The sequence below is a fragment of the Luteibacter mycovicinus genome, assembly GCF_000745235.1.
Lineage (GTDB): Bacteria > Pseudomonadota > Gammaproteobacteria > Xanthomonadales > Rhodanobacteraceae > Luteibacter > Luteibacter mycovicinus.
In genome coordinates this window covers 399,865-457,535 of the sequence record NZ_JQNL01000001.1, presented here as the reverse complement: position 1 = coordinate 457,535, position 57,671 = coordinate 399,865, and the positions used below count along the sequence as shown (strand labels likewise).

General features: G+C 65.9%; 47 protein-coding genes (2 of these 47 only partly in view). 34 read left to right on the top strand and 13 right to left on the bottom strand.

Annotated features, from left to right (window positions below; genetic code table 11):
• The 3 genes in view from carA to greA are tightly spaced (at most 51 nt apart) and all read left to right on the top strand, a layout consistent with a single transcriptional unit that may run on beyond the window.
• Positions 1-608 carry the 3' portion of a glutamine-hydrolyzing carbamoyl-phosphate synthase small subunit gene (gene carA / locus FA85_RS02020; protein ID WP_036112519.1) on the top strand. 535 nt of this gene lie to the left of the window's left edge, so the window shows 608 of its 1,143 coding nt (coding positions 536-1,143); its start codon lies off the left edge, out of view; the stop codon is at positions 606-608.
• 51 nt (positions 609-659) lie between these two features.
• Positions 660-3,887, top strand: coding sequence for a carbamoyl-phosphate synthase large subunit (gene carB / locus FA85_RS02015; RefSeq protein ID WP_036112523.1), 3,228 nt, complete (start codon positions 660-662; stop codon positions 3,885-3,887).
• On the top strand, positions 3,884-4,366 hold the full coding sequence (gene greA / locus FA85_RS02010; protein ID WP_036112526.1) for a transcription elongation factor GreA: 483 nt from the start codon (positions 3,884-3,886) through the stop codon (positions 4,364-4,366). The genes carB and greA overlap by 4 nt, the downstream gene beginning before the upstream one ends.
• Positions 4,367-5,313: 947 nt before the next feature.
• Here greA and FA85_RS02005 read toward each other — a convergent pair.
• Together FA85_RS02005 and FA85_RS02000 are read right to left on the bottom strand one after the other, a co-directional pair.
• Positions 5,314-6,198 (bottom strand): RNA polymerase sigma-70 factor, encoded by an 885-nt coding sequence (locus FA85_RS02005; RefSeq protein WP_036117407.1) that lies wholly within the window; start codon positions 6,196-6,198, stop codon positions 5,314-5,316.
• Positions 6,199-6,271: 73 nt separating this feature from the next.
• A complete protein-coding gene (locus tag FA85_RS02000) occupies positions 6,272-6,772 on the bottom strand; it encodes a carboxymuconolactone decarboxylase family protein (protein ID WP_036112530.1) in 501 nt (166 codons plus the stop codon).
• 127 nt (positions 6,773-6,899) lie between these two features.
• Between FA85_RS02000 and FA85_RS01995 the strand changes: the two genes are divergently transcribed.
• The 4 genes from FA85_RS01995 (at position 6,900) to FA85_RS01980 (ending at position 11,672) form a co-directional block, all read left to right on the top strand.
• Positions 6,900-8,555, top strand: coding sequence for an OFA family MFS transporter (locus tag FA85_RS01995; protein ID WP_081907435.1), 1,656 nt, complete (start codon positions 6,900-6,902; stop codon positions 8,553-8,555).
• A gap of 32 nt (positions 8,556-8,587) precedes the next feature.
• Positions 8,588-9,430, top strand: a complete 843-nt coding sequence (locus FA85_RS01990; RefSeq protein WP_197056469.1) for an SAM-dependent methyltransferase — start codon at positions 8,588-8,590, stop codon at positions 9,428-9,430.
• Between the two features lie 123 nt (positions 9,431-9,553).
• Entirely contained in the window at positions 9,554-9,859 is a 306-nt protein-coding gene (locus FA85_RS01985; RefSeq protein ID WP_036112537.1) for a hypothetical protein, read from the top strand.
• 4 nt (positions 9,860-9,863) lie between these two features.
• Positions 9,864-11,672: a tetratricopeptide repeat-containing diguanylate cyclase gene (locus FA85_RS01980; RefSeq protein ID WP_051943518.1), complete on the top strand. Its 1,809-nt coding sequence runs from the start codon at positions 9,864-9,866 to the stop codon at positions 11,670-11,672.
• A gap of 89 nt (positions 11,673-11,761) precedes the next feature.
• Here the strand turns inward: FA85_RS01980 and ykgO are convergent, their stop codons facing one another.
• The 4 genes from ykgO to FA85_RS01960 all read right to left on the bottom strand — a co-directional run bounded on the left by ykgO (position 11,762) and on the right by FA85_RS01960 (position 14,569).
• Entirely contained in the window at positions 11,762-11,887 is a 126-nt protein-coding gene (gene ykgO / locus FA85_RS01975) for a type B 50S ribosomal protein L36 (protein WP_029213509.1), read from the bottom strand.
• Between the two features lie 88 nt (positions 11,888-11,975).
• A complete protein-coding gene (locus FA85_RS01970) occupies positions 11,976-12,890 on the bottom strand; it encodes a LysR substrate-binding domain-containing protein (RefSeq protein WP_036112541.1) in 915 nt (304 codons plus the stop codon).
• A 310-nt stretch (positions 12,891-13,200) separates the two neighbouring features.
• A complete protein-coding gene (locus tag FA85_RS01965) occupies positions 13,201-13,839 on the bottom strand; it encodes a CoA transferase subunit B (RefSeq protein WP_036112544.1) in 639 nt (212 codons plus the stop codon).
• 10 nt (positions 13,840-13,849) lie between these two features.
• Positions 13,850-14,569, bottom strand: a complete 720-nt coding sequence (locus tag FA85_RS01960; protein ID WP_036112547.1) for a CoA transferase subunit A — start codon at positions 14,567-14,569, stop codon at positions 13,850-13,852.
• Positions 14,570-14,785: 216 nt separating this feature from the next.
• On the opposite strand from FA85_RS01960, the gene gndA reads away from it, so the two are divergent.
• The 4 genes from gndA (at position 14,786) to FA85_RS01940 (ending at position 22,842) form a co-directional block, all read left to right on the top strand.
• A complete protein-coding gene (gene gndA / locus FA85_RS01955; RefSeq protein ID WP_036112549.1) occupies positions 14,786-16,201 on the top strand; it encodes an NADP-dependent phosphogluconate dehydrogenase in 1,416 nt (471 codons plus the stop codon).
• A 196-nt stretch (positions 16,202-16,397) separates the two neighbouring features.
• Entirely contained in the window at positions 16,398-18,743 is a 2,346-nt protein-coding gene (gene gspD, locus FA85_RS01950) for a type II secretion system secretin GspD (RefSeq protein ID WP_051943520.1), read from the top strand.
• A 70-nt stretch (positions 18,744-18,813) separates the two neighbouring features.
• Positions 18,814-21,084: a type II secretion system secretin GspD gene (gene gspD / locus FA85_RS01945; protein WP_036112552.1), complete on the top strand. Its 2,271-nt coding sequence runs from the start codon at positions 18,814-18,816 to the stop codon at positions 21,082-21,084.
• Between the two features lie 81 nt (positions 21,085-21,165).
• Positions 21,166-22,842 (top strand): putative bifunctional diguanylate cyclase/phosphodiesterase, encoded by a 1,677-nt coding sequence (locus tag FA85_RS01940; protein ID WP_051943522.1) that lies wholly within the window; start codon positions 21,166-21,168, stop codon positions 22,840-22,842.
• On the opposite strand, the gene FA85_RS01935 is transcribed toward FA85_RS01940, so the two are convergent.
• Positions 22,800-23,459, bottom strand: coding sequence for a hypothetical protein (locus FA85_RS01935; RefSeq protein ID WP_036112555.1), 660 nt, complete (start codon positions 23,457-23,459; stop codon positions 22,800-22,802). The genes FA85_RS01940 and FA85_RS01935 overlap by 43 nt on opposite strands.
• 151 nt (positions 23,460-23,610) lie before the next feature.
• Between FA85_RS01935 and FA85_RS01930 the strand changes: the two genes are divergently transcribed.
• The 5 genes from FA85_RS01930 to FA85_RS01910 all read left to right on the top strand — a co-directional run bounded on the left by FA85_RS01930 (position 23,611) and on the right by FA85_RS01910 (position 28,245).
• A complete protein-coding gene (locus FA85_RS01930) occupies positions 23,611-25,164 on the top strand; it encodes a protein adenylyltransferase SelO (protein WP_036112557.1) in 1,554 nt (517 codons plus the stop codon).
• A 51-nt stretch (positions 25,165-25,215) separates the two neighbouring features.
• The gene (locus FA85_RS01925) at positions 25,216-26,280 is read left to right on the top strand and encodes a class I SAM-dependent methyltransferase (protein WP_156108714.1); all 1,065 of its coding nucleotides are present in this window, start codon (positions 25,216-25,218) and stop codon (positions 26,278-26,280) included.
• Positions 26,277-26,978 carry a pseudouridine synthase gene (locus FA85_RS01920; protein ID WP_036112560.1) on the top strand — a complete coding sequence of 234 codons (702 nt, stop codon included), beginning with the start codon at positions 26,277-26,279 and terminating at the stop codon, positions 26,976-26,978. Before FA85_RS01925 ends, FA85_RS01920 begins: the two co-directional genes overlap by 4 nt.
• A gap of 114 nt (positions 26,979-27,092) precedes the next feature.
• Complete coding sequence (sodC, locus tag FA85_RS01915) at positions 27,093-27,620, top strand: superoxide dismutase family protein (RefSeq protein ID WP_036112562.1); 528 nt, start codon at positions 27,093-27,095, stop codon at positions 27,618-27,620.
• 7 nt (positions 27,621-27,627) lie between these two features.
• Entirely contained in the window at positions 27,628-28,245 is a 618-nt protein-coding gene (locus FA85_RS01910; protein ID WP_239739778.1) for an alpha-ketoglutarate-dependent dioxygenase AlkB, read from the top strand.
• Between the two features lie 15 nt (positions 28,246-28,260).
• On the opposite strand, the gene FA85_RS01905 is transcribed toward FA85_RS01910, so the two are convergent.
• The 3 genes from FA85_RS01905 to FA85_RS01895 all read right to left on the bottom strand — a co-directional run bounded on the left by FA85_RS01905 (position 28,261) and on the right by FA85_RS01895 (position 31,051).
• On the bottom strand, positions 28,261-29,334 hold the full coding sequence (locus FA85_RS01905; protein WP_051943524.1) for a GGDEF domain-containing protein: 1,074 nt from the start codon (positions 29,332-29,334) through the stop codon (positions 28,261-28,263).
• Positions 29,335-29,588: 254 nt separating this feature from the next.
• Entirely contained in the window at positions 29,589-30,566 is a 978-nt protein-coding gene (locus tag FA85_RS01900; RefSeq protein ID WP_051943525.1) for a CorA family divalent cation transporter, read from the bottom strand.
• Between the two features lie 59 nt (positions 30,567-30,625).
• A complete protein-coding gene (locus FA85_RS01895) occupies positions 30,626-31,051 on the bottom strand; it encodes an OsmC family protein (protein WP_036112565.1) in 426 nt (141 codons plus the stop codon).
• 98 nt (positions 31,052-31,149) lie between these two features.
• On the opposite strand from FA85_RS01895, the gene FA85_RS01890 reads away from it, so the two are divergent.
• From FA85_RS01890 to FA85_RS01875, 4 genes are all read left to right on the top strand, one after another.
• Positions 31,150-31,440 (top strand): GNAT family N-acetyltransferase, encoded by a 291-nt coding sequence (locus tag FA85_RS01890; protein WP_036112569.1) that lies wholly within the window; start codon positions 31,150-31,152, stop codon positions 31,438-31,440.
• A 193-nt stretch (positions 31,441-31,633) separates the two neighbouring features.
• Positions 31,634-33,688, top strand: a complete 2,055-nt coding sequence (locus tag FA85_RS01885) for a S9 family peptidase (protein WP_036112572.1) — start codon at positions 31,634-31,636, stop codon at positions 33,686-33,688.
• Positions 33,689-33,950: 262 nt separating this feature from the next.
• The gene (locus FA85_RS01880; RefSeq protein ID WP_143025821.1) at positions 33,951-35,498 is read left to right on the top strand and encodes a putative bifunctional diguanylate cyclase/phosphodiesterase; all 1,548 of its coding nucleotides are present in this window, start codon (positions 33,951-33,953) and stop codon (positions 35,496-35,498) included.
• Positions 35,488-38,598, top strand: coding sequence for a ligand-binding sensor domain-containing protein (locus FA85_RS01875; RefSeq protein WP_081907437.1), 3,111 nt, complete (start codon positions 35,488-35,490; stop codon positions 38,596-38,598). Before FA85_RS01880 ends, FA85_RS01875 begins: the two co-directional genes overlap by 11 nt.
• Before the next feature lie 51 nt (positions 38,599-38,649).
• Here the strand turns inward: FA85_RS01875 and FA85_RS01870 are convergent, their stop codons facing one another.
• A complete protein-coding gene (locus FA85_RS01870; RefSeq protein ID WP_036112575.1) occupies positions 38,650-39,132 on the bottom strand; it encodes a YajQ family cyclic di-GMP-binding protein in 483 nt (160 codons plus the stop codon).
• Positions 39,133-39,213: 81 nt separating this feature from the next.
• Here FA85_RS01870 and FA85_RS01865 point away from each other — a divergent pair, with 81 nt between their 5' ends.
• The 4 genes from FA85_RS01865 to FA85_RS01850 all read left to right on the top strand — a co-directional run bounded on the left by FA85_RS01865 (position 39,214) and on the right by FA85_RS01850 (position 42,584).
• Positions 39,214-40,389, top strand: coding sequence for a BaiN/RdsA family NAD(P)/FAD-dependent oxidoreductase (locus tag FA85_RS01865; protein WP_036112577.1), 1,176 nt, complete (start codon positions 39,214-39,216; stop codon positions 40,387-40,389).
• Positions 40,390-40,401: 12 nt separating this feature from the next.
• Positions 40,402-41,283 (top strand): NAD(P)-dependent oxidoreductase, encoded by an 882-nt coding sequence (locus FA85_RS01860; protein WP_036112581.1) that lies wholly within the window; start codon positions 40,402-40,404, stop codon positions 41,281-41,283.
• 99 nt (positions 41,284-41,382) lie between these two features.
• Positions 41,383-41,664, top strand: a complete 282-nt coding sequence (locus FA85_RS01855; protein ID WP_036112584.1) for a hypothetical protein — start codon at positions 41,383-41,385, stop codon at positions 41,662-41,664.
• Positions 41,665-41,738: 74 nt separating this feature from the next.
• On the top strand, positions 41,739-42,584 hold the full coding sequence (locus FA85_RS01850; protein ID WP_036112586.1) for a dimethylarginine dimethylaminohydrolase family protein: 846 nt from the start codon (positions 41,739-41,741) through the stop codon (positions 42,582-42,584).
• Positions 42,585-42,943: 359 nt separating this feature from the next.
• On the opposite strand, the gene FA85_RS01845 is transcribed toward FA85_RS01850, so the two are convergent.
• Both FA85_RS01845 and FA85_RS01840 read right to left on the bottom strand, forming a co-directional pair.
• Positions 42,944-43,396 carry a YaiI/YqxD family protein gene (locus FA85_RS01845; protein ID WP_051943530.1) on the bottom strand — a complete coding sequence of 151 codons (453 nt, stop codon included), beginning with the start codon at positions 43,394-43,396 and terminating at the stop codon, positions 42,944-42,946.
• A gap of 2 nt (positions 43,397-43,398) precedes the next feature.
• Positions 43,399-44,274, bottom strand: coding sequence for a PhzF family phenazine biosynthesis protein (locus FA85_RS01840; RefSeq protein WP_036112588.1), 876 nt, complete (start codon positions 44,272-44,274; stop codon positions 43,399-43,401).
• A 113-nt stretch (positions 44,275-44,387) separates the two neighbouring features.
• On the opposite strand from FA85_RS01840, the gene FA85_RS01835 reads away from it, so the two are divergent.
• The 10 genes from FA85_RS01835 to FA85_RS21300 all read left to right on the top strand — a co-directional run.
• Positions 44,388-44,990 (top strand): rhomboid family intramembrane serine protease, encoded by a 603-nt coding sequence (locus FA85_RS01835; protein WP_036112591.1) that lies wholly within the window; start codon positions 44,388-44,390, stop codon positions 44,988-44,990.
• 172 nt (positions 44,991-45,162) lie between these two features.
• The gene (locus FA85_RS22615) at positions 45,163-46,275 is read left to right on the top strand and encodes a histone H1-like repetitive region-containing protein (protein ID WP_081907439.1); all 1,113 of its coding nucleotides are present in this window, start codon (positions 45,163-45,165) and stop codon (positions 46,273-46,275) included.
• A gap of 109 nt (positions 46,276-46,384) precedes the next feature.
• A complete protein-coding gene (locus FA85_RS21755) occupies positions 46,385-47,053 on the top strand; it encodes a hypothetical protein (protein WP_051943535.1) in 669 nt (222 codons plus the stop codon).
• Positions 47,054-47,129: 76 nt separating this feature from the next.
• Positions 47,130-49,442 (top strand): DNA internalization-related competence protein ComEC/Rec2, encoded by a 2,313-nt coding sequence (locus FA85_RS01820; RefSeq protein ID WP_156108715.1) that lies wholly within the window; start codon positions 47,130-47,132, stop codon positions 49,440-49,442.
• 85 nt (positions 49,443-49,527) lie between these two features.
• Positions 49,528-52,890 (top strand): GH92 family glycosyl hydrolase, encoded by a 3,363-nt coding sequence (locus FA85_RS01815; protein WP_036112593.1) that lies wholly within the window; start codon positions 49,528-49,530, stop codon positions 52,888-52,890.
• Positions 52,891-53,133: 243 nt separating this feature from the next.
• Positions 53,134-53,793 carry a MotA/TolQ/ExbB proton channel family protein gene (locus FA85_RS01810; protein ID WP_036112596.1) on the top strand — a complete coding sequence of 220 codons (660 nt, stop codon included), beginning with the start codon at positions 53,134-53,136 and terminating at the stop codon, positions 53,791-53,793.
• A gap of 3 nt (positions 53,794-53,796) precedes the next feature.
• Entirely contained in the window at positions 53,797-54,225 is a 429-nt protein-coding gene (locus FA85_RS01805; protein WP_036112599.1) for an ExbD/TolR family protein, read from the top strand.
• The gene (msbA, locus tag FA85_RS01800; RefSeq protein ID WP_036112602.1) at positions 54,222-55,997 is read left to right on the top strand and encodes a lipid A export permease/ATP-binding protein MsbA; all 1,776 of its coding nucleotides are present in this window, start codon (positions 54,222-54,224) and stop codon (positions 55,995-55,997) included. Before FA85_RS01805 ends, msbA begins: the two co-directional genes overlap by 4 nt.
• A 2-nt stretch (positions 55,998-55,999) precedes the next feature.
• Positions 56,000-56,983: a tetraacyldisaccharide 4'-kinase gene (lpxK, locus tag FA85_RS01795; RefSeq protein WP_036112604.1), complete on the top strand. Its 984-nt coding sequence runs from the start codon at positions 56,000-56,002 to the stop codon at positions 56,981-56,983.
• 25 nt (positions 56,984-57,008) lie between these two features.
• A protein-coding gene (locus FA85_RS21300) for a lysozyme inhibitor LprI family protein (protein ID WP_081907440.1) crosses the window boundary here: on the top strand, positions 57,009-57,671 show its 5' portion. The gene runs 270 nt beyond the window's last position; only the first 663 of its 933 coding nucleotides appear in the window; the start codon lies at positions 57,009-57,011; the stop codon falls past the right edge of the window.

Sequence of the window (57,671 nt, the reverse complement as noted above, 5' to 3'; positions counted from 1 at the left end):
AGCAGGCGTTCTACAACGCGCCGAAGAAGTTCAGGGTCGTCGCTTACGACTTCGGTGTGAAGCAGAACATCCTGCGCCTGCTCGCCGGCCGCGGTGTCGACATCACCGTGGTGCCGGCGCAGACGCCCGCCGACGATGTGCTGGCGATGAATCCGGACGGCGTCTTCCTGGCCAATGGCCCGGGCGACCCGGCCGCGTGCGACTACGCGATCGAAGCGACGAAGCGGATCCTCGATACCAAGATCCCGCTGTTCGGCATCTGCCTGGGACATCAGATCCTGGCGCTGGCCGTCGGCGCGAAGACGCTGAAGATGAAGTTCGGCCACCACGGCGCCAATCATCCGGTGAAGGATCACGACACCGGCCGCGTGCTGATCAGCTCGCAGAACCACGGCTTCGCGGTGGATCCGGCCACGCTGCCGGCCAACGTGCGCGTCACCCACACCTCGCTGTTCGACGGCTCGCTGCAGGGCTTCGCCCTGACGGACCGCCCCGCGTTCTGTTTCCAGGGTCATCCGGAAGCCAGCCCGGGCCCGGAGGACGTCGGTTACCTGTTCGACACGTTCATCGCCTCGATGGAAGAGCACAAGGCCAAGCGCGCGTCCTGACGCGCCGCTGGCCCTTCCGTTCATCCATCCGCTTCGTTTGCGAGAGATACCATGCCCAAGCGCACAGACATCAAGACCATCCTCGTCATCGGTGCCGGCCCGATCGTCATCGGCCAGGCCTGCGAGTTCGACTATTCCGGCGCACAGGCCTGCAAGGCGCTGAAGGAAGAGGGTTACCGCGTCGTCCTGGTCAATTCGAACCCGGCGACGATCATGACCGACCCGGACACGGCCCACGCCGTCTACATCGAGCCGATCAACTGGCAGACGGTGGAGCGCATCATCGCCAAGGAGCGCCCCGACGCGATCCTGCCGACGATGGGCGGCCAGACCGGCCTGAATTGCGCCCTCGACCTCGCCGACAACGGCGTGCTCGAGAAATACAACGTCGAGCTGATCGGCGCGTCGCGCGAAGCCATCCGCATGGCGGAGGACCGCAACCTCTTCCGCATCGCCATGGCCGAGATCGGTCTGGAGTGCCCGAAGGCCGAGGTGGCCCGCTCGATGGAACAGGCGCTGGAAATCCAGGCCACGGTCGGCTTCCCGACCATCATCCGCCCCAGCTTCACGCTGGGTGGTTCGGGTGGCGGCATCGCATACAACAAGGAAGAATTCGTCGAGATCGTCGGCCGCGGCCTCGAACTCTCGCCCGTGCACGAAGTGCTGGTCGAAGAGTCGGTGCTGGGCTGGAAGGAATTCGAGATGGAAGTGGTCCGCGACAAGGCGGACAACTGCATCATCGTCTGCTCGATCGAAAACTTCGATCCGATGGGCGTGCACACGGGCGACTCGATCACCGTCGCGCCGGCACAGACGCTGACCGACAAGGAATATCAGCGCCTGCGTAACGCCTCCATCGCGGTGCTGCGTAAGATCGGTGTGGATACCGGCGGTTCCAACGTGCAGTTCGGTATCAACGCCGAAGACGGCCGCGTGGTCGTCATCGAGATGAACCCGCGCGTGTCGCGTTCGTCGGCACTGGCCTCCAAGGCCACCGGCTTTCCGATCGCGAAGGTCGCCGCCAAGCTCGCTGTCGGTTACACGCTGGACGAACTGAAGAACGACATCACCGGCGGTCTCACCCCGGCCTCGTTCGAGCCGTCCATCGATTACGTCGTCACCAAGATCCCGCGCTTCGCTTTCGAGAAGTTCCCGGCCGCCGACGCGCGCCTCACCACCCAGATGAAATCGGTGGGCGAGGTGATGGCGATGGGTCGTACCTTCACCGAGTCGATGCAGAAGGCTCTGCGTGGCCTCGAGATCGGCAAGACCGGCCTCAACCCGACCGGCCTGGACATCGGTAGCGAAGAAGGTTTCCAGACGCTCAAGCGCGAATTGCGCGAGCCGCGTCCGGACCGCGTGTTCCACGTGGCCGATGCCTTCCGCGCCGGCCTGTCGCTGGAGGAGGTCTATGCGCTGACCCGTATCGATCCGTGGTTCCTGGCCGCGTTCGAAGACATCGTGATGACCGAAGGCGAAGTGCAGCGCCAGGGTCTGACCGCGCTGGACGAGCCGCGCATGCGCGAGCTCAAGCGCATGGGCTTCTCCGATGCGCGTCTGGCCGAGCTGGTCGACACCAACGAAGCCGCCGTGCGTCACGTGCGTCGTACGCTGGGCGTCCGCCCGGTCTACAAGCGCGTCGATTCCTGCGCCGCCGAGTTCGCCACCACCACCGCGTACATGTATTCCACGTACGAGGAAGAGTGCGAGGCCAACCCGACCAACCGCGACAAGATCATCGTGCTGGGCGGCGGTCCGAACCGCATCGGTCAGGGTATCGAGTTCGACTACTGCTGCGTGCACGCGGCGCTCGCGCTGCGCGAGGATGGTTTCGAAACCATCATGGTCAACTGCAACCCGGAAACCGTCTCGACCGACTACGACACCTCCGACCGTCTGTACTTCGAGCCGCTGACGCTCGAAGACGTGCTGGAGATCGTCGACCTCGAAAAACCCAAGGGCGTCATCGTGCAGTACGGCGGTCAGACCCCGCTCAAGCTGGCGCGTGCGCTCGAAGCCGCCGGCGTGCCGGTCATCGGTACCTCGGCAGAGTCGATCGACCTGGCGGAAGACCGTGAGCGCTTCCAGCAGCTCATCGAGAAGCTCAAGCTCAAGCAGCCGCCGAACCGCACCGCGCGCAACGCCGACGAAGCGCTGGCGCTGGCCCGTGAGATCGGTTATCCGCTGGTGGTCCGCCCGAGCTACGTGCTCGGTGGCCGCGCCATGGAAATCGTCTACGCCGACGCCGACCTCTCGCGCTACATCCGCGACGCCGTGCAGGTGTCCAACGATTCGCCGGTATTGCTCGACCGTTTCCTCGATCACGCCGTGGAAGTGGACGTCGACATCGTCGCCGATGCCGAAGGCAACGTGCTGATCGGCGGCATCATGGAGCACATCGAAGAGGCCGGCGTGCATTCCGGCGACTCGTCGTGCTCGCTGCCGCCGTACTCCCTCTCGCAGGAAGTGCAGGACGAAATGCGCCGCCAGGTCACCGAGCTGGCGCGTGAGCTGAAGGTCATCGGCCTGATGAATACGCAGTTCGCGATCCAGGGTGACGAGGTGTTCATCCTCGAGGTGAACCCGCGCGCTTCGCGCACGGTGCCGTTCGTCTGCAAGGCCACCGGCATGTCGCTGGCGAAGATCGCAGCGCGCGCCATGGCCGGCCGCACGCTCGCCGACCAGGGCGCGACGAAGGAAATCATCCCGTCGTACTACTCGGTCAAGGAAGCCATCTTCCCGTTCCTGAAGTTCCAGAACGTCGACCCGATCCTCGGGCCGGAGATGCGTTCCACGGGTGAGGTGATGGGTGTGGGTCGCACCTTCGGCGCGGCGTTCGCACGCGGTCACGAGGCGGCCGGCATCAAGGCGCCGCCGAAGGGCAAGGTCTTCATGTCGGTACGCGATGCCGACAAGGAGCGGCTGCTGCCCATCGCGCAGGATGTCACCGCGCGCGGTTACGTCGTCGTGGCCACGGCCGGTACCGCGTCGTTCCTCGAGGGTCATGGCGTGAAGTGCGAGCGCATCAACAAGGTGCTCGAGGGCCGTCCGCACATCGTCGACCTGATCAAGAACGGCGAAGTCGTCTATATCGTCAACACGACGGAAGGCAAGCAGGCCATCTCGGATTCGTTCTCGATCCGTCGCGAAGCGCTGCAGCAGCGCGTCACGTACTCCACCACCGTGGCCGGCGCGCGTGCCCTCGTGCATTCGCTCGACTTCCACGCCGATGGTGAAGTGAACAGCCTGCAGGACCTGCACAAGGAGCTGAACGCATGAGCCCGACCCGTCCGCCCATGACCGCCATCGGTGCCGACCGTCTTCGTGACGAACTCGAGTACCTCAAGCGCGTGAAGCGTCCCGAGATCGTCGCCGCCGTGGCGGAAGCGCGTGCGCATGGCGATCTGAAGGAAAACGCCGAGTATCACGCCGCACGCGAGATGCACGGCTTCAACGAAGGCCGTATCAACGAGCTGGAAGCGGCGCTGTCCAATTCCGAAATCATCGATACGGAGCGCCTCACGGTGGGCTCGCGCATCGTGTTCGGTGCCATCGTCGAACTGATCGACCTCGATAACGATACGGAAGTGACGTATCAGATCGTTGGCGACCTGGAAGCCGACATCAAGAAGAACCTGATCGCGGTGTCGTCGCCGATCGCGCGTGCGCTGATCGGCAAGAGCGAAGGCGACGAGTTCGACTTCGTCGCGCCGAATGGCACGAAGACGTATGAGATCAAGGGTGTGCGTTACAAGTAATTTGTGCGTTTGCCCGCGGTTGAAAACGCCCCTTTGTCGGGGCGTTTTTTTTGCGGCATACATGGGGCGGTGCTGCGGGCTCGGCTTCGCCATCGCGTTTGGCTTTGTCGCTGCGTGTCGTGTGCGTTGGAGAGCCGGCGGGGGTGACCCTCGCGGCCACGCCTGCGGCGACCCCTCAAGGAAAGGCGGCTACCGCCGCCGTATATCGATGGCCTTCGGCCGGGTCGGGCTTCGCCTGGGGGTTTTCGAGTCGGCTGTCCCTGCCTCCCCGAAAACGGCCGGTCATCCCTGACCGGCCCCGCCTGCGCGGCCTTGTCCAGTCGAAGCCCTCGCCTGCGGCTACCGGCCGCGAGGGTCACCCCCGCCGTCTCTTTGGTGTACCGAGGTGGGTTGGTGGTCGAGCGGGGTGTGGCTTCTTCGCTTCGTTGGCTTTTCGCGCGCAGGGCGCGCTCCTACAGGCCGCCATGTATCCCACCATTGCGGTCGCCGTGCGGTAGGAGCGAACCCTGTTCGCGAACCCTCAGCCTCACTAAGGCGAACGAGGCCATGCACCCCAGGCAAGCGAGCGGTCCAGCCAACGAAGCGCACCGCCGCTCGTCCCCACGCCGCCTCACCGTCCGAAAGAGCCGGCGGGTGCCACCCTCGCGTCCGGTAGCCGCAGGCGAGGGCGCCGGCTGGAAGAGGCCCGCAGGGGGCCGGTCAGGGATGACCGGCCGTTTTCGGGGAGGCAGGGACAGCCGACTCGAAAACCCCCAGGCGAAGCCCGACCCGGCCGAAGGCCATTGATACACGGCGGCGGTAGCCGCCTTTCCCTGAGGGGGCGCCGCAGGCGTGGACGCGAGGGTGGCACCCGCCGGCTCTTACCGATGCCTCGCGAGCGCGGCAAGCCAAACGCGATGGCGAAGCCGAGCCCGAGCCGAACCCGCCAAACAAAGCCTCATCTCGCCTCAGCAAAACCCCTGCTGACCTCTCACAATCCGCTCCAGCTTGTCCGGGTTCCTCTGGACATGAATGCTCTGGATCATCCGTCCGTCTGTGACGTACGTCTGCGCCGATTCGAGTTTCCCTTCGATGTACCGCAGCAACGCCCACTCGCCGTTAATTCGCGTAAGCCTCACCGTCACCCGATCGAGATAACGAAGGTGGGCGGCATAAAACACCTGCGCGATCCGCTGCGCGCCCAGCATGGGCTTCGGGAAACTGTTGACCTTGCCTCCGCCATCACCGGTGAGATCCGCATCCGGCGCAAGCATCGAACGAATGGCGGGAAAGTCGCCCGCCGTGAGCGCACCGGCGAAGCGGCGCATCAGGTCGAGGTGGTCGTCGCGGGGCAACCCGGCGCGCGGGCGTGCGTCACGCAACTGATCCTTCGCCCGGTGCACGAGCTGCCGACAGCTGGCTTCGCTCTTTCCGATGGCGCGCGCGATCTCCGGGTAGTCCTCGTCGAAGACCTCGCGCAGCAGGAACGCGGCGCGCGCGTCGGGAGACAAGCGTTCGAGCACCAGCAGAAAGGCGACTGAGACGTCGCTGTCCAGCTCGTGCAGATCCTCCGGCGAGGTGCCCTCGTCAGTAAGAATCGGCTCGGGAAGCCATATGCCGACGTATTCCTCGCGGCGCACCCGTGCGGCGCGCAGGCGGTCGATGGCGCGGCGGGTCGTTGCCGCCACCAGCCACGCTTCGCTGTTACCGATCGCGGCCTGGTCGGCGGCATTCCAGCTCAGCCAGATATCCTGCACGAGGTCTTCCGCCTCGGCCACGGAGCCCAGCATGCGATAGGCGATGCCGTGGAGGCGAGGGCGCAGCGTCGAGAACGTAGTCGTGGCCTGGTTCATACCCATAAGACGGCGCACCCCGGGCATTTGTGACATCGCCCGGAGTGTCGCACGCCGAGTCGCGCCGGATGCGTCAGGCGGCTACGGCCGCCGCATCGGACAGGCCGGCCTTGTCGAGTCCCCAGGCCTTGTCCATCGTGCCAGGCACGGTGCGGAAGGCCACGTTGAGGCGGTTCCACGCGTTGATCGCCGCGATCACGAAGGTCAGGTCGGAAACTTCCTTCTCGGAAAGCTGGCCGAGCACACGCTCGTAGAGGTCATCCGGCACGCCCTGCGCGGGGATCCGGGTCAGCGCTTCGGTCCAGGCCAGGCTGGCCCGTTCGCGAGGCGTGAAGAGGTTGGACTCGCGCCAGATGGCGACGTGGTGCAGGCGCAGGTCGTGCTCGCCGTGAATGACGGCCTGCTTCACGTGCATGTCCACGCAGAAGGCGCAGCCGTTGATCTGCGACGCGCGGATATGGACGAGGAGGCGGAGGGATTCTTCGATCGAGCCCTTGCCCTCGGCCATGCTGAGCTCGGTCAGCTTTCTGGTCAGTTCCGGGGACTGCTGCTGGTAATCGAGACGCTGGGTCATGGCGAAATCCTTGAAGTGAGTGATGGAGGCCGAAAGGATCGGCTTCACATGTCAGACGAGATCGCCATGCGTTTTGTGACGGCCCTAAGACCAACGTAGGGTGGCGGCAACCCGAAACCCGCTTAAGATGCGACCCGGGGCAGTACCACTTCAACGGCAGGGGACACATATGGCAACCGGTGGCTTGCTTGCGCGTGAGCGCACGATCGCGGGACCGAGGTTCAATCGCTGGCTGGTTCCGCCCGCTGCGCTCGCCATCCATCTGTGCATCGGCATGGCCTACGGCTTCTCCGTCTTCTGGCTGCCGATGACCACGCTGGTGCCGGGTGCCGACGCGGGCGCGTGCGCGACCCAGGGCTTCCTCGATCAGCTGACCACCACGACCTGTAACTGGACGGTGCCCTCGGTCAACCACATCTTCGAAACGTTCATCGCCATGCTGGGCCTCGCCGCCGCGATCTGGGGCGGCTGGCTGGAGCACGCCGGTCCGCGTAAGGCGGGTTTCATCGCCGCGTGCTGCTGGGGTGGCGGTCTGGTCATCGGCGGCATCGGCGTGTCGATGCACCAGCTGTGGCTGGTCTATCTGGGTTGCGGGTTCCTGGGCGGCGTAGGGCAGGGGCTGGGGTACATCACGCCCGTGTCCACCTTGATCAAATGGTTTCCGGATCGTCGTGGTCTGGCCACCGGTTTCGCCATCATGGGCTACGGCGGCGGCGCGATGATCGGTGCGCCGATCGCCGTCAAGCTGATGAGCGTGTTCAAGGACGGCGACATCGCCGGCGTCTCGAAGACGCTGATCTGCATGGGTGTCATCTATTTCGTGGCCATGACCCTGGGTGCGTTCGGATTCCGCGTCACACCGAGTGGCTGGAAGCCTGAGGGCTACCAGCCCGTCGCCTCGAAGGCCACCCTGATGTCGCATGGCCACGTCCACCTCAGCCGCGCGTGGAAGACGCCGCAGTTCTGGCTGATCTGGGGCGTGCTGTGCATGAACGTGACGGCGGGTATCGGCGTGCTCTCCATGGCCAGCCCCATGCTGCAGGACGTGTTCGGCGGTCGGCTGCTCGGGGTCGACCCCGGCACCGAACTGAGTACGGCGCAGAAGACGGCGATCGCCGCCGCGGCCGCCGGTCTCGTCGGTCTGATCAGCCTTTTCAACTCCGTCGGCCGCCTGGCCTGGGCCTCGGCGTCGGATTTTCTCGGCCGCAAGAACACCTACTGCGTGTTTTTCATTCTCGGCATCATCCTTTACTGCACGCTGCCGACGCTGGGGCACATGGGGCTGGCCGCGCTGTTCGTCATTACCGTCTGTCTGATCCTCTCGATGTACGGCGGCGGCTTCGCCACCGTGCCCGCCTACCTGGCGGATATCTTCGGTACGCAGATGGTCGGCGCCATTCATGGGCGCCTGCTCACCGCCTGGTCGGTCGCCGGGGTCATCGGTCCCGTGCTGATCGCCGGGATCCGTGAGGCGCAGCTGAGCGCGGGGGTGGCGAAGAACCTGGTCTATGACCGTACGCTCTACATCCTGGCCGGGCTGCTGCTGGTCGGTCTCATCTGCAACCTTCTGGTTCGCCCGGTGGATCCGAAGCTGCACATGACCGAGGACGAACTGAGGCACGAGCGGGCGTTGCAGCACGAAACGCAGAGCACCGACGCCAGCGTGGCATCCGCGGCGCGCGGTTCGTTCGGCATCCTGGGTGTACTCGCGTGGCTGGCGGTCGGGATCCCGTTCCTGATCGGCGTGTGGATCGCGCTGCAGAAGGCGGCGGCCCTGCTATAACGGGCGTCTGGATGCATACCGGGGGGCGAGCCATGACAGGGACGGAAGAGTCGCGCGGCAGTCTTGTCTGCGTGGGTGTGGGCATGACGCTTGGCTCGCATCTCACGCCGCTGGCACGCAGTGAGATCGATCGCGCCGATGTCGTCTTCGCGGGCGTGTCCGATCCTCTCGTGGAGATGTGGCTGCGCGAGATGCATGCGGATGTGCGCAGCCTGCAGTCGTACTACGCCGAGGGGCGATCCCGTAGCGACACCTATGCCGACATGGTCGAGGTCATCCTCGCCGAGGTGCGACAAGGCAGGCGTGTGTGCGGGGTGTTCTACGGTCACCCGGGCGTCTTCGCCCTGGCCCCGCACCGGTCGATCGAGCGCGCACGCAGCGAGGGCTTCGACGCACGTATGGAGCCCGGGATATCCGCGGAGGACTGTATGTATGCCGATCTGGGCATCGATCCCGGTACGTACGGCTGCCAGCACTTCGAAGCGACGCAGTTCCTGTTGTACCGGCGGATGATCGATCCATCGGCCTGGTTGTTCCTGTGGCAGGTGGGACATGTCGGCGACCTGTCGCTTGCCCGGCGCGGCACCGGGCCCGGCTATCGCCGGGTGCTGGTCGACGTGCTGTCGGAACATTTCGCCGTGGACCATGAGGTGATCCTGTACAAGGCGCCGACGCTGCCGATCGAATCTCCCTCGATCCGGCGCCTGCCGCTTTCGCGCCTGGCCGAAAGTGCTATCAGCACCTCGGAGACCCTGGCCATTCCCCCGGGACGTGCGCTCGATCCCGCACCCGGGATGCGGGCGCGTCTGCAGGCGCTCGCCGCGGACGAGGCTGCCGTTCCCGTGCCAGCGCCGCCTGCGTCACACCCCGCGTGACCCGGCCACGCGGCCTACTACAACCCGTGCTGTCATAGGGATATCATCCGGTCCAGGCGCCTCGAGGGGAGGATCGCCGGACATCGGCCAGGGGTAAGGCCTCTGCGCCCAAGGGAATCGCACATGGGCAGTGTTGTCGGCTGGTTGGCGCGCGTCGGGGGAGACGCGTCGCTGAGGCACGCGACGGCGGAAACGCTGGCGCTCGCCATGAATGAAGAAGATCTCGGTGACGACGTTCGCGAACCCCTGGGTGCGCGCGACGCCGACGCGCTGCGCGCGGTGATGGGGCAAGGCATCTACTTTTCGAGCCTGATGCCCATCCAGCCGGATCACGAGGAAGAAGAAGGCGAAGACGAAGACGGCGATGAAGACGAGGGTGACGGTAAGCCGCGTCCTTCGAAGATCCCGCTGGGCGGACCCGGGGCCTGATTCAATGAGATGGAACACCCGTCGCTGGGTCGCCGTGCTGCTGGCCGTTTTTATGGCCAGTGGCACGTTGCGTGCCGCCGACGATGCGCAGGACGCGACCACGGCCCAACTTTCCGGGATCACCGACAAGCTCAACGAGGCCGATGCGGTCAAGATCCGGGATTTCGGCCGGTATTCCCGGTTGCTCGACGAGGTCGAGCCCTTCGAGTCGAAGCTCGATGACGAGCAGCGCGCCATGTTTCACTTCCTGCGCGGATGGCGCGCCACGTGGGTGGGTGACTACGAAAACGCCAAGGTGGAACTGGAGAAGGTCGCCGATCAGTCGGTGAATTCCGTGCTCCGCCTTCGCGCGTTGTCGACCCTCGTCAATCTGCTGGGTGTCGGTCACCGTTATGAGGACGCCTTCAAACGGCTCAACGAGCTCCAGGAACTGATGCCGTCGGTCCGTGACCGGAAGGCACGCTTCCAGGCGATGGGTGAGGCTTCGCAGTTGCTTAGCTCTGCAGGGCAGTTCGAGCAGGCCGAAGCGTACGCCAAGGACATGATGGCCGAGCCGCCGCCCGGCGAAACGGTATGCAAAGGTGCGCAGCACCTGCTGCGCGCGCGGCGTGAAGCCAACCGGCTCGACACTATCGACCCGATGTTCCTCGATGCGATCGAGCAGTGCGAGGCCAGGGGCGACGATGTCTTTGCCGACAGCATGCGCGCGGACATCGCGGCGTTTTATCTTTCCCATGGTCAGCCCGAAGAAGCGGTGAAGCTTCTCACCGAGCACCGGGACAATCTGCGCACCCTCAATTATTCGCAGCTGCTCGGCGAGTTCGATTCGCATCTTGCGCAGGCGTACCTCGCGCTGGGTGACTTGTCGAACGCACGGCGCTTCGGGCTTTCAGCCGTGGCCGGGGCGATCCGTGACGAGTTCACCGATCCTCGTCGAACGGGATACCTGGTGCTTTATCAGGTCGAGCAACGCCTGGGACACGCGCAGCAGGCGCTGACGTTTCATGAGCAGTACATGACGGCGGACAAGGCGTACCTGGATGACATCAGTGCGCGCAGCCTCGCGTTCCAGATCGTCGATCAGCAGTTGCTGGCGCGCAAGACGGAAGTCGACGCGCTCAACAAGCAGAACGAAATCCTCCGCCTCAGTGGCGTGCTCGACCGCAAGGAAGTCGAGACCGGACGCTTGTACATCTTCATCCTCGGCCTCGCTCTGTTGGCGATCGTCTGGCTGGTGCTCTGGCTGCGCCGCTCGCAGCTGCGCTTCATGAAGCTCGCGCGCCGCGACGGCCTTACGGGGATCTGCAATCGTGAGCACTTCGTCGAACAGGCGGAGCGGGTGCTAGCGTACGGTGCGCGATCCGATCGTGGCCTGTGCCTGATCTTGTTCGACCTGGATCACTTCAAGAACGTCAACGACACCTACGGCCACGCGGTGGGCGACGAAGTGCTCAAGCGAGCGGTGGACGTATGCCGCCGCTCGCTGCATGCCTGCGACGTGTTCGGGCGTCTGGGTGGCGAGGAGTTCGCCGTGTTGTTGCCCGACTGCAGTCCGGCACAGGCGCGTGCGCGCGCGGAACAACTGCGGCTGTCGATCGCCGCTACCGCCGCTACGCCTTCACGGCCGGAGCTGTTGGTGACCGCCAGCTTCGGTGTGGGGTCGACGCTGCAATGCGGGTACGAGTTGCACCGGTTGCTGGTTGTGGCGGACGCTGCGCTTTACCGGGGCAAACGGGCGGGGCGCAATTGCGTGTTCATGGGAGATACCGGGGATATTCCGGATTCGCCGTATCTGACCGAGGCGCGGGGGTAGGAGGCGTGCGGCGATGCCGGTTCAAACCTGGCAAACGTCCATAAAAAAAGGCCGCTTTCGCGGCCTTTTTTCAACCCGTCTGCAGCTGATCAGCGCTGACGAGCCTTGAAACGCGGGTTGCTCTTGCAGATCACGAACACTTTGCCGCGACGGCGTACGACTTTGCAGTCACGGTGACGCGACTTCGCGGACTTCAAAGAGGAAAGCACCTTCACGGCCAGCTCCTGAAACTTTAAGGACAAGGAAAAACGGAATTGTAGCCATCTGGCCTGCTTAACGCAAGCGCTCGGAAAGATTCGGGTTTCAGCCGAGGCCGAGCTTGCCGCGGGCCTGGCGGACGGTGCGCAGGAAACTGTCGAGCACCGGGGACGTATTGTCCACGCGTGAGGCCACCGCCAGCAAGAGGTGGGCCTCCGGGTCGTCGACGGGAACGAAGGCGATACCGTCCAGGTGGACCGCGCGCAGCGATGCCGGGACCAGTGCAAGGCCCAGGCCTGCAGCGACCAGAGGCAGCAGGGAAGGGATCTGCTGTGCTTCCTGTCGAACGTTCGGTCGGAAGCGCGCCTTGTTGGCCAACAGGTTCAGGCGATCGATAAGGGTGGCCGCGTGTGCACGTGGCGGCGCGACCCAGCGCTCGGACGCCAGTTCCTCCATGCGCACCGACTTCCGTCGGGCGAAACGATGGTCGAGGGGCAGGGCGATGACCAACGGCTCGTGGTCGATCACTTCCACATTCAGCTGGCGCGCGTTCGCCACGCCTTCGGGATGGGCGCGCAGCAGGCCGACGTCGATCTGGCCGCTGAGAATCGCGTCGTACTGGGCACCGGTGAGCATCTCGCCGAGGTGCAGGCTGACGCCGGGCGCTTCATGTGAGAACCGCAGCAAGGTTTCCGGAAGCGCGGGATGAAACGATACGGAGACCGCGTAGGCCAGCCGGAGCTGACCGGTGAACCCCGCCGCCGCCTCGCTGACCACGGTGCGCGCGCTCTCGGCGCGAGCGAGGATGGCCTTGGCCTCGACGAGAAAGAGACGACCCGGTTCGGTCAGCGCCACGCGGCGACGGTTGCGATCGAGCAGGCGCACGCCCAGATCCGCCTCGAGGGCCTGGATCTGCTGGGACAGCGGGGGCTGCGAGATATGCAGTCGCTGCGCCGCCTGGGTGAAGCTCAGGGTTTCCGCCACTTCAACGAAGTAGCGCAGTTGCCGCAGATCGAACATAGTCGAATTTCATATAAGTGATCGCTGAAAGATATATTGGCGAGAATTTCCTAGGAAATCTATGCTTCGTCTCGGCCTACCACCAACCCCTCCCCCTGGGTCGGTAGGTCCCTCGCCCCGTAGCGACGCTAATCACCGATATCTGGCCTACCTCCCCCCCCGAGGCCCATATCGAGGCGTTTGCTCCGGGGCGACTTTCTTTGTGCGGCCGGAACGTGGCAATCGCGCGCAGGGCGCGCTCCTACATGGGGCAGAATCGCGCGCAGGCGCGCTCCTACCTGTAGGAGCGCGCCCTGCGCGCGAAGCTCTTCTACCCCACCCGCGACACGAAATCGCACTCCGTCGTCGCCCGGATCTTCGCCTCGTCCACACCCGGAGCCAGCTCGATCAACGCGAGCCCGTCCGGGGTGACATCGAACACGGCCAGGTCGGTGATGATCCGGTCGACCACGCCCTTGCCGGTCAGCGGCAGCGAGCACTCGGTGAGGATCTTCGGGGTGCCGTCCTTCGCGGTGTGCTCCATCACGACGACGACGCGCTTGACGCCGGCGACCAGGTCCATCGCGCCGCCCATGCCCTTGACCATCTTGCCGGGCACCATCCAGTTGGCGATATCGCCCTCGGCAGTGACCTGCATCGCGCCGAGAATGGAGATGTCGACGTGGCCGCCGCGAATCATCGCGAAGGAGTCGGCGCTGGAGAAGTACGACGCGCCCGGCCGGGCGGTGACGGTCTGCTTGCCGGCGTTGATCAGGTCGGCGTCGACTTCGTCTTCGGTCGGAAACGGACCGATGCCGAGCAGGCCGTTTTCCGATTGCAGCCAGACGTCGACGCCATCGGGCAGGTGGTTGGCGACCAGGGTCGGCAAGCCGATACCAAGGTTGACGTAGTCGCCGTCAGAGAGTTCCAGGGCGGCGCGCTGCGCCATCTGTTCGCGGGTCCAGGCCATGGTGTTCTCCTCAGGCGCGCACGGTGCGCTGTTCGATGCGCTTGGACGGCGCGGGGTTGTGCACGATGCGATCTACGTAGATGCCCGGCGTGTGGATCTGGTCCGGGTCGAGTTCGCCGACCTCGACCATGATCTCGACCTCGGCGATGCAGACCTTGCCGGCCGTGGCGGCCATCGGATTGAAGTTGCGCGCGGTCTTGCGATAGACGAGGTTGCCCGACGGGTCCGCTTTCCACGCCTTGACCAGCGCGACGTCGGCGACGATCGAGCGCTCCATCACGTACATGTTGCCGTCGAACTCGCGGGTCTCCTTGCCCTCGGCCACCTGGGTGCCGTAGCCGGTGCGGGTGAAGAACGCGGGGATGCCGGCGCCGCCGGCGCGAAGCTTCTCGGCCAGCGTGCCCTGCGGGGTGAAATCGACTTCCAGCTCGCCGGCCAGATACTGGCGCTCGAATTCCTTGTTCTCGCCCACGTAGGACGAAACCATCTTGCGGATCTGCCGGGTCTCCAGCAACAAGCCCAGCCCCACGCCGTCGATGCCGGCGTTGTTGGAAACGGCGGTCAGGCCTTTGACGCCGGAATCGCGCAGCGCCTCGATCAGCAGTTCGGGAATGCCGCAGAGGCCGAAGCCACCCACGGCGATGATCTGTCCATCGGCCACGAGGCCGGCCAGCGCCTCGGCGGCGGTGGCGACGCGTTTGTCGCGGGAAGGCGACTTCACCTGGTTCATGCGTGTCGAGTCCATCCGGTCGGGCCCGCCGCCGGTTCGCCGCCCATCATAGCCGAGGGTCGTCACGTTCCGTGGTACGCGAGGGGGTCAATCTCCCAAGGGTGCCGGGGCGGACGCCACCATCGGATCGTGCAAGAACCCGCGAGGATCGGGCGCTTTGATGGCTTACGGTGCGCCCCCAGTTTTCCTGTGAACCCGAGCCTGGAGTATTCCGACGTGAGCAAACAGAAGATCGGCGTGATCGGTATGGCCGTCATGGGCCGCAACCTCGCCTGGAACATTGAGAGCCGCGGCCACGCGGTGTCCATCTTCAATCGATCCAAAGAGAAGACGGACGACGTCATGGCCGAGAGCGAGGGTAAGCAGCTCGTGCCGACGTACAGTCTCGAAGAGTTCGTCGATTCGCTGGAGAAGCCTCGACGCATCCTGCTGATGGTCCAGGCTGGCAAGGGTACCGATGCGGTGATCGAGCAGCTGCGACCCTTGCTGGACAAGGGCGACATTCTCATCGACGGCGGCAACACCTTCTATAAGGACACGGTGCGCCGCGGCGAAGAGCTGGCGAAGGACGGTCTGCACTTCATCGGCACCGGCGTCTCCGGCGGCGAGGAGGGCGCGCTGAAAGGCCCGTCGATCATGCCGGGCGGCCCGCGTGAGGCCTATGACCTGGTGTCCCCGATTCTCACCGAGATCGCCGCCAAGGCGCCGGACGGCGAGCCCTGCGTGATCTACATCGGCCCGGGCGGTGCCGGGCACTACGTCAAGATGGTGCACAACGGCATCGAGTACGGCGACATGCAGCTGATCGCCGAGAGCTACGCGGTACTCAAGCATGTGCTCGGCTTGTCCAACGACGAACTGGCCGATGTCTACCGTGAATGGAACGAGGGCGAGCTCGACAGTTTCCTGATCGAGATCACCTCGAAGATCTTCACCCGGAAAGACGACAAGACCGACAAGCGGCTGGTCGACGTGATTCTGGATCGCGCCGCGCAGAAGGGCACCGGCAAGTGGACCAGTCAGAGTGCGCTGGATCTCGGCGTGCCGCTGACGCTGATCACCGAGTCGGTATTCGCACGCGTGCTTTCCTCGATGAAGGAGGAGCGTGTCGCGGCGAGCAAGCAGCTGGCGGGCCCGGAGGCGGAAAAATTCAGTGGGGATCGCAAGGCGTTTATCGAATCCGTGCGCCGTGCACTGTACCTGAGCAAGATTATCTCGTATGCGCAGGGCTTCGCCCAGCTGCGCGCCGCGTCGGACGAGAACGAGTGGAACCTCGACTACGGCGCCATCGCGAAGATTTTCCGCGCCGGTTGCATCATCCGTGCGCGCTTCCTGCAGAAGATCACCGACGCGTACAAGACCGACAAGGCACTGAGGAACCTCCTGCTCGATCCGTATTTCAAGGACATCGCGCAGCAGTATCAGGTCGCACTGCGCGAGGTCGTCGGCGAAGCGGTGCGTGTCGGCGTGCCGGTGCCGGGCTTCTCGGCCGCGGTGGCCTACTACGACAGTTACAGGGCCGAAACGCTTCCGGCGAACCTCATTCAGGCTCAGCGTGACTTCTTCGGTGCTCACACCTTCGAGCGTGTGGACGAGAAAGGGAGTTTTCACGCGGAGTGGGCCGAAGGCTGAACGACGCGTTCAAGGCGGAAGCCCCCGCGCCATGGGGGTTTCCGCGCCCCGAGCGAGGCTTTTGAGCGGACCGGCGTCACGGGTCTGTAGGGGAACGCTGGCGCTTTGTAGGATGCTCCCTTTAGAGTTGGCGGAATAAGTGCAGCACCAGGGGTCGGTGCTGCGCGCCGCGTCCAACGAGGGAGTACGTTGTTCCATGCTGAGAAAGCCCCTGATCGGCGCCACGGCGCTGGCGGTCGCACTTGCCGGATGCCAGTCGCTGCCGCAGCCGCGTGACGATGGATCGTTGCAGCGCGAGGCGCTGGCCGGCACCGAATTGCCCGCGCCGCGGCCCCGCATCGCTCCGTCGACCAATCCGGCCACGCCAGCGGTCGCCCAGCCGCAGATCAGCACCGGCACGGGCGAATTCGTCAAGCCGGTGGGTCTGGCCAGGCCGAAGCCGGTCGCCGAAGGTGCCGGCACGGTGACCTTCAATTTCGAGAACCAGCCGGTCGAGTCCGTGGTGAAAGCCATCCTGGGCGATCTGCTGCACGAGAACTACTCGATTACGCCGGGCGTGCAGGGCAATGTGTCCTTCTCGACCTCGCAGCCGGTGACGGCCGAGCAGGCCCTGCCGATCCTCGAAACGCTGCTGTCATGGACCAGTAACGCGCTGGTCCACAGCAACGGACGCTATGTGGTCATGCCGGCCAAGGATGCCGTCGCCGGCAACCTCGTTCCCAGCCTTGGCGCGAGTGCGCCGGCCGGTGGTCTGCAGGCGCGGCTGTTTCCGCTGCACTTCATCTCGGCGACCGAGATGCAGAAGCTCATCAAGCCGTTCGCGCGAGCCGATGCCACCTTGCTCGCCGATCCGACGCGCAACGTCATCGTCATGGCCGGTACGCCGACGGAACTGGATAACTACCAGCGCACCGTGTCGACCTTCGATGTCGACTGGCTGCGCGGCATGTCGGTGGGCGTCTTCAGTCTCCAGCGCGCGGAGGTCAAGGACCTCACGCCCATGCTGGACAAGCTGTTCGGCGACAAGGGCAATACGCCCATGGCCGGTCTGCTGCGTTTCATCCCCATCGAGCGGACCAATTCGCTGGTGGTGATCAGCCCGCAACCGGCTTATCTCGACGAAGTGCGCAGCTGGATCGATCGCATCGATCGCGGTGGTGGCAACGAGCCGCAGCTCTACGTCTATGACGTGCGCAACGTGCAGGCGTCCGATCTGGCCGATTACCTTTCCGACATCTACGGCGGTGGCTCCAGCGGCGGCGGGTCCAGCGATCGCGGCGGCAAGGTGGGCCCGGGACTTTCGTCGGGCACGCTGGGGGGCGACAGCGATTCCGGTAACCGTAATGGCTCCGGTCTCGGCAGTACCACGGATACCTTCGGCAACACCTCGTCGTCCGGTTCGAGTCTCAACAATGGCTCGAGCGGGCTGGGTGGCAACTCGTACGGCTCGGGCAGCGGTTCCAGCTTTGGTGGCGGCGGTTCGATGGGATCCAGTGGCAACGGCCTTGGCGATGACGAATCGTCGCGCCGCCAGCGCAACGGACCGATCACCACGGACGACGGCGTGCGGATCACCTCGGTGGATTCGAACAACCAGCTGATGGTGCGCGCGCGTCCGTCGCAATGGACCGAGATCGAGCAGGCGATCAAGCGCCTCGACGCCGTGCCGCTGCAGGTGCAGATCGAAACCCGCATTCTCGAAGTGGCGCTGACCGGCAACTATCAGTTCGGTGTGCAGTGGTATCTCGAGGGTCTTGTCGGAGGCACCAACGGGTCCGTCGGCCAGCCGGGCAACAAGCAGCAGTGGGCCCTCGGTAACGGCGGCAACACGTACGGTGGCGAGAGCTTCTTCTACTCCTTCGTCAACAACAATCTTTCCGTGGCTTTGAAGGCTATGGAAACGAGCGGAAACACGAAGACCTTGTCGGCGCCGTCGCTGGTGGTGCTGAACAACCAGAAGGCGCACATCCAGGTCGGCGACCAGATCCCCATCACGCAGACCTACGTCAACACCACGGCAAACACCGATAACACGATCGGCCAGGTGGAGTACAAGGACACCGGCGTGATCCTGAACGTGCGGCCGCGTGTGAATCCCGGTGGCCTCGTCTATCTCAACATCAATCAGGTCGTGAGCTCGCCGGGTCAGAAGGACGCCGCGACCGGCAATTTCCCGATTCAGCAGCGTGAAGTGGCCACGCAGGTCGCGGTGCAGAGCGGGCAGACCGTGTTGCTGGGCGGTCTGATCAAGCAGGACGAAGGTCTGACCGACACCGGTATTCCGGGGCTGAACCGCATCCCGGTGTTCGGCCGGCTGTTCGGTTCGACCACCCGCAGCCGTAACCGCACGGAGCTGATCGTCCTCATTACGCCACGCGTGATCACCAACGGCGACGAGGCCAAGCAGGTGACGGACGAGTACCAGCGGAAGTTCGAGTCACTGCAGCCCTATCGCGGGAAGGCGGCTACGACGACGGAGCCGGCGGGCGTGACACGGACGGGGAACGGGGAGCCGACGGTGACGGTGCCGTTGCATCCCTGAGGAGCGTGCCGGACCCGGGGGGGGGGCGAATCCGCTTTCCGCTGTCATCCGATGCTGCGAGACTTCAGGCATGCGTACCTATCTGCTTGTCTCGATCGTCGCCACCGTGCTTATCGCTGGCTGCTCCACGCTGCCCCAGCCCCGCGACGACGGCGCGCTGCAACGCGAAGCTCTGGCAGGCACCGAGCTCCCGGTGCCGGGTCCACGCATCCTTGCCTCGACCAACCCGACGACACCGGCGATCTCGCAGCCCCAGATCACCACCGGCACCGGCGAATTCGTCAAATCGTCAGGACTTGCGACACCGAAGCCGGTCGACCAGGGCACCGGCACGGTCACGTTCAATTTCGAGAATCAGCCGGTCGAGTCCGTGGTGAAAGCCATCCTCGGCGATCTGCTGCACGAGAACTATTCGATCACCCCTGGCGTGCAGGGCAACGTGTCCTTCTCGACCTCGCAGCCGGTTACCGCCGAACAGGCGCTGCCGATCCTCGAGACGCTGCTGTCGTGGACCGGTAACGCGCTGGTGCACAGTAACGGCCGTTACGTCGTGATGCCGGCGAAGGATGCCGTCGCCGGGAATCTCGTGCCGAGCATCGGCGCCAACGCACCGCCCGGCGGATTGCAGGCGCGTCTGTTCCCGCTGCACTTCATCTCCGCGACGGAGATGCAGAAGCTGATCAAACCGTTCGCACGGCCCGATGCCACGCTGCTGGCCGATCCCACCCGCAACGTCATCGTGATGGCGGGCACGCCCACCGAGCTCGACAACTATCAGCGCACCGTGGCGACGTTCGACGTCGACTGGCTGCGTGGCATGTCGGTGGGCGTGTTCAGTCTGCAGCGTGCGCAGGTGAAGGAGCTGCAGCCGCAGCTCGATGCGATCTTCGGCGAGAAAGGCAACACGCCCATGGCGGGCCTGCTTCGCTTCATCCCTATCGAGCGCACCAATTCGCTGGTGGTGATCAGTCCGCAGCCCGCATACCTCGACGAAGTGCGCAGCTGGATCGATCGCATCGATCACGGCGGCGGCAACGAACCGCAGCTCTACGTGTACGACGTGCGCAACGTGCAAGCCTCCGACATGGCGGACTATCTTTCGGACATCTACGGCGGCGGTGCGAAGGGCGGTGGCTCCGGCGACCGCGGTGGCAGGGTCGGGCCGGGCCTTTCCCCGGGCACGCTCGGCGGCGGCGACAGCGATCTGGGCAATCGCGGTGGCTCGGCTCTCGGCAGCACGACGGGTTCGTTCGGTAACGGCGGCTCATCGTCGACGGGCACGAGCGGTATCGGCCCGGGTACATCGGGTACGAACGGCCCTGGCGGTAGCGGCGGCAGCGGGATGTCCGTGAGCGGCCTCGGCGACTCCGGCTCGTCATCGCCGGACGGCGGGGCGGGAAAGAGCCATTCCGCGACCACCACCGACGACGGCGTGCGCATCACCTCGGTCGACGCCAACAACCAGATCATGGTGCGCTGCCGTCCCGCGCAATGGGCCGAGATCGAGCAGGCGATCAAGCGTCTCGACGCCGTGCCGCTGCAAGTGCAGATCGAAACCCGCATTCTCGAGGTCGAACTCAAGGGCGAGTTCCAGTTCGGCGTGCAGTGGTATCTGGAGGGTCTGGTCGGTACCACCAACGGGTCGCCCACGCAGCCTGGCAACAAGCAGCAGTGGGCACTGGGCAACGGCGGAGCGTCATACAACTCGACCAATGACAGCTTCTTCTACTCGTTCGTCAACAACAACGTTTCCGTCGCGCTGCATGCGATGGAGCAGAACGGCAATACCAAGGTTCTGTCCGCGCCGTCGCTGGTGGTGCTGAACAACCAGAAGGCGCACATCGAGGTCGGCGACCAGATTCCGATCACGCAGACCTACGTCAACACCACGGCCAATACGGATAACACGATCGGCCAGGTCGAGTACAAGGACACCGGCGTGATCCTCAATGTGCGACCGCGCGTCAATCCCGGTGGCCTGGTCTACCTCAACGTGAACCAGGTCGTGAGTTCGCCAGGCGTGGTCGACACCACGACGGGCAACTTCCCCATCCAGCAACGCGAGGTCGCCACCCAGGTCGCCGTGCAGAGCGGCCAGACGGTCTTGCTCGGTGGCCTCATCAAGCAGAACGATGCGACCACCGATACCGGCATCCCCGGACTCAACCGAATACCCGTTTTCGGCCGATTGTTCGGCTCAACGACCCGCAGCCGCGACCGTACCGAGCTGATCGTGCTGATCACGCCGCGCGTCATCACCAACGGTGACGAGGCCAAACAGGTCACGGACGAGTACCAGCGCAAGTTCGAATCGCTGCGGCCGCTGACGAAGCGCCCCTGAAGGCGTCCTGAGGTTCCCGACACACCGGCATCACGGACGGCGTCTCATTTTTCGTCCACGTGCTCATCGGGAGGGGAATCGGTGCAATACGATCTGGCGGGCTGGTCGACCGTGCTTGAATTGATGCCCACGGCGATGTTCGTGCGCGATGCCGAACATCGCTGGGTACTGGTCAACCGCATGGGTTGCACCTATTTCGGTCTGAGCGTCGATGATGTCATCGGCCGGACCGACGATGAACTGTTTCCGCCGGAGCAGGCGGCGCGCATGGCCGCGGGGGACGAGTCGGTACTGCGCAGCCACGAGGTGGTCGAGTCGGAAGAATCGGTGACCGACCCGCACGGGAGAGTGCGCACGCTGATCACCCGCAAGACCTGCATCGATCTGGACGGTGAGCCGCATGTCCTCGCCTCGGTGACCGACATCAGCGATCTGCGTGAATCCGAAGCCTATGTGCGCTGGCTGGCCTGCCACGACGCGCTGACCGGTTTGTCCAATCGCACGGCGCTGTTCAGCCGCATCGAATCCGCCATCGCGAAAGCGGCTTCGGGTGGCGCGCGTTCGGTGTTGTTCTACCTCGACCTCGACGGGTTCAAGAAGGTCAACGACACCTGGGGCCACCTCGCCGGCGACGAGCTGCTGATCCAGTTCGGCAAGCGTCTGCGTGAGGTGGTCGATGCGGCCGATACGGTCGCACGTATCGGCGGCGATGAGTTTGCCGTGCTCGTGGAGGAACGGGACGACTTCGATGCGGAGACGATGGCCGCAAGCTTCGTCAAACTGGCGGCCAGGCCCTTTGGCGTGCTGTCGACCACGGCGTTCGTCGGTACCTCGGTGGGTGTCATCACCGCCGACGCGAGCGCCGTCGCCGGCGGCGAACTGGCGCGCAAGGCGGACAGTGCGCTGTACGAAGCGAAGAAGCGGCGCAACCGGTATGTGCTTTACAACGATGAGCTCGATGCGGCACTGGCCCATCGCCGCGACGTGGAGCGGTTGCTCGACGACGCGCTGGTCACGGGCGAAGGCCTCAGCTGCCACTACCAGCCGATCGTGCGTGCGAGCGACGGCAAGATCATCGGTCTGGAAGCACTGGCGCGCTGGCGGCATCCGCGTCTGGGTGTGATACCGCCGGTGCAGTTCATTCCCGTAGCCGAGGAAACCGGGTTGATCGACCGGCTGGGCGAGTGGGTGCTGCGTACGGCGTGCGCGCGCGTAGTGGGGGTGGACGACCTCTTCGTCGCGGTAAACGTCAGCGCCGTGCAGTTGCGCGACGACGGTTTTGCCGACATGGTGCTGGGTGTGCTGAAGAGGACCGGTCTGCCACCGAGCCGTCTCGAGCTCGAAATCACGGAGACGGCCATCGTCAATGCGGATGGCATGGCGGTGCGCCTTCTCAAGCAACTGCGCCAGGTCGGCGTGCGTGTCTCGCTGGACGACTTCGGCACCGGCTATTCCAGCCTGACGCTGCTGAAGGACCTCGACGTCGACAAGGTCAAGATCGACCGCTCGTTCGTGCAGATGGCGCCGACGGCGGAAGACTCGGCCGCCATCGTGCGTGCGGTGTCCAACCTCGGCGCGGCGCTCGGGTTATCCGTGGTCGCCGAGGGCGTGGAAACCGAACAGCAGCGGGCCTTCCTCTGCGAGGCGGGGTGCGACGAGCTGCAGGGTTATCTGTTTTCCCCGGGCGTGCCCGAAGATCGCATCGAACGCGTGGCTCAGTTGCTGCCTTCGACCGGCACCGCCGTATCGGGAGGGTAGGCGTCGGCCGGCATCGGCCACGTGCGCCGCAGGTCGGGCATGCCGGGCATGCTCGTCGGCTGCGGCAGCGGCAGCGGCATGCGCGTACCCATGGCGCCGCCCGTCGCGTCGCCGACGATGGCGATGACGCAGCCGCCGCTTTCCTGCGATGTCCCGAAGGACAGCCGTCCCCAGGGCATCTGCAGCACGGTGTACCGGTTGGGAAGCATCGATGGCGCCGTCGGCAGGTTCGTTTCCGACGCCGTGGCATGAAAACTTCCGGCCACCTCGGCATGGGCGAAGCAGGGACGCTGCTCGAGCTGGATCGACGTGAAGCGGACCATCGGCACGTCGCCGCCCTCGTTGAAACCACGTGCCTCGAAGGCGCTGACGCGGTAACCGTCGCGGGTCACGAAGGGCTGGCTGCGGACGATCTGCGGCGGCGCATCGGCGGTGGCGTGCAGGCCGCCGGGCAATTTGCGCGACAGGGCGTCGACGGCGTTCGGCAGGGTGCCCATGGTCGCGTTGACGATCTCGACGAGTGTCTTGTCACTTCGCGGCACGGCCACGGGCTCGGCACCCGCGGCGGTGGCCAGGGTGACGCTGAGCAGGCTGGCCAGGGTGCGGATCGGACGCATGACATCCAGGGCGGGGTGGTCGGGGGCGCTAGTTTGCACGAGTCGGCAAGTTATTGTGGCGACCGATGGCGGAACACCGATGGGCGCCTTGTTTCGCGCCGGTCCGGCCGGATATTTCAGAGATCCCCAAACGCATGACCCCTCACCGCCGATGACAGACCTCCGCTTCGACAACGCCTTCGTCCGTGAGTTGCCGGCCGACCCCTCGTCGCTGAACGCTCCCCGGCAGGTGGAGGGCGCCGCCTATTCATGGGTGGCGCCCACACCGGTGGCGGCCCCGCGCGTGGTCGCCGTGTCGGACGAGGTGGCCGCGATGCTGGGTATCGATCCGGACGCCGCGGACTTCGCCGAGGTGTTCGGCGGCAACGCGTTACTCCCGGGCATGCAGGGCTATGCGATGGCCTATGGCGGCCATCAGTTCGGTCACTGGGCGGGCCAGCTGGGCGATGGACGCGCGATCGGGCTGGGCGAGGTCCTGACGGCCCACGACGGCCGCCAGGAGCTGCAGCTGAAGGGCGCGGGTCGTACACCGTATTCGCGTGGCGCGGATGGTCGTGCCGTGCTTCGCTCGTCCATCCGTGAGTTCCTCTGCAGCGAGGCCATGCACCACCTGGGCGTGCCGACCACCCGGGCGCTGTCGCTGGTGGCGACCGGTGACGAGGTGCTCCGGGACGTCATGTACGACGGCCATCCCGCGCTCGAGCCGGGCGCCATCGTCTGCCGCGTGGCTCCGTCCTTCCTGCGCTTTGGCTCGTACGAGCTGCCGACCTCGCGCAACGACGTGGCGCTGCTGCGCCAGCTGGTCGACTTCACCATCCGCACGCATTTCCCCGCGTTCGCCGGGTTGCCCGACGCCGGGCGCTACGGCGCCTTCTTCGGCGAGGTCTGCGAGCGCACGGCGAAGCTCATGGCTCACTGGATGCGCGTGGGCTTCGTCCATGGCGTGATGAACACCGACAACCTGTCGATTCTGGGCCTGACGATCGACTACGGTCCTTACGGATGGGTGGACAACTTCGACCCCGACTGGACACCGAACACCACCGACCGCGCCAACCGCCGCTACCGCTTCGGCCACCAGCCGCGGGTCGCGTACTGGAACCTGCAGCGTCTGGCCCAGGCCCTGGCGCCGCTGTTCGAGGGGACCGGGGCCCTTCAGGCCGGGCTGGACCGCTACGTGGAGGTCTTCGAGGCCACCGACGCCGCGTTCTCGGCCGCCAAGCTCGGCCTCATCGGTACCCACGAAGGCGACGACGCGCTGGTCGCCGACCTGCGTGGCCTGCTGACGGCGGGCGAACTGGACATGACGATCTTCTTCCGCGACCTCGCGGCGCTCGACCTCGACGAACCGGCCGTCGGCACGGTCGGTGCCGCGTTCTATACCGAGGCGGGCCGCGCGGCGGTCAGCGACGCGCTGGCGACCTGGCTGACCCGCTATGCGGAGCGGGTGAAGAACGACGAAGGCACGCCGGGTGAGCGCCTGGCGTTGATGCACGCGAGCAATCCGCGCTACGTGCTGCGCAATTATCTCGCCCAGCAGGCCATCGACCGGGCGGAGCAGGGCGACTACGCCGGTGTCCACGAATTGCTCGACACACTGCGTCGCCCCTACGACGAACAGCCCGGTCGCGACCACCTCGCCGGCCGCCGTCCGGACTGGGCACGCGACCGCGTGGGCTGCTCGATGCTCTCTTGCAGCAGCTGAGCGGGGCCCGCTCGCGCTAGAATCGGCGGCCATCCCGTCGCATTGAGGTCCATGGCGTTGTCCGCCGGAACCGCATCCGAAGCCGCACTCGACGCCCTGTTCGTCCCGTTCATCACGGGTGAACTGGCGTGGCCGGCCGATGGGCGCGTGCTGTTCCTGCGTGCGCGCGACGGCTTCGTCCTCCGCGAGCGGCGCCGTCCCGGCTGGGTGATGCAGCAATCATTCAAGCCTGCGGCCGATGCGCTGGCGCGCTCCGGCTTCGAGGTCGTCTCCGACCCGCCGGAGGGCGCGTTCCGTGTCGTGATGATCCTGCCGACCCGTCAGCGCGAAGAGAGCCGGGCCCTGTTCGCACAGGCCATGTGTCGCGTGGGACGCGACGGCATCGTCGTGGCCAGTGTGCCGAACAGCGAAGGCGCCAGAACGGCCGAGGCCGATCTCGCCGCGTTGGTCGGCGGTGTCCGTCAGCTGTCCAAGCACAAATGCCGGGTGTTCTGGACGCGCGCGGGCGTCGAGCCCGACATCGCGTTGATGGAGCAATGGCTCGCCTTCGATGCGCCACAAACGATCGAAGAAGGTCGCTTCATGAGCCGCCGCGGTCTGTTCGCCTGGGATCGGATCGACACGGCGTCCGCGCTGCTCGCCGAGGTGCTGCCGGATGACCTGCATGGTCGCCTGGCCGACCTTGGTGCGGGCTTCGGCTATCTCGCCTGCGCGGCGATCGCGCGTTGCCCGGGCATCGTCGCCGCCGATCTCTACGAAGCGGAAGGTCGCGCCATCGCCCCCGCCACGGCCAACCTCGCCGAAGCGGTCGCCCACGCGAATCGCCGCATCGCCACGTCGGTGCGGTGGGCCGATGTGACCCACGGCATCGATACCGGGTACGACACCATTCTTTCCAACCCGCCGTTCCATCAGGGACGCGCGGACCAGCCGGAACTCGGCCGCGCCTTCATCGCCACCGCCGCCAGCGCGCTGGCGCCGACCGGCCGGTTCTGGATGGTCGCCAATCGCCACCTCGCTTACGAGGCGGCACTCGACGCGGCATTCGCCCGCGTCCGCACGGTCGTCGAACGCGACGGCTTCAAGGTCATCGAAGCACAGGAGCCCCGTCGATGAAGCTCGTCCGCCTGTTGGCGAATCTAGGCTATGGCAGCCGCAAGCAAGTCGCATCCATGTTCCGCGAAGGTCTGGTCACCGATCCCGCGGGCGAGGTGCTCTACGCCGACGACAAGGTCGAACACGCCGACGTGCGCTTCGACGGCGAACCGCTGGACCCGCCGCAGGGCCTGCTGTTGATGCTCAACAAACCCAGCGGCTACACCTGCTCGCGCAAGGACGTCGGCCGCCTGGTCTACGACCTGCTGCCACCCCGCTTCGCGTTGCGCAATCCGGTACTGTCGACGGTCGGCCGCCTCGATCGGGAGACGTCGGGCCTGCTGCTGTTCACCGATGACGGTCCGCTGCTGCACCGGATCATTTCGCCGAAGGCCTCGCTGGCCAAGGTGTACGAAGCGACGCTGGCCGAGGATCTGCGTGGCGACGAGGGTGATACGTTCGCCGCCGGCACGTTGATGCTGGACGGCGAAACCGAACCGCTGCTTCCGGCGACGCTGGAGGTGCTGGGGCCGCGTCATGTGCGTCTGACGCTGACGGAAGGCCGTTATCACCAGGTGCGGCGGATGTTCGCGGCGGTGGGCAATCACGTGGTGACGCTCGAGCGTACGACGCTGGGTGGACTGTCGCTGGACGGGCTGCCTTCCGGTGAGTGGCGTGCGCTGGATGAGGCGGATAAGGCACGGATGTTTGGCAGGTAGGGGCAGCTGCTTCGCGGCGTCCGCAGCGGGAAGCCTGTCGCCTGTGGGTTATGGACGTGCCGTCTACGCCGGGTGCAGTATCCCGGGGTTACCTCGATTCCACAGGAGTGCATGATGAGAAAGATCGCAATCGTGGCCGCTGGCCTGTTCGTATGTGCCGCCGCTCAGGCTGCCGAGAAGAGTGTGGTGGTACCGCTGACCGCCGTGACCGCCGATGGCGCGGGCGCGTCCGTCGGCAAGGTGACCGTGACCGAAAGCGCCGGCGGTCTCGTGTTCACGCCGGACCTCAAGGGCCTGCCGCCGGGCACGCATGGCTTCCATCTGCACGAGAAGGCCAGCTGCGACCCGGGCGAGAAGGACGGCAAGAAGGGCGCCGCGCTCGCTGCAGGTGGTCACTTCGACCCGGCGAAGACCGGCAAGCACGAAGGTCCGGATGCCATGGGCCATGAGGGCGACCTGCCGCGCATCGAGATTGCCGCCGATGGTACCGACACCACGCCGGTAACCGCGCCGCACCTCAAGACGCTGGCGACGCTGAAGGGCCATGCGCTGATGATCCACGCCGGTGGCGACAACTACGCCGACCAGCCGGAACCGCTGGGCGGCGGTGGTGCGCGCATCGCGTGCGGCGTCATCAAGTAAGGGCGACGTGACCCAGGGCTCGCTGTTCGCTGCCGGACCGCTCGTGATCGTCGACGATGAGCACGGGCGGTTCGCGTACGAGCCGGGCCTTATCGCGTCCCCGATGGCGGCGCGATGGTTCGACACGCTGATGTCGACGATCCCATGGCAGGCGCAGCGGCGTGAGATGTACGGGCGCGAAGTGGACGTACCGCGGCTGGTGCAGCATTACGTGCTGGACGATCCGTCCTTGCCGTCGCCCCTGGCCGAGGCTGCTCGCGAAGCGATCGCCGCCACCGGGGTGCGGTTCACTTCCGTGGGCCTCAACCTTTATCGCGACGGTCGCGACAGTGTGGCGCCGCATAACGACCATATCGACGAGATCGCGGAAGGCGAGCCGATCGCGCTGCTGTCGTTAGGTGCGACGCGGCGGATGACGTTGCGTGAGCGCGAAGGGGCGAAGCGCAGCTTCGATCTGGATCTGGAGGCGGGCAGCCTGCTGACAATGAGCCATGCCACGCAGTTCCATTACGACCACGGCATCCCGAAGTCGCGCGGCGAGGTCGGGCCGAGGATCAGTCTGGCATTCCGGGTGCGACCACGCGGCAGGGCCGCGGGGCGGCATTATCCGACGAAGCCCGCTTAGCGGGCCATCACGTGGTCAGAAGAGGTCGATACTGCCGAGGGCGACGGGCGCGGCGAGCTCGCCACGCTGGGTCAGGCTTTCGTAGCCGTAGACGCTGTTGCGCCCGTTCTCCTTGGCGAAGTACAGCGCCTTGTCCGCGCGATCGAGCACGATTTCGGGATAGTCGTTCTCGGTGATCCGCGCATAGCCGATGCTGACAGTGACGTGGCCGACCTGCGGAAACGTGTGATCGGCGATGAACTGCCGGAAGCGGTCCAGCGCGTGTTGCGCCACGTATTCGTTTTCCGCGGCGATCAGCATGACGAACTCTTCGCCGCCGAAGCGGAAGAGCACGTCGCTCTGGCGGAAGCTGGCGCGCATCTGCTGGGCCAGCATCAGGATGACTTCGTCGCCGTAGACGTGACCGTAGGTGTCGTTGATCCGCTTGAAGTGGTCGATGTCGAGGATGGCGAGGTAGATCTTGCTGTCGTCGTCGCGCACGCCGCCCCGGCGTTCGTCCTCGCCGCCCACGGCGGCACGCGCACGCTGGCGGCTGAGCTTGAGCAGGCGGCGCAGGCGCTGTTCGAAGCTGCGGCGGTTGTACAGGCCGGTCAGCTTGTCGCGCTCGCTCTCGTTTAGCAGGGCGATGTAGTTGCCGTAGATGCGCGCGAAGCCTTCGACCATCACACGGACGGCGTCGAGCGAATCGTCGGCCTCGAGCATCAGGGCGCCGATCGCGGACCCGTCGCGTTGAATGGGTATGACCAGGCGGCAGTCACCGTTGTCGGTGACGTCGCTGATCGCTTCGAGGGTTTCCATCGCGCAGACGATGGTGTCGACCGGGTCGCCCTCGCGCGGTGGTTCCAGCGCGTTGACGACGAATCCGCCCTCGCTCTTGCGGCCGCAGACCACCATCGACTCGATGGGCTGTTGCAGACTCTCGCCACGCTTGCACAAGGTGACGCTGTTGACCGGCATAAGCTCGGCCAGCGAGAGGACCAGGCTGTGGTCCAGGGCGTCGATATCGCGGTGGTGGGTGAACTCGGCCACCGACGCCAGCAGTCGCGTCTCGGGAAGGCCGCCCGTCATGGCATGCCACGGCGTCTTCATGGACGACCCCACGACGAGGCGTGGCGAACGCGATAGTGACTACTGACTGGCACCGAACACTTCCTCCCCCGAGTCGGGCGCGCCGGATGGCAGCCCCGTGTCGTTTCGACCGGCTTCCACCGGGCGACCCTCAAGGGTGCTAACGGCAGTGCAGCCGCGAACTTTAGGGAAAAGACGGCCCAATGTAAAAAAATGCGACGTACGTCAGGTTTACAGGCCTTCACGATCGTGAAGGACTGCGCTAGAGACGCCGCTCAGTCGCCTTCGAGCCAGCCCCGCCATTTGAAGAACAGCACGGGCAACAGGATGCTCAGCAGGATCGCGCCGATCGCCATCGGGTAGCCGAAGGTCCAGTCCAGCTCGGGCATGTGCTTGAAGTTCATGCCCCAGACGCCGGCCAGGATCACCGGAGGAATGGTCGCCACGGAGGTCACCGTCAGCACCTTCATCACATGGTTCTGGTCCGTGCTGATGAAGCCCAGGCTCGCATCCAGCAGGAACTGCAGCTTGTTGGTCAGCTGATCGTCGAACTCGTCCAGGGTGCGAAGGTCGTGATCGACCACGCGCAGGCGGACCTCGACCTGATCGGACATCCACTCGGGTTGCTTGGCCCTGACGAACGAGACGATACGCTGCACGCCCAGCATGGAAGAGCGGTTGCGTGCCTGCTCGCCCTCGAGCCGGCCGACCTCGAGCATGCAGTCGCGCAGGGCGGGCGTGCCCAGGCGCTCGGTGGTGAAGACGCGGTCGGACAGCTGTTTCAGATCGGCGGAGACGTCCTCCATGCGCCTGGCCGCGAGATTGACGATCGCCTCGATCAGCGTCGCCAGCACGTCGGCGCTGGAATCCCAGTGCTGCTCATCGCAGCTCCGCGCCGCCAGGTCGAAGGCGGGCGAGGTCTGGAAGCGAAGCGTCATCAGGACATGCCCGGTGACTACGATGCCGACGGGAGAAGGGCGATGGCCGGTACCGTTAGGGGCGTCGGGATCGACATCCGCGAAATACGGGATCGACAGGTACATCGCGTCGTCGTCCGTGCGGATACGGCTGGACAGGGCGAGGTTGTCGACGTCCGCCCGTTCCGGAATGCGCAGGCCGGAGATCTCGGCGGCACATTTTTTCTCGTCTTCGCTGGGATCGAAGAGGTCGACCCAGATGGGAGCTTTCGGCCTGCCCATGTCCGCTGTCCAGCGGATGGGCTGGCGTTGGCCGTGTTCGTGAATGATCAGCACGCTGGGTTCGATCCTGTCGGCCAGGGAAGCCGCCGGCCGGGGCCGGCGGCCGGAGCAGTTTACGCTTCGAGGGTGGCGTCCATGCTGATCGCGGCATTCAGCACCTTGGATACCGGGCAGCCTTCCTTCGCCTGCCTGGCGATGGCTTCAAAGCCGGCCTGGTCCGTACCGGGGATCTTCGCCTTCACGGTGAGATGCACCTTGGTGATGGAGAAACCTTCGCCGTCCTTGTCGAGGGTGACGTCGGCCTTCGTCTCGATCTTGTCGGGGGTGAGGCCGGCGTTGCCGAGCATGAGCGACAGCGCCATCGAGAAGCAGCCAGCGTGCGCGGCGCCGATCAGTTCCTCGGGGTTGGTGCCCGGGCCGTCTTCGAAGCGCGACTTGAAGCCGTAGGGGGCTTCCTTCAGTACGCCGGTCTGGGTGGAGATCGTGCCCTGGCCATCCTTGATGCCGCCTTTCCAGACCGCTGAGCCTGACTTCTGCATGGAGATTCTCCTTCGGTGGGGGGATGATCGCCTGACCTTAACGGCCCGCCCATCCAGAGAATGCGAAGGTGCGGCTGTCCTTCTGATGGAGATGACCGATGAGCGACAACGCGAAACCGCTGGAAATTACGCATGACACCGAAAACCAGGTGTTCACGACCGTGGTGGACGGTCACACCTGCGAGGTGGAGTACCGCCTCGCCGGCAACGTGATGACGATCACGCACACCGGTGTGCCATCGCCCGTGGGCGGGCGGGGCATTGCCTCCATCCTGACGAAATCCGCCGTGCAGGCCGCAGAGGCCAGGGGCTGGAAGGTTCAGCCCGCTTGTTCCTATGCGGCGACCTGGTTCAAGCGCAATCCGGAGTTTTCCCACTTGCTGGCCTGACGGAGTCCAGCTCGCCGACAGGGTTGGGCCCCGACGAAGCCTGTCTCCCGGAGCCGGGCTCCCACCCGAGCCTGTCTCCCGCCGGAGGCGGGCTTCGGTCACATCTCCCAGACGGCCACCAGCGAACGGGTGCTCGCGAGAGTAATGAGTGTCGTGATAGTTTTCACACCTCAATCACACACCAGGTCACCCCATGCGTACGAAGTGGATCGCCGCGGCCGTCGCGCTCGCCTTTACCCAGGCCAGCCTCGCCGACACCCCGACGAAATCCGCCGATGACCCGCGTATCGCGGCCATCCTCTCGTCGCTGGCCAAGGTCCGCACGATCGAGTCAGTCGCGCTTTCGCCCGATGGCAGGCAGCTGGCCTGGGCGGTGAAGACCGATGGCAAACCGGTGATCGAGGTCGCCGACGCGCAGGGCCAGCATGCGCACCGCATCACCGCGAGCAAGGGGTGCAGCGAGACCTCGGTCGCCTGGGCCGCCGACTCCCGCCATCTCGCCTTCCTGTCCGATTGCGCGGGCAGCGCCCCGGGCGTGGAGGAGGGCAAGCAGAACGACATCTACACCGTCGACACCGGTACCCGCGCCGCGCCCGTGCGGCTGACCCACCTTACCGGCTACGTCAGCGGCCTCGAATGGCGCGCTGACGGTAAGCAGCTTGGCTTCCTCTACGTGCCGAACGCGACCCGCCGCGCCAGCGCCACCGCGGCGGCGAAGCCGCAGCTGGGCGAAGTCGGCGTCGAGGGTATCGAAGTGCAGCAGGTGGCCAGCGTCGACGCGGCGGGCGGGGACGTCCACGTCCTCACGCCCGCTGGCCTGCACGTCTACGAGTTCAGCTTCTCGGCCGACGGTGCGCGCATCGCGTACGTCGCGGCCGAGCCGCCGGGAGACAACAACTGGTGGGTGGCCAAACTCTACGTCCAGCCGTCGACCGAAGGTGGCAAGGGTGACGTCGTCGTCGACACCGCGACGCTCAGCGGTCCGCTCAAGGGGCTGCAGGTGGCCGTGCCGCGCTTCTCGCCGGACGGCTCACGCATCGCCTTCATCGGCGGCCTCATGAGCGATCAGGGCTCGACCGGTGGTGACATCTGGACGGTCCCGGCCACCGGCGGTGCCGCGCCCGTGGACGTCACTCCGGATATCCACACCACGCCGGCCTGGCTCACCTGGACGGCGAACGACGCCTTGCTGGTGGGTGAGCACACGGGCGGGTCGAGCCGCGTGTCCCGTTATGCGCTGCCGGCTGAAGGCGTCGCCACGGCGACCCGCCTGTTCGATCTGCCCATGACGATCGGTGACGGTCGCCTCTCGATGTCCTTGTCGCTGGATGCGAAGGCCACCAAGGCCGCGTTCGTCGGCAGTTCGTTCGACAAGGCCTATGAGGTACAGGTCGCCACGCTCGCCGCCGCGCACACGCCGGTGGCGGTGACCTCATTCAACGCCGCGCTCAAGCCGTCGTGGGGCAAGGCCGAATCGATCTCGTGGACCTTCGAAGGCCACGAGGTGCAGGGCTGGCTGCTGTATCCGGCGCACTACAACCCGAAAAAGCACTACGGGATGATCGTCTCGGTGCACGGCGGTCCTGCCGCGGCGGTCACGCCGCGCTGGCCCGGTGTCGGCTACGGCGGTGCGCCGCTTTCCGCGCTGGGCTATTTCGTGTTCATGCCCAACCCACGTGGCAGCTACGGGCAGGGCGCGGCGTTCGTCCAGGCCAACCGCAAGGATTTCGGCTACGGCGACATGCGCGACATTCTCGCGGGCGTCGATACGATCGAGAAGAATCACCCGGTCGACGACAAGCGCCTCGGCCTCACGGGCTGGAGCTACGGCGGCTTCATGACGATGTTCGGAGTGACCCAGACCAACCGTTTCCGCGCGGCGGTCGCGGGTGCGGGAATCTCCAACTGGCAGAGCTATTACGGCCAGAACCTCATCGACCAGTGGATGACGCCGTACTTCGGTGCGTCGGTGTATGACGATCCGGCTGTCTACGCGAAGAGTTCGGCCATCAATTTCATCAAACAGGTGAAGACGCCGACGCTGATCGTGGTCGGCGAGCGTGACGCCGAGACGCCCGCCCCGCAGTCGTTTGAGTTCTGGCATGCGCTGCGCGCCCAGAACGTGCCGACTTCGCTGGTGGTCTACCCGGGCGAGGGTCACGGCTTTGCGCGCGATGAGAACCGCCGTGACGTGCTGGCCCGCGCCCTGGCCTGGTTCGATCGCTATCTGCCGGCCAGTGGGAACTGAGCCGGCTTCCGGACAAGTACGCAGGTAGTGCACATTTTCGGAAAGGCAGGTCGTCAGGCGGATTGCGTTTTTTTGCCGGTCTATCATCATCCGATCAGTGATGGCGTTCTTTTTCTCACGCAGGGCTAAAGTCGGGGGCGGTGGTGGCCGTTAGACCTAGGGAGATGTCGTTTCGCGCCTGGCGTGTTTCCAGGCTCCCGGGCGCAGTCGTTCCGTTTTTAAAGCAAGACGTGCCCCGGATACCGGGCCGGAGCGTGGTGTGTTGAACCATCGTAGCGTCGAGAGTGGCCTGCACCTGGCCGCATCGAAGTGTGCCCGCTGGACCCTTCCGGGGTCGGGCGACGGTACGCGCTGTGCCAATTTCGGCACCGTTGGCGCTGGACCGGGCTGGGTGGTCAGTCTGATCGTCGTCGTCGCGGTGGCCACTGCCGCCATCGTCTGGCTGGTGGGGCAGCGCCGCCAGTTGCGCAGCCGCCTGCGCGATCCGCGCGAGCAGGCTCGCCGGGTGCTGGCCTTTCACGCGTATCACGACACGCTGACCGGGCTGCCGAACCGTGCCTTCCTGCTGCAGACGCTGGAACAGGCCTTGGCCGACTCCTCCGACGACTCGCTCGCGGTCATGTTCATCGACCTGGACGGCTTCAAATCCATTAACGACACGCTCGGCCATGAAGCGGGCGATGCTTTCCTTCAGGCGGTCGCCACCAGCCTGCGCAGCAGTGTGCGTGAGCGCGACACGGTCGCGCGCTTCGGTGGCGACGAATTCGTCGTGGTGGTGCAGGCCTATGGCGGTATGGAAAACCTTGTTCGCGTCTGCCGGAAGGTGCTGGATCTCGTATCGCAGCCGGTCAGCGTGGCCGGCCAGTTCGTTGCGGTAAGCCCGAGTATCGGCGTCGCGGTATCGCCCAAGGACGGTACGGTGGCCGACATGCTGATCCGCAACGCGGACGCAGCGATGTACGCGGTAAAGGAAACCGGCAAGGCCGACTTTCGCTTCTACGAGGAGGGCATGCTCGAGCAGGCCCGCGAGCGCGTCGCGCTCACCGTCGAACTGCGTGAAGCCCTGCAGCAGGGCAACCTGGGTGTCGAATACCAGCCTAAGCGTCACCTGCGCGACGGCACGCTGGCCGGCGTCGAAGCGCTGGCCCGGTGGAACCATCCCACGCGCGGCCAGGTGCCTCCGGCCGTCTTCGTCGCGGTGGCCGAGCGCTCCGGCCTGATCCACGCGCTGGGCGAATACGTGCTGCGCGCGGTGCTCACGCAGGTCAAGGCCTGGGATGCCGCCGGCATCGCGGTCGACTACGTGGCGATCAACCTGTCCATGCACGAGCTGACCCGCCCGGCCTTCGTCGAAACGCTGCATCGCGTGGTGCGCTCGTATGGCGTGGATCCGATGCGTATCCGTTTCGAGCTCACCGAATCCACGGCGATGCGCCAGCCGGAAGAGACCATGCGCCAGCTGGTCAAGCTGCGTTCGCACGGGTTCGATCTGCTGATCGACGATTTCGGCGCGGGTTACTGGAACCTCGGTCACCTTCGGGAACTCCCGGTGGGCACGATCAAGATCGACCAGTCGTTCGTGCGTGGCAGTTCGCTCAATCTGGCGGATCGCGAAATCACCGAAGCGATCGTCGGCCTCGCCAAGAAGCTCAACATGCAGACGATCGCCGAAGGCGTCGAAACCGAAGCGCAGGCCGACTGGCTGCGCGATCTCGGCTGCGACATCGGCCAGGGCTATTTCTTCGCCCGGCCGATGACCGCGGATGCCTTCAGTCGTTACCTCGACCCGACGATGGCCTATGCTGGCTGACCGCGCACCGCGGCCCGTTCGCTCACCGCGCCTCCGAGCACGTCTGGTCGCCTTCGCGGCCCTGCTGTGCTTTGTCGTCGCTTCGGCGGTCTCCGCGCAGGTTACTCCGACGGGGAACGCGTCGACGGTGGGCGTGGATCCGTGGGCGGTCTACGAGACCTCGTGGTTCGACACGCTGGGCGTGGCGGATGGCTTGCCCCATTCGACCACCACCGCCATCGTGCAGGACAAGCGCGGGCTGATATGGATCGGCACGTTCGGTGGCCTGGTCCGCTACGACGGCTATCGCACGCAGGTGTTCGGGCAGGAGCCCGATTCCTATGCGGGCGCCGTGCTGCCCGACGCCTACGTGCGCGCCCTGATGCCGCTGGACGACGGCGGGCTGCTGATCGGCACCAACACCGGTGGCCTCGTGCGCTTCGATCCGAAGACGATGCGCTTCCACGTCTATCCGGTGGGTCCCGGCGGGACATCGCACGCGAAGATCTTCTCGATCGCCGCGTCGCGCGAGCCCAACGTGTACTGGGTCGCGACGGAAGGCGGCATCGATCGCATCGACGTGACCAGCGGCCACATCGAGCGCGTCTCGGGGCTGCCGGGCGACGAGAAGGAGATGCTGCCGCGCACCTTCGTGGTGGCGGAGGATGCAGTCGGCAATCTGTGGGCCGGGGCGGATAACGGCCTGTTCGTGCGTCGTCGCGGCGGTCATTTCGAGCGCGTCGTCTCGTCGGACCCGGCGATCGACGAGATCCTGCACGATCAGGTCTGGGCCTTGCTGCCCGACAGCAAGCGGCAGCTGTGGGTGGGCACCGGGCAGTCCGGGGCGATCTACATCGACACCGCCGGGAAGGGCCATGCGGTGCCGGGCCTGTCGGGCAAGAACAGCCTCGCCCACCGGCGCACCGTACGCGCGTTCCATGAGACGCCGCAGGGCGTGCTCTGGGCCGCGACGGATGGGGCGGGGGTTGTCACCTTCGACATGAACACGGGTCGCCTGCGTCCGCTCAGCCACGACGCGGCGATGCCGTCGTCGCTGCCGGGCGACATTACCCGCGATATTTACCAGGACACCGCGGGCAACATCTGGGTCGCGACCGAACTCGGCGCGGCGCGCTACGACCCGAACGGTCGCAAGGTGTTTTCCGTGCTGCCGTCTCCGCTGGAGACCCACACGCTGTCCAACGCCAACGTGCACTCCGTATTCGTCGATCCGCGCGGAAGGGTCTGGCTCGGCCTCGGCATGGGCCGCATCGATCTGCTCGACCTGGGCAAGGGCAGCATGCGTCACCTGCAACTCGGTGGCGAGCAGGCCGAGCGCGACGTGCAGGCCTTCGTCGTGGCGCCCGACGGGTCGATCTGGGCGGGCGCGCAGGGCATTTCGCGGATCGATCCTGAGACCTTCGAGCTGAAGAGCTCGGTGATCCCGAGCCTGGACGGCAAGCTGATCCTGTCGATGCAGCGCGATGGCGACGATATCCTCATCGGCTGCTATGACGGCCTGTTCCGCTACGACACGGCGACCGGCGCGCTGGTGCAGATGCGCCACGACGCGTCCGATCCGAAGAGTCTGGTCGGCGACCAGGTGCGTTACATCACGCGCATGCCCGGGGCGTGGTGGTTCTCCACCATCAGCGGTATCAGCATCGCGTATGACGGCAAGCCCGGCTTCGTGAACCTGCATCACGACCCGGCCGACCCGACCAGCCTGCCGCACGATTACACCGGCTCGCTGGCGTTCGATTCGCACCACCGCCTGTGGATCGGGACGTTCGGCGGCATCGCCTACCTCGACGACTTCAAGCCGGAAGGACCGTTCCGCTTCGGCGTGATCGGTGCGCGCGAGGGTCTGGTCAATACCAAGATCAACGCCTTGCTGGTCGATCACGACGATCGCATCTGGGCCTCGATGGCCAACGGTGTAGCGATGGTCGATGCGAACAGCCGCCGCGTTTCCGACCTGGGTATCCGTGACGGCCTGCGTATTCCGAGCTACATCCATCGCTCCGCCGCCGAGGCGCCGGGCGGCGAACTGATGTTCGGCGGTCTGGGCGGCCTGACCGTGGTCCGTCCGTACTGGGTGGCCCCGCATGTGCCGCCGCCGCGTCTCGCCATCACGCATGTGTCGACCAACGACAAACCGCTGCCACTCGCCGACCTGCCTGACGATGGCGGCCACATCACACTCGATGGCGATGGCCGGCGGCTACGTGTGGACTTCGCGCTGCTGGACTTCCGGGCGCCGTCGGAAACCCATTACGCCTATCGCATGGACGACGCGGATGGTGGCTGGAACGAGGTGGCCCGTGGCCTGCCGCCCAGTGCGATCTATACCAACCTCGCCAGCGGCAGCTACACCCTGCGACTGCGCGCGACCATGCGCGGGCTGGATGGGCGTACCGTGGAGTCGTCCGTTCGCGTGACGGTGGTGCCGCGCTGGTACGAAAGCCCGTGGACGCTGCTCGCCGGCGTGGCGCTCGGCGTCGTCGCGTTCTTCGGGCTGGTCTATCTGCGCACGCTGTACCTGCGCCGTCGCGCCGAGTTGCTGCAGGTCCAGGTCGACGCGCGCACGAGGGATCTGAAGGCGGCCAACGAGCGGCTGGATCACCTCGCCGGCACCGACGAACTGACCGGCTCGCTCAACCGTCGCCGCTTCCTCGAACAGGCCGAGCGCGTACGCCAGGGGGCGTCCACGGACGGAATTCCGTTCAGCGTGGTCCTGCTCGATATCGACGACTTCAAGTCGGTCAACGATACGTTCGGCCATCTGGCCGGCGATACGGTGATCCGCGAGACGATGCGCGTGATCTCGTCGATGTGCCGCGCGGACGATCTCGCGGGGCGCTTCGGCGGTGAGGAGTTCATCCTCTGCCTGCCGGGCGCGCTGGCCGAGCATGCGCTGGATATCACCGAGCGCGTGCGTCATGCGCTCGGCGCGATGACGATCGTGCACGGGGACTACCGGATCCGCATCACGGTGAGTGCGGGCGTCGCCATGTGGCGGTCGCCCGAGTCGCTCAATTCGCTGCTGGGACGCGCGGACGAGGCGCTGTACGAGGCCAAGAACGACGGCCGCAACCGGAGCCGCATCGCGGGGCTGTAGAAGCGCGCAAGGCCTCTGTAGAAGCGCGCCCCGCGCGCGACACCCGTCACCTCAATCGCGGAAATTCTCGAACTGCAGCGGAATTTCCACGTCCGCTTTGCGCAGCAGCGCCATCGCCGTCTGCAGGTCGTCACGCTTCTTGCCAGTGACGCGGATCTTCTCGCCGTTGATCTGCGCCTCGACCTTCAGCTTCGCTTCCTTGATCTTCGCGATGATCTTCTTCGCGACCGGCTGCTCGATCCCCTGCTTGATGGTGACCTTCTGCCGGCCCTCGGCCAGGTTGGTCTCGACCTTGCCGACGTCCATCGAGCGCACGTCGATCTGCCGCGCGGAGAGGCGGGCGCGCAGGATGTCCATGATCTGGCCGACCTGGAACTCGTTGTCGGCACGCAGGGTCAGGACGTTCTCTTCCTGCTCGATCTTCGCCGAGGTGCCCTTCAGGTCGAAGCGCGTGGTGACTTCGCGGTTGGCCTGGTCGATGGCGTTGGCGAGCTCGTGTTTGTCGACTTCGGAAACGATGTCGAAGGAGGGCATGGCGGGGTCCTTGTCTAAGGTGGCGATGACCAAGTTTACGCGACGGCGGTACCATGTGCGTTTGCACCACGGAAACCACGCATGGAATACGACGTACTCGTCATCGGGGCAGGCGCGGCGGGCCTGATGACGGCCATCGTCGCGGGCGGCCGTGGGCGGCGCGTGCTGGTGGTCGACCATGCGAACCGGGCAGGCAAGAAGATCCTGATGTCCGGCGGCGGCCGCTGCAATTTTACGAATACCGCCACCACGCCGGCCAACTTTCTCTCGGCCAACCCGCATTTCTGCAAGTCCGCGCTGGCGCGCTACACGCCGTGGGATTTCATCGCCATGGTCGACCGCCACAGGATCGCCTGGCACGAGAAGTCGCCGGGCCAGCTGTTCTGTGACGAATCGTCCAAGCTGATCGTGCGCATGCTGCTGGACGAATGCGCCGCGGCGGGCGTGCGTGTCGAGACGAACTGCGGCGTATCGCGGCTGCGTGCGACCGACGGTGGCTTCGCCTGCGACACGCCGCTGGGCCCTGTGCGCGCCGCGTCGCTGGTGATCGCCACGGGCGGGTTGTCGATTCCCAGCCTCGGGGCCACCGGCTTTGGTTACGAGGTGGCGAAGCAGTTCGGTCATGCCGTGCTGCCGCTGCGCGCCGGTCTCGTGCCGCTGACGCTCAGCGGCAAGCACCAGGAACGCTTCGACGGACTGGCTGGCGTGGCACTTCCCGTCGAAGCGACGGTTGGCGATACCTCGTTCCGTGATGCCTTGCTCATCACCCATCGCGGCGTCAGTGGCCCGGCGATCCTGCAGATCTCCTCGTACTGGCAGCCCGGTGCCGACCTGCGGGTCAACCTGCTGCCGGACGTGGACGCCGCCGAGGCCTTGCGCCAGGGGCAGGCCGAGCGTCCGGCCGCCGAGCTCAAGACAGTGCTGTCGTCGCTGCTGCCGCGCCGTCTGGCCGAGCGCCTCTGCGAGATCTGGCTGCCCAATAAGCCCATGCGTCAATACCGCGCCGCCGAGCTGAACGATATCGGCGCACAATTGGCCGACTGGCCCATCGTCGCCAGCGGCACCGAAGGTTACCGGACCGCCGAAGTCACCCTCGGTGGTGTCGATACCGATGAGGTGTCTTCCTCCACCATGATGTCGAAAAGACATCCGGGCCTGTATTTCGTCGGGGAGGTTCTCGACGTGACCGGCCATCTCGGCGGCTACAACTTCCAATGGGCCTGGGCTTGCGGACATGCCGCCGGCCTGGCCGTCTGACAGGAGCACGACATGCGTATCGGTTTTCTCGGCCTCGGCGCCATGGGCGCGGCCATGGCCTCCAACCTCATCAAGGCCGGCCACGAAGTCACCGTCTGGAATCGCTCGGCCGATGCCGCGAAGCCGTTGGCGGAGCAGGGCGCCACGGTCGCCGCCACCCCGGCCGAAGCCGCCGCGGGCGCCGAGGTCATTCACGGCATGCTGGCCAACGACGCGGCCGTGCGCCAGGTGCTGATCGACGGCGGCGTGCTCGACGCCTTGCCCAGGGGGGCGGTCCACGTGAACCACGCGACGATCTCCGTCGCGTTGGCGCGTGAGCTGGTCGAAGCGCACGAGACGCGCGGCCTGGGCTTCGTCGCCGCGCCCGTATTCGGTCGTCCCGACGTGGCTGCCGCCGGCGCGCTCAACATCGTCGTCGCCGGCAAGCCGGATGCCGTCGCCACGGTGCAGCCGCTGCTGGATCTGCTTGCCGGCAAGATCTGGCCGATGGGCGACGACCCGATCCGCTCGGTCATCGTCAAGATCGGCGGCAACTTCATGATCGGCGCAGCCATCGAAAGCATGGCCGAGGCCACGGCGCTCACCCGCGCTCACGGCGTCTCGGCCGCCGACTTCCTCGAGGTGATGTCGAATTCGCTGTTCGCCGCGCCGGTCTTCAAGAATTACGGCGGCCAGATCGCGAAGAACACCTACGAACCGGCGGGGTTCAAGCTCAGCCTGGGCTTCAAGGACGTGGGTCTGGCCCGTTCGGCGGCCGACGCCGAGCGTGTGCCCATGCCGCTGGCCAGCCTCTTGCACGACACGCTGCTGGAGTCGCTGGCACAGGGCGACGGCGACATCGACTGGGCAGGCATGGCCCGCGTGGCGGCGGCCCGCGCCCACCTCAAGGACTGAAACGTTAGAGCCGATTTACGCAAGTCTTCACAATCTCCAGTCCGACGGGTCCGCAACAATGGGGCTCGCACGCTGTTGTGCTGTCTTGGGAACGAAGTCATGTCGGCAACCTGGAAGACGGTTTACGAGGGAGAACACGAAGGCCGCTCGGTCACGATCAAGGAATCCAACGACCACACCTTCAAGGTACTGACGAAGCAGAACTTCCACGACGAAGGCATCGCCTACCAGGAGGGCGACCGCTACGTTCACGTCTCGCCGGCCAGCGTCGGCGAGCAGGTCGAAAGCGAGGTGAACTCGCGCGACTCGCTCGAAGAGGCATTGAAGGAACTGCATTTCTCGTCGGAATCGGTCAAGGCGATTCTCGGCAAAATGCACTGACGGACCGGTAGCCGTTTCTGCCATGATGGGGGTTCGTTCCCCCATACAGGCGCATCCCGTCCATGGCAGAAACGATGTCCCCGACGATCGAGCGCACGGTTCCACGCGTGCTGATGTGCGCTCCGACATTCTTCGAGGTCAGCTACGTCATCAATCCGTGGATGACCGACCATGTGCATGACACCACCAGCGAGCGCTCGCGCCGCCAGTGGGACGCGCTGCGCGACACCGTGTCGCGCCATGCCGACGTGGCTCTCCAGCCGCCGGTGGAAGGGCTCCCGGATATGTGCTTCGCGGCCAACGCGGGCCTCGTGTTCGGCAATGCTTTTGTACCGAGCCGCTTCCGCTATGCCGAACGGCAGGGCGAGGAAGCGCATGCCCGGGCGTGGTTCTCACGTCATGGATTCGACATCGTCGATATCGCTGAAGACGTCTTCTTCGAAGGGGCGGGTGATGCGTTGTTCGACCGCGGTGTGTCGCGTCGTTTGTGGATGGGGCACGGCCATCGCTCCGATCCCTTGGCAGCATCCGAACTGGCGACGCGTCTGGATATCGAAGTCATTCCGCTGAAGCTCGCGGATCCTCGTTTCTACCACCTGGACACGTGTTTCTGTCCGCTGGCGGGCGGCTACACGTTGTACTTCCCGGATGCTTTCGATGCGGCGTCCCTGGCGTCGATCGAGAAGCATATCGCGCCGCATCTGCGCATTCCGGTCAGCGAGCACGATGCGATCGATTTCGCCTGCAATGCGGTGAACCTCGGCAAGGTCGTGATCCTCAATCGTGCGGGGCCGGATCTGCGGTCGCGGCTGGAGGGCGCGGGTTTCATGCTTGTCGAGGTGGCGCTGGATGAGTTCATGAAGTCTGGCGGCGCCGCCAAGTGCCTGACTTTACGGCTGGATGAGGTCACTGGGGTTTAACGGCTCGGCGTTGGGGCAGGGAGTCGTCGGCTGCCGTTCCTGTCGCTAAGTCCTCCTACGGCCTTCGCCTTCGTGCGGAAGCGCTCCAGGAACGGCAGCCGACGACTCCCCTCCAGCGCTGCCGCAGGTTGTTTTGGCGAGCCGAGCCGAGCGTGCGTTGCACTCGGGGCATCCCCGCAACGCCGCCGTATGCTGGCATGTCGGTGCTGTGCTCGACGCTCTCCGACCGGCGGCGTCAAGGGCTGGAGGGTGCCGTTGGGTGTCGTTCCCGGAGCGCTTCCGCACGAAGGCGAAGGCCGTAGGAGGACTTAGCGACGAGAATGGCACCCAACGGCACCCGTGCCACAACGCAAAGCTCCTCAGCTCTTCTTCCGCCGAGCCAACCATTTATCGAGTTCATTCGCGAAGTTCTGCCGATCGCGTGGATGCATCGCAGCGGGCCCACCGGTGTCGACGCCCGATCCGCGGAGCTCTTCCATGAAGTTACGCATCGAGAGGCGCGCCGCGATTGTGTCCTTCGTGTACATCTCGCCGCGCGGATGCAGCGCCAGTGCGCCCTTCTCGATCGCGAAAGCCGCCAGCGGAATGTCCTGCGTCACCACGAGGTCGCCCGGATGCACGCGGCGGACGATCTCGTCGTCGGCGACGTCGAAGCCGCCCGGAACCTGGATCGACTTGATGAACCGGGAGGCCGGTGTGCGGATCCACTGGTTGGCGACCAGGGTGACCTCGACCTGCTCGCGCTCGGCGGCACGGAACAGGATGTCCTTGATGACGGCGGGGCAGGCGTCGGCGTCGACCCAGATGTTCACGATCAGACGTCCATCCAGTCCACGTGGCCGTCGATGATGGTGTTGGTACGACCACCGACCCACACGGCCTCGCCGTCGATGCGGATGATGATGCGTGCGTCGTGCCCGACTTCGCGACCCTGGCTTACGATGTAGCCCTTCGCCAGCTGACCGGTCTGGTCGCGCTCGGCGACGTAGGCAGCGATCAGGCCGTTGGCGGCGCCCGATGCGGGGTCTTCGACGATGCCGACGCCGGCGGGGAACGCGCGCACGGCCAGGCCCTCGGCCGAGCGTGCGAACACGCACAGGCCCAGCGTATCGGTGGCCAGGGCGAGACCGCGGATGGCGGCGTGGTCGGGGCGCCAGCTTCGCAGCGCGGCTTCGTCGGCGAATTCAGCGACCCACCAGCGACGGCCACCTTCGACACAGGCCGGAGGCAGTGCGCCTAGCTGCACGCCGTAGAGAACGGCGGACAGGGTCTCGCCGCCGTGCGATGCGTCACCGACGATGCGTGCCTTCGGCGACTGCACGAAGAGTTCACGCGAGGGACCTTCGCCCTCGACGCGGATCGGCAGCACGCCGGCGCCGCATTCCTGCCAGATGACGCCGGCGGCATCGGGTTTCACCAGGCCGGCATCGAGCGCGGCATGCGCGCTGCCGATCGTCGGGTGGCCGGCGAAGGGGATCTCCTTGGTCGGCGTAAAGATGCGCGCACGATAATCCGCACCGGCGGCGCGCGCGGGCATCAGAAACGTGGTTTCGACCAGGTTGGTCCAGTGGGCGAAGCGCTGCATGCGCGCGTCCGACCAGCCGTCCGCTTCGATGACGACACCGAGCGGATTACCGCCGCCGTGACGGGCGGCGAAGACGTCGAGCTGCTTGTAACGGATCGAAGGCATCGGTGGGACCGGAGCGGTGGGGAGGGCGACATGATAGCCGCATCATTCGACATCGGGCCCCGCAAGCGCGAAGATGCGCGCTGGTTCGACCCCTGAAGGACACTGTTCCAGGCATGATTACGCTGATCATCATCCTCGTGACCTGCGTGGTCTCGATTGTCGCATTCCGCAACCAGCGCCTGCTGGACGACCTCATCCTCTGGCCGCCGGCCCTGTCGCGAAGCCGTGAGTACTACCGGCTGGTGACCTATGGCCTGGTCCACGCGGATGTGGGCCACCTGTTCTTCAATATGTTCTCGCTGTACTTCGTCGGCCGCAGCATGGAGCAGCTGTTCACGCAGGAGATGGGGCCGCTGGGCTTCGTCACCTTCTACATCGGTGCGCTGGTCTTCTCGATCCTGCCGTCATACATGGCCAACCGTCGCAACGCGGGCTATCGCAGCCTGGGGGCGTCGGGTGCGGTCTCCGCCATCCTCTTCGCGTTCATCCTGGTCCAGCCCTGGGCACGCATCATCGTGTTCATCGTGCCGATGCCGGCGATCCTCTATGCCGTTCTTTTCGTGGTCTATTCGATCTACATGGACAAGCGCGGCGGTGACAACGTCAACCACAGCGCGCACCTGTGGGGCGCGGCTTATGGCGTCATCTTTACGATCGCACTGGAGCCGCGCGTGCTGCCGTATTTCCTGCAGACGCTGATGAATCCGCGGTTCTGATCACCCCGAACCTGAATTCTTTCCGACGGATTTGTGTGACTTCGGGCGACGGCTGATACATCATGCGGTTGTCCGCGACGAAGACCTATCACTTTTGAGTCGTCCGGCATGCACGCGGGTTTCCCCCGGTGGGGTGGTTCGCGTCGGCTACTACCGCAGGAGGAATGAACGCATGGCTACGACCCGCAAGTCCGCCGCGAAGAAGTCCGCGGCAAAGAAGACGGCCACGAAGAAGACCGCCGTCAGGAAGGCCGGCGTCTCCGCCGCCGCGAAGAAGACGGCCCGTAAGAGTGCCGCACGTCCGGCAGCGAAGAAGACGGCCGCTAAGAAGACGGTAGCGAAAAAAACGGCGGCGAAGAAGGGCGCGGTCAGGAAAACCGCCGTCAAGAAGTCGGCCGTCAGGAAGTCGGTGGCGAAGAAGGCGGCTGTGAAGAAGGCGGCCGTAAAGAAATCGCCGGCGAAGAAAGCGCCGACCCGCAAGGTCGCTGCGAAGAAAGCCGTCAGCAAAACCGCTGTGCGTAAGGTCGCAGGCAAGAAAGCCGCCGCGAAGAAGGTCGCCAACCGGCCGTCGACGCGCAAGTCGGCGGCGAAGAAGGCGCCCGCCCGCAAGGTCGTTGCCGCGAAGAAGGTCGCAACAAAGGCGCCGGCCCGGAACGTCGCCGCCACCAAGAGCCCGGCAAAAAAGGCGGCGGTAAAGAAGTCCGCGAGTAAGTCGGTCGTACGTAAGGCACCGGCGAAGAAAGCGGCGGTCCCGACGACGTCGGCTACGGCGGCAGCCGCGTCCAGGAAGTCCGCGCCGCGTTCGTCCGCTGCGCACCCCGTCGAGCACAAGCCCGTCCAGCGGGCACCGGAAACCAGGGCCGCACGTCAGGCGTCCCCGTCAGTGGCGAAGCCGAAGGCGACACCGACATCGGCGCCAGCGCCGGCGCCTAAGCCCACGTCGGGCGCCAGCCCGACGCCCGTCGCGAAGGCCGCCCCCAGGCCGCGTCCGAAACCCGTTCCGACACCCGCTCCAGCACCTTCACCCGCCGCTGAGCCTTCGGCCGACGAGCCGGTTCAGCACATCAGCCAGGAAGAAGCGGTAGCGCATATCCAGGCGTTGCTCGATGCCAAGCGCGAACGCGATCGTCAGCCACCGACATGGCCCACGGGCGAAAACGGCAACGGTACGCCGGCCGTGCAGCCAGGCAATGAGCCCAATCCAGCACCGAAGTCGCCATCGGCGGAAGCGACTCACGCCAACGCGGCGCACGAGCGCGGCGATCAGCAGAAAGACAAGGGCTGAGATGCAGCCTGAATGAAAGGCAAGGGCCGCCACGTGCGGCCCTTCTCGTTTTAGCGGCCATTCAATCGCGCGAGCGCAGTGTCCAAAGCGCCATCTGCCGAGGTTCCCCATGCGTACCGCGCGCGTCTTGTTGTTGACCCTGGCTGTCTGCCTTCCGCTCACCGGGTGCTACTACGACCCGGGCTACGGCTATGTCCGTAACGGCTCGGGCGGAGACGCCTACTACGGTGAAGAGACCACGACGACGGTCGTCGATCCCGGCTACGGCTACTACGACAATGGCTATGGCTACGGTCCGGGTTGCTGCTATTCGGGCGTCACGGTTGGGGCGGTGTGGTACGACTATGGCGGTCGTCGGTATTACCGCGGGCGCGATGGAAATTACTTCGACCGCGACGGGCATCGCGGCCCGCCTCCGGGTCGCGGCGATCGGCGACCGCCTCCCGGCGGCTGGCACGGTGGCGATGACGATCACCGGCCGCCCGGCGGCTGGCAAGGGGGAAATCGTCCCGGCGGCTGGCAGGGTGGCCGTCCCGGTGGCGATCGCCCCGGGGGGTGGCAAGGTGGCCGTCCCGGCGGCGAACGGCCTGGCGGTTGGCAGGGCCAGCGTCCGCCGCAAAACGGCGGTGCCGGAGGCGGTAACCGTCCGCCGCCGCCCGGCGGCTGGCACGGCGGTGACCGTCCTGCCGGCGGCAACCCCAATGCGCACCCTCCCGGGCAGCGTATGCGGGACGACAATGGCGCGCGTAACGATCGCCGCGGCAATCGCGATCGGTAAACGCTGACGCCGCAACGCGGACCACGCTGAGGTCGTCGCCACCTACGCTGGCGACTCTCCGAGTCGATGACCAACGGTGTTTCGCGTCCCTGCTGTCTCCCTCATTACCGTGGCGGTCGCCGCGCTGCTTGGTTGCACGTGGGTGCAAGCGGCGCGGTCGCTTCCTCCGTGGCCGGTATGTGCGCTCACGGCGTGCGTATCGCTCTGCGCGGCGCTGCGTGCGCGACGACGCCCGGCCTTATGCCATGTCGCCCTCGTGTCGGCCTTCGCGGCATGGGCGGCACTGCACGGCGTGCGAGCCTTCGAGGCAAGGCTGCCGCGTGAGCGCGAAGGCGACGATGTCACACTCGTCGGACATGTCATCGAGCTACCCCGCCGCATCGATGCCGACACCAGCTTCGTGTTCGTTCCTGACGACGCCACCGGCAACGACGCGGCCTTGCGGGGCAAACTCCGTCTCACGTGGTACCGGGCCGAGGCAGCGCCGCGCGCCTGCGAGCGATGGCGACTCACCGTACGTCTGCGTCGTCCACGCGGTTCGCTCAATCCCGGGGGCAACGATGCGGAGCGCGGCGCGCTGCAACGGGGTGTGGTGGCGACGGGCTACGTGCGCCCCTCGGCAGGCAACGAACGACTGGCGACAGGCACGTGCGTCGACGGATGGCGATCCGCGATCGCGGATGCGCTGGACCGGCAGCTCGGCCCGCGTGGTTCCCGTGTCGTCAGGGCACTCACCGTCGGCGACACGCGAGGTCTCGACGCGTCGGACTGGGACGTCGCGCGCGCGACGGGCGTCTCCCACCTCATCGCCATTTCCGGCTTCCATGTGGGGGTCGCCGCCGGCGGTGGTCTGCTGTTGGTCCGCCTGCTTTATGCGCTGTTGCCGTGGCTGGCGCTGCGCGTGCCACGGCCCATCGCACAGTCGGTCGCAGGCCTCGCCGTTGCGGGTGTCTACGGCCTGCTGGCGGGGATGGGGCTGCCGACCACGCGCACACTGTTGATGATCGCGGTAGTGGGTATCGCGGCATGTCTTCGTCAGCGGACCCATGGCCTGACGATGCTTGCCCTCGCGTTGCTGGTGGTGCTGATCGTGGCGCCGCTCTCCGTCCTGTCGGCGGGCTTCTGGATGTCGTTCGCGGGCGTCGGCTTCCTGATGGTCTGTGTCGCGCCGCGCGCACAAGGCTGGGGGGGCTGGGTCGGCGAGCTGTTGCCCGCGCAAGCCGCGATGAGTCTCATCCTGCTGCCGATGTCGCTGTGGTGGTTCGGCAGCGCCTCGCTGGCCGGCTTCATCGCCAACCTGGTGGCTGCGCCGCTCGTGAGTTTCGTCGTCGTGCCGATGTGCCTCGTCGGCTGCGCGCTGCTGGCGTGGCCGGTGCTGGCAGGCCCCTTGCTCGACGGCGCGGCGTGGTTGCTGGAAGCGCTGTGGCAAGGGCTGGCGTTGATGGCGCAATGGCCTGCCGCACGTCTGGGCGTCGCCGAAGCGGGGCTGTTGCCGGTCCTGCTGGCGACGTTCGGCGCGGCGTGGCTGTTCATTCCCCGGGGTGTCCCGTTGCGCGGTTATGGTGCCTTGCTCTGCCTTCCGTTGTTGCTGCCTCCGCGAGACGAACCGGCGCACGGCGCGTTTCGCGCATGGGTGCTGGATGTGGGACAGGGTCTGGCCGTGCTGGTGCGCACACGCTCGCATACGCTGGTGTACGACGCGGGCCCGGCATGGGCGGGAGGGCGGGACGCCGGTAGCGGCGTGGTGCTTCCCGCCGTTACGGCGCTGGGTCTGTCGCCGGTGAACCGACTGGTCATCAGCCATGGCGATCGCGACCATGCCGGCGGCGCGGCATCCATCGCCGCGCGCTATCCGTCCGCGGAGCGCCTGTCCGGCGAGCGTCGCCGGCTGTCGTTCGAGGCGGAGGCGTGTACCGCCGATCGATCCTGGTCGTGGGACGGCGTCGACTTCCGCTTCCTCGTCGTGCCGCGCGAGCGCAGTGGCAAGACGCCGGGCAACGACCGTTCCTGCGTCCTTTCCATCGAAGGGGAAGGGGGCAGGTTGTTGCTCACCGGGGATATCAGCGATCGTGCCGAGCGACGCATGGATCCGGCGTCGCTCGCCGTGGACGTCCCGACCGTCACCACGGTCGCTCATCACGGCAGCCGTCATGGCTCGAGCGACGCGTGGCTGGCCGCGGTGGCTCCGGTCCTCGGCGTGGCTTCGGCCGGCTATCGCAACCGCTTTCGCCATCCGCATCCCGCGGTCGTGCAGCGTTACCGGGCGGCCGGTGGCGACGTGGTCGTGACCGCGGATACCGGTGCCGTTCGCATCGATTTTCCAGTCCGGAACGGTCCACGGCGGGTCCGCGAGTGGCGCCGCCCGAAGGATCGCTACTGGCGCGAGTGACCGGCGCCGTGTTGCAGCGCGGTTTGACATTCCAAATTTAGAACGATTTAAATGGGGATTCCGCACTCAAGGGGATAGACGCGTGATGCGATCGAAGCAGGGTTGGGGCAGGACGGCATTCGTCCTGGCGATGGCGGCTATGGTGGTACCCGTAGGGGCCCTCGCGGCCAATCAGCGCTTCGACAGCTCATTCGAGCCGGGTGATCCCGCGCTGGCGAACAAGGCGCCGGGCGGTCTCGACGTCAGCCTGGTCGGCGGCCCGCCCGCCGAAGCCGTCCTTACGGCCAAAGCCAATGTCGGCTTCACCGGTACGCACTCACTGCGCTACGCCGGCAACTCCACGGGCGCGCCCAACACGGCGAAGCTGTTCGACACCGATATCCGCGTCGGCGAGGGCACCACGCTGTCCTGGCTGGTCTTCCCGCGCTCGAACAAGGACGACCTCGCCAATCCGGCCAACTACGTCGCCGTGGATCTCGTCTTCGACGATGGCTCCCGCCTGTCGACCACGGGAGCGCGTGACCAGCACCGTATCGCCGCCACGGCGAAGGCGCAGGGCGAAGGCCGCGTGCTCTATCCCGACCAGTGGAACTACGTCAGCGTGGATCTGGGCGCGGTCGCCAAAGGCCGTCGTGTCCGCTCCATCGAGCTGGTCGCCGACGCACCGCCGGGCGAAGCCTTCGAAGGCTTCATCGACGACGTGCGCATCGGCACGGCAACGCCTGTATCGAGCACGCACCCCACGGACTACGTGGACACGCGCCGCGGCTCCAACGCCAACGCCAACTTCTCGCGCGGCAACAACTTCCCGGCCGTGGCGACGCCGCACGGCTTCAACTTCTGGACGCCGGTGACCAACGCCGGTTCCAACTGGCTCTACCAGTATCAGGAGCGTAACGGCGACGACAATCGCCCCCGCATCGAGGCCTTCGCGCTGTCGCATGAGCCTAGCCCGTGGATGGGCGAGCGGCAGACCTTTCAGGTCATGCCCGCACAGGCGGAGTCGGGCGCACCTGCGCTGAAGCGCGAAACGCGTGCGCTGGCCTTCGGCCACGATGCCGAGGTGGCGCATCCGGACTATTACCGCGTGCGTTTCGACAACGGCGTGACCACCGAAATCACGCCGACCGACCATGCGGCGATGTTCCGCTTCACCTTCACGGGGAAGCGTTCGCAGCTCATTTTCGACAACCTCAACGACAAGGCCGAAGTCACCCTGGATCCGGGTCATCGCGCGATTCAGGGCTGGTCGGACGTCAGGAGCGGCCTGTCGACCGGTGCCACGCGTCTGTTCTTCTATGCCGAGTTCGACCGCGATGTGTCGGAGAGCGGCCGCCTGACCGGCGAGAAGCGCGACGCCGCCTCGGCATGGTTCGGCTTCGACACCGCGAAGAAGGGCAATCGCACGGTCAACATGCGCATCGCCACGTCGCTGATCTCGGTCGATCAGGCCAGGGCCAATCTCGGTCAGGAAATCGCGAGCGCCGATACCTTCGACAGCGTGCGCGAACGCGCGCGCAAGGCCTGGGACGACCGCCTCGACATGATCAAGGTCGAAGGGGCATCGCCCGACGAGCGCACGATCCTCTATTCGAACCTGTACCGTCTGTTCCTGTACCCGAACCAGGCCTACGAAAACACCGGGACGAAGGACAGGCCGGTGTGGCGCTACGCCAGCCCGTTCTCCGCGCCGGCCGGCCCGAACACGCCGACGCAGACCGGCGCACGCGTGGTCGACGGCCAGCCCTACGTCAATAACGGCTTCTGGGATACGTATCGCACGGCGTGGCCGGCTTACGTCCTGTTTACGCCGACCGAAGCGGGCAAGATGATCGACGGTTTCGTGCAGCAGTACCGCGACGCCGGCTGGATCGCGCGCTGGTCCTCGCCCGGTTACGCCGATCTGATGGTGGGTACCAGTTCGGATGTGGCCTTCGCCGATGCATGGCTCAAGGGCGTGCGTAACTTCGATGTGTCGGCGTTCTATCAGTCGGCGATCCGCAACGCCTCGACGGTCAGTGACGTGAAGGGCACGGGCCGCAAGGGCATCGAGCGTTCGCTGTTCAACGGCTACACCGACGACAAGGTGCACGAAGGCCTGTCGTGGTCGATGGACGGCTATATCAACGACTTCGCGATCGGCAACCTCGCCGCCGCGCTGTCGAAGGAGCCGGCCGCGGCCGGTGACTACAAGGCCTACGCGGACGATGCCGCCTGGTACCGCTCGCGTGCGGTCGGCTACGCCAACCTGTTCGATCCGGCCGTCGGCTTCTTCGTCGCCCGCGACCCGGCTGGCAAGTGGCGCTGGACCGACAAGGACTTCAGCCCGATCCGCTGGGGCGGCGACTACACCGAGACCAACGCCTGGAACATGGCGTTCCACGCACCGCAGGATGGTGCCGGCCTGGCCGCGCTGTACGGCGGTCGCGAAGCGCTGGCCGCCAAACTCGACCAGTTCTTCAGCGCGCCGGGCAAGTTCGACGTGGGCGACTACGGCGACGTGATCCACGAAATGCTCGAGGCGCGCGATGTCCGCATGGGCCAGTACGGCCATTCCAATCAGCCGTCGCACCACATCATCTGGATGTACGACGAGGCCGGCCAGCCGTGGAAGACGCAGGACAAGCTGCGTGACGCCGTTTCGCGCCTGTATGTCGGCAGCGAGATCGGCCAGGGCTACCCGGGTGATGAGGACAACGGCGAGATGTCGGCGTGGTGGCTGTTCGGCGCCGCCGGCTTCTACCCGCTGCGCATGGGCACGCCGGAGTACGTCATCGGTGCGCCGCACTTCCCGCACATGACCATCCGCCTCGAAAACGGCGCGAGCATCGACATCCGTGCGCCCGGCGTCAGCGACACCAATCGCTACGTGCAGTCCCTCAAGGTCAACGGCCAGGCATGGAACAAGGTCACCCTGCCGCACGAGCTGCTGGCCAGGGGCGCCACGCTGGACTTCGACATGGGTCCGTCGCCGTCGAAGTGGGGCACCGGTGAGGACGCGCTGCCGGCGTCGATCACCGCGGAGGGGGCGAAGCCTGCGCCGCTGGTCGACCTGACCGCCGATGGCGGCAAAGCCTTCGGTTCGGTCAAGGCGGACGAGCTGGCCAGGCTGTTCGACAACACGTCGGACACCACGGCTCACCTGGATGCCAAGGGTGCCGCGATCGGCTGGCACTTCGTCAGGCCGGTTACCGTGGAGATGCTGACCCTGACGTCCAGCGCGAAGCCGGCCGATCCGTCGGGCTGGGTGCTGGAGGGTTCCAGCGACGGCAAGCACTACACGCCGGTCGATGAGCGCAAGGGTGAGACCTGGCCGTGGCGTCGGCAGACGCGCGCCTTCGCCGTGGCGACGCCGAAGGCGTATGCCTGGTACCGCCTGCGTCTGGTGGCGGCTGACCCGGCAGCGGGTGTGGATATCAGCGAAGTGGAGTTCCTCGGCCACCGCTGAGAGCTTCACTCTGGCGGGGCCTGTGGACCTTGCCTGCCCTGGTAGGAGCCAGCCCTGCTGGCGATTCATGCTTGCCTCGGTTCTTCGTGGAGACTGAGGCAAGATCCTTTCGCCAGCAGGGCTGGCTCCTACCAAAGCCGGCCTCTGGAGCTGGCCGTTCGCCGTAGTGTTAAGAGCGCCTCAGTCCCTTTCCCGGGCCCTGCTATGATGCGCACCTGACTCAAAAGTACCTCCGGGGTTCACGTGCTCGAGATCCTTCTCGCTGGCGGCTGGGCATTGCTGCCGATCCTGATCTGCTCGCTGGTCGTCATGGCGATCGTGTTCGAACGCTTCTGGGCCCTGCGTCGGGCGGCCGTGCTGCCGCCGGGGCTGGGTGAAGAGGTGCGGCAGTGGGCCCGCTCGGCACAGCTGGACGCGGCGCACCTTGCCGCGCTGGAGAAGGGGTCGCCGCTGGGCGAGCTGTTCGCTGGCGCGCTGGCCGTGCGCGACCGTCCGCGTGAGCTCATCAAGGAGCGCATCGAGGACAGCGGCCGTCACGTGGTCCACCGCATGGAGCGCTACCTCAATACGCTCGGCACCATCGCCCTGATCGGTCCGCTGCTCGGCCTGCTGGGCACGGTCATCGGCCTGATCCGCATGTTCATGGGCGTGATGGCCGGCGGTATCGGCGACCCGACCAAGATGGCCGGCGGTATCGGCGAAGCCCTGATCTGCACGGCCTTCGGCCTGATCGTCTCGATCCCGGCCTACGTGCTGCACCGTTATTTCCGCTCCAGGGTGAGCGGCTACGTCGTCCAGATGGAAAAAGAGGCAACCGCGCTGCTCGACGACCTGTCGGCCCCGCGTCCCGCCGCGCCGCGTCGTCGCACCGCCGCGGAAGCCGCCGCGCCGCAGGCTGGCTGATCCATGCGCATCGGTTCCCGCCGTGAGGACGACTTCGAGATCAACGTGATCTCGCTGATCGACGTCCTGCTCACCCTGCTGATGTTCTTCGTGCTCAGCACCACCTTCGTCCAGCATTCGCGCCTCAAGGTCAACCTGCCCAAGGCGGACAGTGAGGCGCGCGAAGGCACCGACAACGCGCTCAACGTGGTCATCGACCGCGACGGCCATTACTCCGTCGGCAGCGACGAAGTGATGGGCGAGGGCATCGAGCCGCTCAAGACCGCCATCCAGCGCGTCGCGGGCGACGATCGCAATCGCCTCGTGGTGATCCGCGCCGATGCCATGACCCCCCACCAGAATGTCGTGCGCGCCATGGATGCGCTGGGCCAGGTCGGCTTTACCCGCCTGTCCATCGCCACGACGCCGTCCGAGGCGGCTTCGGCCCAGTGAGTACTCCACGCGTTTCGGTCTGGGATGTCCGGACCTGGCAGACGTACAAGCGTCTGCTCAGCTACACGAGACGGTTCCGCACCGCCGGCATCATCGCCATCATCGGCATGATCATCGACCCGGCCTGCCTCTCGTTGTTCACCAACCTGCTGCAGCCGCTGATCGACAACCTGTTCATCGCACGCGATCCGCACACGATCTTCTGGATGCCGATCTGGATCATCTGCATCTTCGCGGTGCGTGGCGTGGCCTCGTATTGCACCGACTACGGCATCGCCTTCGTCGGTCGCAACGTGGTCCAGGCGATCCGCATCGAAGTGTTCGCGGCGTATCTGCGCCTGCCGTCGACGTTCTTCGCCAGGGAGCCGTCGGGTCAGCAGATCTCCCGCATCACCTACACGAGCGAGCAGGTCGCGGCGGCATCGTCGGATTCGCTCAAGGTCGCGGTGACGGAAGGCCTCACGGTCGTCGGCCTGCTTGCGGTCATGCTCTATCAGAGCGCGTATCTCGCGATGGCGTTGCTCGTGCTGGTGCCTTGCGTGGTGGTCATCGTCACGGTGATCAGCCGGCGCTATCGCAAGATCAGCAAGCGCATCCAGGGCAATATGGGCACGGTGACCAGCGCGGTCGAAGAAGCCGTCGCGGCCAATCGCGAAGTGCGCATCTACGGCGGCCAGGCGCGCGAGGGCGACCGCTTCGGCGCGATCGCCGACCGCCAGCGCCGGCTCAATCTCAAGGTGTCCGCCACCAGCGCAGCCTCCAGCGCGACCATCCAGACCGTCGGCGCCATGGCGCTGGCGACATTGGTGTTCCTGGGCACGCGCCCCGGCGTCATCGAGACGATCACCCCGGGCGTATTCACCGCCGTGCTGACCGCGATGGGCGGCATGCTGCCGTCGCTGAAGCGACTGGCCGGCATTCAGTCGAACCTGCAGAAGGGCGTGAGCGCGGCGGAAGACCTGTTCGCGATCATCGACGAGCCGCCGGAAGTCGACCATGGCACCGAGAACCTGGTCCGTACCAAGGGCGACATCCGTTTCGAAGGCGTCAAGCTTGTCTACGAGCGCAACGACCATATCGCGCTGCGCGGCGTCGACCTGGTCTGCGCCCCCGGCACGGTCACCGCCCTGGTCGGTCGTTCCGGTAGCGGCAAGTCCAGCCTCGTCAGTCTGCTCCCGCGTTTCTACGAGCCGACCGAAGGCAACATCCTGATCGACGGCCGCGACTATGCGCAGTACACGCTGGCCTCCTTGCGCCGACAGATCGCCTGGGTCGGCCAGCACGTGGTGCTGTTCGACGACACCGTCGCCGCCAACATCGCCTACGGCGAGATGGCCGGTGCCGCCGAGGCGGACATCATCGCCGCCGCGAAGGCCGCCAACGCGATGGAGTTCATCGAGCGCCTGCCTGAAGGCCTCAATACGCAGATCGGCCAGGGCGGCAACTCGCTCTCCGGGGGCCAGCGCCAGCGCATCGCCATCGCCCGCGCCATCCTGAAGAACGCGCCGATCCTCGTCCTCGACGAAGCGACCAGCGCGCTCGACACCGAATCCGAGCGCCTGATTCAGGACGCGCTGACCCGCCTCATGCGCGACCGCACCACGCTGGTGATCGCGCACCGCCTGTCCACCATCGAACACGCCGATCAGATCGCCGTGATGGAGCAGGGCCGGATCATCGAACTCGGCACGCACCGCGAGCTGCTCGACAAGCAGGGCCAGTACGCCGCCCTGCATCGCATGCAGTTCCACGAGCAGGTCTCCGAGGGCTGACCGTGGCCCTCGGTACGTCGTTACAGAGGCGTTGGTACGGGGGCGGGAAGCCGCCCTTGTGGACGCTGCCTCTTGAAGCGTTGTACCGCGCCGTTGTCGCTCGTCGCGCGGAACGTTTTCGACGTGACGCATCGAGCGTTGTGAAGCTGTCCGTGCCGGTTGTCGTGGTGGGCAATATCACCATCGGCGGTACCGGAAAAACACCGCTGATCGTCGCGCTGGCCAGAGCGATGGCCGAGCGCGGGTTCAAGCCCGGCATCGTGAGCCGCGGGTACGGTGGGTCCGAGCGTGGCCCGTACCTGCTCACCGGCAGCGACGATCCCTCGAAGGTCGGCGACGAGCCCACCCTGATCCGCCAGAGCGGCTTTCCTGTCGCCATCGGTCGCGAGCGTCCCGAAGCCGCGCAACTCCTGATCGATGCGGGTTGCGATCTGATCCTCGCCGACGATGGCCTGCAGCACCACCGCCTCGGTCGCGACGTGGAAATCTGCGTCATCGACGGCGAGCGCCGCCTCGGCAACGGCCACCTGCTGCCTGCGGGCCCGCTGCGCGAACCGGCCAGTCGCCTCGCACAAGTCGACTTCATCGTCGTCAACGGCCACACCGGTCAGCCGAACGAAATCGTCATGACGCTGGAAGGCGGCATCGCGATCAACATGGCCGACCCCTCGCGCACGGCACCGCTCGCCGACTTCGCCGGCCGCCCCGCACATGCCGTCGCAGGCATCGGCAATCCGGCGCGGTTCTTCGCCAGCCTGACCGCGCAGGGCATCGCCGTGGACGGTCACCCGTTCGCCGACCATCATGCATTCACCCGCGACGACTTGACGTTCGCCGACGGTTGCCCCGTCCTGATGACTGACAAGGACGCGGTGAAATGTCGTTCGTTTGCGCGCGAGAACTGGTGGCGCGTCCCGGTGAGTGCGTCGTTGCCGCCGTCGTTTTATGACGAAGTCGCGGCGTGCGTCGCACGTAAGCGATCATAGATAAGGTTTTCTGACTGGAGTTCGCATGAAGCATGGAACAGCTTGGGTCGTCGGCGTATGCGGGCTTCTTTTTTCGCTCCAATCAGTCGCGGGCGCCGCTTCCTTCATCGGCATCCGTCCGGGATATGCGGCCTGTCTTGACGCTACCGAGGGTCCTGACCTCGATTGGATCGGCTGCTCGCGTAATGAATTCGGATTCCAGGATGTGCGCTTGAATGCGGCTTACCGGACACTCCTGAGCAAACTCCCGGTCGAACAGCGATCTGAGCTGAGGGCAAGTGAGCGGGCATGGATTTCTGCGCGCGATGGCGTTTGTGCCAATAGCAAAGAGGACGGGCAAGGCAAGCCGTTGACGGCGAATGATTGCGCCGTCGTATTCACTGCGCGCCGTGCATCCGCTCTTGAGGTCGCCCTGACGTCTGGAAACATAGATCGGCTTATCGCCACTGACGATCCGTCCTGGCGTGGCGAATATGGCGCATTCGCGCCGCCAGGCGGGTCCGTATACGCGTATCAACCGGGATTTTTATCGGACTCTTCGACGCCGGGCGCGGTTTTAGTGACGACCGCAAGTTCAGATTCGAAGTCCGATCGCTCGGTGGAGCTGTTCGTTCCCGACGGCGAGGGTCGGTTGCGAAAAGCCGTGAGTAATTCACGGCTTGTTCCTTGCGCAGGATGTGGTGGGCTG

What these genes read in the sequence shown, in the direction of transcription:
- FA85_RS01865 (WP_036112577.1), top strand. Translation starts at nt 39,214, where the DNA reads ATGGAATACGACGTACTCGTCATCGGGGCAGGCGCGGCGGGCCTGATG.
- FA85_RS22615 (WP_081907439.1), top strand. Translation starts at nt 45,163, where the DNA reads ATGGCTACGACCCGCAAGTCCGCCGCGAAGAAGTCCGCGGCAAAGAAG.
- FA85_RS01995 (WP_081907435.1), top strand. Translation starts at nt 6,900, where the DNA reads ATGCGACCCGGGGCAGTACCACTTCAACGGCAGGGGACACATATGGCA.
- FA85_RS01980 (WP_051943518.1), top strand. Translation starts at nt 9,864, where the DNA reads ATGAGATGGAACACCCGTCGCTGGGTCGCCGTGCTGCTGGCCGTTTTT.
- FA85_RS01885 (WP_036112572.1), top strand. Translation starts at nt 31,634, where the DNA reads ATGCGTACGAAGTGGATCGCCGCGGCCGTCGCGCTCGCCTTTACCCAG.
- FA85_RS01965 (WP_036112544.1), bottom strand. Translation starts at nt 13,839, where the DNA reads ATGGCCTGGACCCGCGAACAGATGGCGCAGCGCGCCGCCCTGGAACTC.
- FA85_RS01920 (WP_036112560.1), top strand. Translation starts at nt 26,277, where the DNA reads ATGAAGCTCGTCCGCCTGTTGGCGAATCTAGGCTATGGCAGCCGCAAG.
- FA85_RS02000 (WP_036112530.1), bottom strand. Translation starts at nt 6,772, where the DNA reads ATGACCCAGCGTCTCGATTACCAGCAGCAGTCCCCGGAACTGACCAGA.
- FA85_RS01815 (WP_036112593.1), top strand. Translation starts at nt 49,528, where the DNA reads ATGCGATCGAAGCAGGGTTGGGGCAGGACGGCATTCGTCCTGGCGATG.
- FA85_RS02005 (WP_036117407.1), bottom strand. Translation starts at nt 6,198, where the DNA reads ATGAACCAGGCCACGACTACGTTCTCGACGCTGCGCCCTCGCCTCCAC.
- FA85_RS01870 (WP_036112575.1), bottom strand. Translation starts at nt 39,132, where the DNA reads ATGCCCTCCTTCGACATCGTTTCCGAAGTCGACAAACACGAGCTCGCC.
- FA85_RS01850 (WP_036112586.1), top strand. Translation starts at nt 41,739, where the DNA reads ATGTCCCCGACGATCGAGCGCACGGTTCCACGCGTGCTGATGTGCGCT.
- sodC (WP_036112562.1), top strand. Translation starts at nt 27,093, where the DNA reads ATGAGAAAGATCGCAATCGTGGCCGCTGGCCTGTTCGTATGTGCCGCC.
- FA85_RS01835 (WP_036112591.1), top strand. Translation starts at nt 44,388, where the DNA reads ATGATTACGCTGATCATCATCCTCGTGACCTGCGTGGTCTCGATTGTC.
- FA85_RS01860 (WP_036112581.1), top strand. Translation starts at nt 40,402, where the DNA reads ATGCGTATCGGTTTTCTCGGCCTCGGCGCCATGGGCGCGGCCATGGCC.
- FA85_RS01960 (WP_036112547.1), bottom strand. Translation starts at nt 14,569, where the DNA reads ATGAACCAGGTGAAGTCGCCTTCCCGCGACAAACGCGTCGCCACCGCC.
- gspD (WP_051943520.1), top strand. Translation starts at nt 16,398, where the DNA reads ATGCTGAGAAAGCCCCTGATCGGCGCCACGGCGCTGGCGGTCGCACTT.
- FA85_RS01935 (WP_036112555.1), bottom strand. Translation starts at nt 23,459, where the DNA reads ATGCGTCCGATCCGCACCCTGGCCAGCCTGCTCAGCGTCACCCTGGCC.
- FA85_RS01895 (WP_036112565.1), bottom strand. Translation starts at nt 31,051, where the DNA reads ATGCAGAAGTCAGGCTCAGCGGTCTGGAAAGGCGGCATCAAGGATGGC.
- FA85_RS01905 (WP_051943524.1), bottom strand. Translation starts at nt 29,334, where the DNA reads ATGAAGACGCCGTGGCATGCCATGACGGGCGGCCTTCCCGAGACGCGA.
- FA85_RS01875 (WP_081907437.1), top strand. Translation starts at nt 35,488, where the DNA reads ATGCTGGCTGACCGCGCACCGCGGCCCGTTCGCTCACCGCGCCTCCGA.
- FA85_RS21755 (WP_051943535.1), top strand. Translation starts at nt 46,385, where the DNA reads ATGCGTACCGCGCGCGTCTTGTTGTTGACCCTGGCTGTCTGCCTTCCG.
- FA85_RS01925 (WP_156108714.1), top strand. Translation starts at nt 25,216, where the DNA reads ATGGCGTTGTCCGCCGGAACCGCATCCGAAGCCGCACTCGACGCCCTG.
- FA85_RS01930 (WP_036112557.1), top strand. Translation starts at nt 23,611, where the DNA reads ATGACAGACCTCCGCTTCGACAACGCCTTCGTCCGTGAGTTGCCGGCC.
- carB (WP_036112523.1), top strand. Translation starts at nt 660, where the DNA reads ATGCCCAAGCGCACAGACATCAAGACCATCCTCGTCATCGGTGCCGGC.
- FA85_RS01805 (WP_036112599.1), top strand. Translation starts at nt 53,797, where the DNA reads ATGCGCATCGGTTCCCGCCGTGAGGACGACTTCGAGATCAACGTGATC.
- FA85_RS01890 (WP_036112569.1), top strand. Translation starts at nt 31,150, where the DNA reads ATGAGCGACAACGCGAAACCGCTGGAAATTACGCATGACACCGAAAAC.
- FA85_RS01970 (WP_036112541.1), bottom strand. Translation starts at nt 12,890, where the DNA reads ATGTTCGATCTGCGGCAACTGCGCTACTTCGTTGAAGTGGCGGAAACC.
- FA85_RS01985 (WP_036112537.1), top strand. Translation starts at nt 9,554, where the DNA reads ATGGGCAGTGTTGTCGGCTGGTTGGCGCGCGTCGGGGGAGACGCGTCG.
- greA (WP_036112526.1), top strand. Translation starts at nt 3,884, where the DNA reads ATGAGCCCGACCCGTCCGCCCATGACCGCCATCGGTGCCGACCGTCTT.
- gspD (WP_036112552.1), top strand. Translation starts at nt 18,814, where the DNA reads ATGCGTACCTATCTGCTTGTCTCGATCGTCGCCACCGTGCTTATCGCT.
- FA85_RS01855 (WP_036112584.1), top strand. Translation starts at nt 41,383, where the DNA reads ATGTCGGCAACCTGGAAGACGGTTTACGAGGGAGAACACGAAGGCCGC.
- FA85_RS01990 (WP_197056469.1), top strand. Translation starts at nt 8,588, where the DNA reads ATGACAGGGACGGAAGAGTCGCGCGGCAGTCTTGTCTGCGTGGGTGTG.
- FA85_RS01840 (WP_036112588.1), bottom strand. Translation starts at nt 44,274, where the DNA reads ATGCCTTCGATCCGTTACAAGCAGCTCGACGTCTTCGCCGCCCGTCAC.